At 51.8% G+C, this 57671-nt stretch carries 53 protein-coding genes and 1 rRNA gene (1 of these 54 running past the window's edge); 25 read left to right on the forward strand and 29 right to left on the reverse strand.

All coding sequences use genetic code 11. From position 1 onward, the window contains the following. Positions 1-82 (forward strand): 5S ribosomal RNA (rrf, locus tag OGX89_RS23810); the annotation flags it as partial. Between the two features lie 87 nt (positions 83-169). On the opposite strand, the gene OGX89_RS01110 is transcribed toward rrf, so the two are convergent. The 7 genes from OGX89_RS01110 to OGX89_RS01140 all read right to left on the reverse strand — a co-directional run bounded on the left by OGX89_RS01110 (position 170) and on the right by OGX89_RS01140 (position 9563). Continuing rightward, positions 170-928, reverse strand: coding sequence for an amino acid ABC transporter ATP-binding protein (locus OGX89_RS01110; RefSeq protein ID WP_126317321.1), 759 nt, complete (start codon positions 926-928; stop codon positions 170-172). Between the two features lie 7 nt (positions 929-935). Continuing rightward, positions 936-2039 carry an amino acid ABC transporter permease gene (locus OGX89_RS01115; RefSeq protein WP_126319745.1) on the reverse strand — a complete coding sequence of 368 codons (1104 nt, stop codon included), beginning with the start codon at positions 2037-2039 and terminating at the stop codon, positions 936-938. 9 nt (positions 2040-2048) lie between these two features. Next, the gene (locus OGX89_RS01120) at positions 2049-3230 is read right to left on the reverse strand and encodes an amino acid ABC transporter permease (protein ID WP_003828860.1); all 1182 of its coding nucleotides are present in this window, start codon (positions 3228-3230) and stop codon (positions 2049-2051) included. Positions 3231-3299: 69 nt separating this feature from the next. Further along, positions 3300-4325 carry an amino acid ABC transporter substrate-binding protein gene (locus OGX89_RS01125; protein WP_003828858.1) on the reverse strand — a complete coding sequence of 342 codons (1026 nt, stop codon included), beginning with the start codon at positions 4323-4325 and terminating at the stop codon, positions 3300-3302. 460 nt (positions 4326-4785) lie between these two features. Next, positions 4786-5007 (reverse strand): lipoprotein, encoded by a 222-nt coding sequence (locus tag OGX89_RS01130; RefSeq protein WP_003025292.1) that lies wholly within the window; start codon positions 5005-5007, stop codon positions 4786-4788. Between the two features lie 270 nt (positions 5008-5277). Then, the gene (locus OGX89_RS01135) at positions 5278-8391 is read right to left on the reverse strand and encodes an efflux RND transporter permease subunit (RefSeq protein ID WP_008785975.1); all 3114 of its coding nucleotides are present in this window, start codon (positions 8389-8391) and stop codon (positions 5278-5280) included. 11 nt (positions 8392-8402) lie between these two features. After that, positions 8403-9563, reverse strand: coding sequence for an efflux RND transporter periplasmic adaptor subunit (locus tag OGX89_RS01140; protein ID WP_003828853.1), 1161 nt, complete (start codon positions 9561-9563; stop codon positions 8403-8405). Positions 9564-9976: 413 nt separating this feature from the next. Between OGX89_RS01140 and envR the strand changes: the two genes are divergently transcribed. Next, on the forward strand, positions 9977-10633 hold the full coding sequence (gene envR / locus OGX89_RS01145) for an acrEF/envCD operon transcriptional regulator (protein WP_048225757.1): 657 nt from the start codon (positions 9977-9979) through the stop codon (positions 10631-10633). Between the two features lie 46 nt (positions 10634-10679). Here the strand turns inward: envR and OGX89_RS01150 are convergent, their stop codons facing one another. The 13 genes from OGX89_RS01150 to acuI form a co-directional block, all read right to left on the reverse strand. Beyond that, complete coding sequence (locus OGX89_RS01150; RefSeq protein ID WP_003025279.1) at positions 10680-10844, reverse strand: DUF2556 family protein; 165 nt, start codon at positions 10842-10844, stop codon at positions 10680-10682. 82 nt (positions 10845-10926) lie between these two features. Further along, positions 10927-11811 (reverse strand): adenine-specific DNA-methyltransferase, encoded by an 885-nt coding sequence (gene yhdJ / locus OGX89_RS01155; RefSeq protein ID WP_008785971.1) that lies wholly within the window; start codon positions 11809-11811, stop codon positions 10927-10929. Between the two features lie 88 nt (positions 11812-11899). Further along, on the reverse strand, positions 11900-12196 hold the full coding sequence (fis, locus tag OGX89_RS01160; RefSeq protein WP_000462905.1) for a DNA-binding transcriptional regulator Fis: 297 nt from the start codon (positions 12194-12196) through the stop codon (positions 11900-11902). Positions 12197-12221: 25 nt separating this feature from the next. Beyond that, positions 12222-13187 carry a tRNA dihydrouridine synthase DusB gene (gene dusB, locus OGX89_RS01165; protein ID WP_003025224.1) on the reverse strand — a complete coding sequence of 322 codons (966 nt, stop codon included), beginning with the start codon at positions 13185-13187 and terminating at the stop codon, positions 12222-12224. A gap of 298 nt (positions 13188-13485) precedes the next feature. Continuing rightward, entirely contained in the window at positions 13486-14220 is a 735-nt protein-coding gene (locus tag OGX89_RS01170; RefSeq protein ID WP_226804259.1) for a carbonic anhydrase, read from the reverse strand. A 170-nt stretch (positions 14221-14390) separates the two neighbouring features. Further along, positions 14391-15272, reverse strand: coding sequence for a 50S ribosomal protein L11 methyltransferase (prmA, locus tag OGX89_RS01175; protein WP_003025221.1), 882 nt, complete (start codon positions 15270-15272; stop codon positions 14391-14393). An 11-nt stretch (positions 15273-15283) separates the two neighbouring features. Next, a complete protein-coding gene (gene panF / locus OGX89_RS01180) occupies positions 15284-16735 on the reverse strand; it encodes a sodium/pantothenate symporter (RefSeq protein ID WP_063941623.1) in 1452 nt (483 codons plus the stop codon). Next, a complete protein-coding gene (locus OGX89_RS01185; protein ID WP_003828839.1) occupies positions 16725-16967 on the reverse strand; it encodes a YhdT family protein in 243 nt (80 codons plus the stop codon). The genes panF and OGX89_RS01185 overlap by 11 nt, the downstream gene beginning before the upstream one ends. A gap of 107 nt (positions 16968-17074) precedes the next feature. After that, a complete protein-coding gene (gene accC, locus OGX89_RS01190; protein ID WP_003828838.1) occupies positions 17075-18424 on the reverse strand; it encodes an acetyl-CoA carboxylase biotin carboxylase subunit in 1350 nt (449 codons plus the stop codon). Positions 18425-18434: 10 nt separating this feature from the next. Continuing rightward, positions 18435-18905 (reverse strand): acetyl-CoA carboxylase biotin carboxyl carrier protein, encoded by a 471-nt coding sequence (gene accB / locus OGX89_RS01195; RefSeq protein WP_003025210.1) that lies wholly within the window; start codon positions 18903-18905, stop codon positions 18435-18437. 392 nt (positions 18906-19297) lie between these two features. Further along, positions 19298-19897 carry a protein-methionine-sulfoxide reductase heme-binding subunit MsrQ gene (gene msrQ / locus OGX89_RS01200; protein WP_126956954.1) on the reverse strand — a complete coding sequence of 200 codons (600 nt, stop codon included), beginning with the start codon at positions 19895-19897 and terminating at the stop codon, positions 19298-19300. Next, positions 19898-20902 (reverse strand): protein-methionine-sulfoxide reductase catalytic subunit MsrP, encoded by a 1005-nt coding sequence (gene msrP / locus OGX89_RS01205; protein ID WP_126956956.1) that lies wholly within the window; start codon positions 20900-20902, stop codon positions 19898-19900. A gap of 119 nt (positions 20903-21021) precedes the next feature. Beyond that, on the reverse strand, positions 21022-21996 hold the full coding sequence (acuI, locus tag OGX89_RS01210) for an acrylyl-CoA reductase (NADPH) (RefSeq protein ID WP_126956958.1): 975 nt from the start codon (positions 21994-21996) through the stop codon (positions 21022-21024). A gap of 225 nt (positions 21997-22221) precedes the next feature. On the opposite strand from acuI, the gene csrD reads away from it, so the two are divergent. The 8 genes from csrD (at position 22222) to tldD (ending at position 34671) form a co-directional block, all read left to right on the forward strand. After that, a complete protein-coding gene (gene csrD, locus OGX89_RS01215) occupies positions 22222-24162 on the forward strand; it encodes an RNase E specificity factor CsrD (RefSeq protein ID WP_003828829.1) in 1941 nt (646 codons plus the stop codon). Positions 24163-24468: 306 nt separating this feature from the next. After that, a complete protein-coding gene (mreB, locus tag OGX89_RS01220; RefSeq protein WP_000913396.1) occupies positions 24469-25512 on the forward strand; it encodes a rod shape-determining protein MreB in 1044 nt (347 codons plus the stop codon). 66 nt (positions 25513-25578) lie between these two features. Then, on the forward strand, positions 25579-26601 hold the full coding sequence (mreC, locus tag OGX89_RS01225; protein ID WP_003828827.1) for a rod shape-determining protein MreC: 1023 nt from the start codon (positions 25579-25581) through the stop codon (positions 26599-26601). Further along, the gene (gene mreD / locus OGX89_RS01230) at positions 26602-27090 is read left to right on the forward strand and encodes a rod shape-determining protein MreD (RefSeq protein WP_003025196.1); all 489 of its coding nucleotides are present in this window, start codon (positions 26602-26604) and stop codon (positions 27088-27090) included. A gap of 7 nt (positions 27091-27097) precedes the next feature. Further along, positions 27098-27691 (forward strand): Maf family protein, encoded by a 594-nt coding sequence (locus OGX89_RS01235; RefSeq protein ID WP_057067977.1) that lies wholly within the window; start codon positions 27098-27100, stop codon positions 27689-27691. After that, on the forward strand, positions 27681-29150 hold the full coding sequence (gene rng, locus OGX89_RS01240; protein WP_003828822.1) for a ribonuclease G: 1470 nt from the start codon (positions 27681-27683) through the stop codon (positions 29148-29150). Before OGX89_RS01235 ends, rng begins: the two co-directional genes overlap by 11 nt. 111 nt (positions 29151-29261) lie before the next feature. Beyond that, complete coding sequence (gene yhdP, locus OGX89_RS01245; RefSeq protein ID WP_126956960.1) at positions 29262-33062, forward strand: AsmA2 domain-containing protein YhdP; 3801 nt, start codon at positions 29262-29264, stop codon at positions 33060-33062. 163 nt (positions 33063-33225) lie between these two features. Next, positions 33226-34671, forward strand: a complete 1446-nt coding sequence (tldD, locus tag OGX89_RS01250; RefSeq protein ID WP_003828819.1) for a metalloprotease TldD — start codon at positions 33226-33228, stop codon at positions 34669-34671. Positions 34672-34757: 86 nt separating this feature from the next. On the opposite strand, the gene aaeR is transcribed toward tldD, so the two are convergent. Next, on the reverse strand, positions 34758-35687 hold the full coding sequence (gene aaeR / locus OGX89_RS01255) for an HTH-type transcriptional activator AaeR (RefSeq protein WP_003828817.1): 930 nt from the start codon (positions 35685-35687) through the stop codon (positions 34758-34760). A 184-nt stretch (positions 35688-35871) separates the two neighbouring features. Between aaeR and aaeX the strand changes: the two genes are divergently transcribed. The 4 genes from aaeX to OGX89_RS01275 all read left to right on the forward strand — a co-directional run bounded on the left by aaeX (position 35872) and on the right by OGX89_RS01275 (position 39386). After that, positions 35872-36075: a p-hydroxybenzoic acid efflux pump operon protein AaeX gene (gene aaeX, locus OGX89_RS01260; protein ID WP_003828816.1), complete on the forward strand. Its 204-nt coding sequence runs from the start codon at positions 35872-35874 to the stop codon at positions 36073-36075. A 7-nt stretch (positions 36076-36082) separates the two neighbouring features. Beyond that, positions 36083-37015, forward strand: coding sequence for a p-hydroxybenzoic acid efflux pump subunit AaeA (gene aaeA, locus OGX89_RS01265; protein ID WP_003828814.1), 933 nt, complete (start codon positions 36083-36085; stop codon positions 37013-37015). A gap of 5 nt (positions 37016-37020) precedes the next feature. After that, positions 37021-38988 carry a p-hydroxybenzoic acid efflux pump subunit AaeB gene (gene aaeB, locus OGX89_RS01270; protein ID WP_003828813.1) on the forward strand — a complete coding sequence of 656 codons (1968 nt, stop codon included), beginning with the start codon at positions 37021-37023 and terminating at the stop codon, positions 38986-38988. Positions 38989-39107: 119 nt separating this feature from the next. Beyond that, on the forward strand, positions 39108-39386 hold the full coding sequence (locus tag OGX89_RS01275) for a barstar family protein (RefSeq protein WP_003025168.1): 279 nt from the start codon (positions 39108-39110) through the stop codon (positions 39384-39386). A 57-nt stretch (positions 39387-39443) separates the two neighbouring features. On the opposite strand, the gene yhcN is transcribed toward OGX89_RS01275, so the two are convergent. Continuing rightward, positions 39444-39710 (reverse strand): peroxide/acid stress response protein YhcN, encoded by a 267-nt coding sequence (yhcN, locus tag OGX89_RS01280; protein ID WP_003828812.1) that lies wholly within the window; start codon positions 39708-39710, stop codon positions 39444-39446. A gap of 376 nt (positions 39711-40086) precedes the next feature. Next, positions 40087-40557 (reverse strand): transcriptional regulator ArgR, encoded by a 471-nt coding sequence (gene argR, locus OGX89_RS01285; protein ID WP_003025162.1) that lies wholly within the window; start codon positions 40555-40557, stop codon positions 40087-40089. Positions 40558-40993: 436 nt separating this feature from the next. Here argR and mdh point away from each other — a divergent pair, with 436 nt between their 5' ends. Next, positions 40994-41929 (forward strand): malate dehydrogenase, encoded by a 936-nt coding sequence (mdh, locus tag OGX89_RS01290; RefSeq protein ID WP_008785953.1) that lies wholly within the window; start codon positions 40994-40996, stop codon positions 41927-41929. A 147-nt stretch (positions 41930-42076) separates the two neighbouring features. Here the strand turns inward: mdh and degS are convergent, their stop codons facing one another. The 3 genes from degS to zapG all read right to left on the reverse strand — a co-directional run bounded on the left by degS (position 42077) and on the right by zapG (position 45168). After that, positions 42077-43144: an outer membrane-stress sensor serine endopeptidase DegS gene (gene degS / locus OGX89_RS01295; protein WP_003025154.1), complete on the reverse strand. Its 1068-nt coding sequence runs from the start codon at positions 43142-43144 to the stop codon at positions 42077-42079. An 89-nt stretch (positions 43145-43233) separates the two neighbouring features. Further along, a complete protein-coding gene (gene degQ / locus OGX89_RS01300; RefSeq protein WP_003828805.1) occupies positions 43234-44601 on the reverse strand; it encodes a serine endoprotease DegQ in 1368 nt (455 codons plus the stop codon). A gap of 168 nt (positions 44602-44769) precedes the next feature. Then, the gene (gene zapG, locus OGX89_RS01305) at positions 44770-45168 is read right to left on the reverse strand and encodes a Z-ring associated protein ZapG (protein WP_003025147.1); all 399 of its coding nucleotides are present in this window, start codon (positions 45166-45168) and stop codon (positions 44770-44772) included. Positions 45169-45360: 192 nt separating this feature from the next. On the opposite strand from zapG, the gene zapE reads away from it, so the two are divergent. The 5 genes from zapE to sspB all read left to right on the forward strand — a co-directional run bounded on the left by zapE (position 45361) and on the right by sspB (position 49007). After that, entirely contained in the window at positions 45361-46488 is a 1128-nt protein-coding gene (gene zapE, locus OGX89_RS01310) for a cell division protein ZapE (protein WP_126317333.1), read from the forward strand. Positions 46489-46706: 218 nt separating this feature from the next. Then, positions 46707-47135, forward strand: a complete 429-nt coding sequence (rplM, locus tag OGX89_RS01315; RefSeq protein ID WP_003025141.1) for a 50S ribosomal protein L13 — start codon at positions 46707-46709, stop codon at positions 47133-47135. A gap of 15 nt (positions 47136-47150) precedes the next feature. Next, positions 47151-47543 (forward strand): 30S ribosomal protein S9, encoded by a 393-nt coding sequence (rpsI, locus tag OGX89_RS01320; protein WP_003025138.1) that lies wholly within the window; start codon positions 47151-47153, stop codon positions 47541-47543. 316 nt (positions 47544-47859) lie between these two features. Beyond that, positions 47860-48498, forward strand: a complete 639-nt coding sequence (gene sspA, locus OGX89_RS01325; protein ID WP_003025132.1) for a stringent starvation protein SspA — start codon at positions 47860-47862, stop codon at positions 48496-48498. A 5-nt stretch (positions 48499-48503) separates the two neighbouring features. Further along, complete coding sequence (sspB, locus tag OGX89_RS01330; protein WP_003025130.1) at positions 48504-49007, forward strand: ClpXP protease specificity-enhancing factor; 504 nt, start codon at positions 48504-48506, stop codon at positions 49005-49007. A 55-nt stretch (positions 49008-49062) separates the two neighbouring features. Here sspB and dcuC read toward each other — a convergent pair whose 3' ends face one another. Next, positions 49063-50430, reverse strand: coding sequence for an anaerobic C4-dicarboxylate transporter DcuC (gene dcuC, locus OGX89_RS01335; protein ID WP_003828798.1), 1368 nt, complete (start codon positions 50428-50430; stop codon positions 49063-49065). 359 nt (positions 50431-50789) lie between these two features. Between dcuC and nanR the strand changes: the two genes are divergently transcribed. From nanR to nanQ, 5 genes are all read left to right on the forward strand, one after another. Beyond that, positions 50790-51581, forward strand: a complete 792-nt coding sequence (nanR, locus tag OGX89_RS01340; RefSeq protein ID WP_126317335.1) for a transcriptional regulator NanR — start codon at positions 50790-50792, stop codon at positions 51579-51581. Positions 51582-51840: 259 nt separating this feature from the next. Then, positions 51841-52734 (forward strand): N-acetylneuraminate lyase, encoded by an 894-nt coding sequence (gene nanA, locus OGX89_RS01345; protein WP_279892588.1) that lies wholly within the window; start codon positions 51841-51843, stop codon positions 52732-52734. A gap of 109 nt (positions 52735-52843) precedes the next feature. Next, complete coding sequence (nanT, locus tag OGX89_RS01350) at positions 52844-54334, forward strand: sialic acid transporter NanT (protein ID WP_003828791.1); 1491 nt, start codon at positions 52844-52846, stop codon at positions 54332-54334. Positions 54335-54431: 97 nt separating this feature from the next. After that, the gene (gene nanK / locus OGX89_RS01355) at positions 54432-55301 is read left to right on the forward strand and encodes an N-acetylmannosamine kinase (RefSeq protein ID WP_126956964.1); all 870 of its coding nucleotides are present in this window, start codon (positions 54432-54434) and stop codon (positions 55299-55301) included. Positions 55302-55303: 2 nt separating this feature from the next. Further along, positions 55304-55771: an N-acetylneuraminate anomerase gene (gene nanQ / locus OGX89_RS01360; RefSeq protein ID WP_063941630.1), complete on the forward strand. Its 468-nt coding sequence runs from the start codon at positions 55304-55306 to the stop codon at positions 55769-55771. A gap of 58 nt (positions 55772-55829) precedes the next feature. Here nanQ and OGX89_RS01365 read toward each other — a convergent pair whose 3' ends face one another. Together OGX89_RS01365 and codB are read right to left on the reverse strand one after the other, a co-directional pair. Next, complete coding sequence (locus tag OGX89_RS01365; protein ID WP_126956966.1) at positions 55830-57110, reverse strand: cytosine deaminase; 1281 nt, start codon at positions 57108-57110, stop codon at positions 55830-55832. Beyond that, positions 57100-57671, reverse strand: the 3' portion of a protein-coding gene (gene codB, locus OGX89_RS01370; protein ID WP_063941617.1) for a cytosine permease. The gene runs 679 nt beyond the window's last position; only the last 572 of its 1251 coding nucleotides appear in the window; its start codon lies off the right edge, out of view; it ends in the stop codon at positions 57100-57102. Before codB ends, OGX89_RS01365 begins: the two co-directional genes overlap by 11 nt.

Below are 57671 nucleotides of genomic sequence, written 5' to 3' on the forward strand. Positions count from 1 at the left end.
CCATGCCGAACTCAGAAGTGAAACGCCGTAGCGCCGATGGTAGTGTGGGGTCTCCCCATGCGAGAGTAGGGAACTGCCAGACATCAAATAAGTGAAAAGGCCATCCTTTCGGATGGCCTTTTTGCATTTATACGCGAAAATCAGCCGGAACTGTATCCGGCATATATATTTAATGAATAACCTGCGATAAAAACGCGCGAGTGCGTTCCGATTTGGGGTGAGCAAAAAACTCATCCGGTGGTGCCTGTTCCACAATCTCGCCAAGATCCATAAAGATCACCCGGTCAGCTACTGTGCGGGCAAAGCCCATTTCATGGGTTACACATAGCATGGTCATACCCGATTGCGCCAGACCTATCATGGTATCCAGCACTTCTTTTACCATTTCAGGATCCAACGCTGATGTGGGTTCATCAAATAACATGATTTTGGGTTTCATACACAGCGAGCGTGCAATGGCCACGCGCTGTTGTTGTCCACCAGAGATTTGCCCGGGATATTTATGCGCATGTTCGGCAATGCGGACCCGCTCAAGGTAGTGCATTGCCAGTACTTCAGCCTCTTTTTTCGGCATCTTTTGCACCCAGATAGGCGCCAGTGTGCAGTTTTGCAAGACAGTTAAATGAGGAAAGAGATTAAAGTGCTGAAAGACCATGCCGACTTCTTGTCGGACGCGCTCAATATTGCGGATGTCTTCATTGAGTTCAATCCCATCCACCACAATGCGTCCTTGCTGATGTTCTTCAAGATGGTTAATACAGCGGATAGTTGTCGATTTACCCGAACCGGAAGGCCCGCATAATACGATGCGCTCTCCCTGTTTTACCTTTAGGTTGATGTTTTTCAGGACATGAAACTGTCCATACCATTTGTTGACGTTTTCCAGTGTAATCATCGAGTCGGTAGACGGCATTAATAATTGGCTCATAAATTCCTCAGTGCGGTGTACGCCCGGTGTTAAAACGTTTTTCCAGATGCTGGCTGTAACGCGACATGCTGAAACAGAAGATCCAGTAGATCAGTGCGGCAAAAACATATCCTTCCGTCGACATACCCAGCCACGCAGGGTCCACAGTTGCCTGCTGTACGCTACTGAAGAGATCAAACAGACCGATGATGATGACCAGGCTGGTATCCTTGAACAGAGCGATAATCGTGTTAACCAGGCCAGGGATAACCAGCTTGAGGGCTTGCGGAAGAATGACCAGCCCCTGAGTTTTCCAGTAACCTAGCGCCAGTGATTCCGCGGCTTCATACTGACCTTTTGGTAGGGCCTGTAACCCTCCGCGAACCACTTCTGCGACATAGGCCGACTGGAAAAGAATAACGCCGACCAGCGCCCGGATAAGCTTGTCGATACTGGTTCCTTCGGACATAAACAGAGGAAGCATGACCGAGGACATAAACAGAACGGTAATCAGCGGTACACCGCGCCAGAACTCAATGAAAATGACGGATAAAACCCGCACGACTGGCATATGGGAACGACGTCCCAACGCCAGTAAAATGCCCCATGGAAGCGCGCCTGCAATCCCCACGGATGCAATAATAAGCGTCAGTGTTAATCCGCCCCACTGCCGCGTTTCTACGCGTTCAAGCCCGAAAAAACCACCGTACATCAGCCACCAGACGACAATCGGATAAATGACTGCCCAGATGGCGATATAGCGGCCACGGTGAGGAATGGTTTTCCAGAACATCGGAACAATAGAAACCAGACCAATCATCAGGGCCAGATTTACTCGCCAACGCTGATCGTGGGGATAAAGCCCATACATGAATTGCCCGAAGCGTTCATGAATGAACACCCAGCAGGCTCCCGCTTTGGTGCAGTCTGCCCGGGTAGAGCCGACCCAGTTGGCCTGAAAAAATACCCAGTTCAACAGTGGTGGAAGAAATGACCAAATCAGCCATACGCATAGCAGGGTGAGCAGGCTATTTGACCAACTGGAGAACAGGTTTTTACGCACCCAGAGTAGACTGCGGCTTGCCGGATTGCTGCGCTGGCGCGAGGGGTGAGACAGCAGTGCTTTTGTCATCATGGCTCCTTAGCGCTCAATCAGTGCAATACGGCGGTTATAAATATTCATCAGCAAAGAAATACTCAGACTGATGATCAGGTATACCGACATGGTGATGGCGATCGTTTCAATGGCTTGCCCTGTTTGATTGAGTACCGTGCCGGCAAACAGTGAAACCATGTCCGGGTAGCCAATGGCGGCTGCAAGAGAAGAGTTCTTGACGATATTCAGGTACTGGCTGGTCAGTGGGGGAATGATGACGCGTAGCGCCTGTGGGATGATTACCTGGCGTAGCGTCACCGGATTTGGTAGACCCAGCGAGCGTGCGGCTTCATGTTGGCCGTAAGGAACGGCCTGAATGCCTGCCCTAATAATTTCTGCAATAAATGCCGAGGTATATACCGAAAGCGCCAGAGTTAGTGCCGCCAGTTCAGGAATAAGCACCATACCGCCACTGAAGTTAAAACCACGGAGCGCGGGAATATCCCAGTGAAGCGCAGCGCCAAACATCCACTGTGAAATCACCGGTAAAAGTACGATCAACGCAAGAGCTGTGGGCCAGGTCCGACGTAGCTGACCGGTTTTGGTCTGATGCATTCTGTTGAAGCGAAATAATCCGATGGTGACGACGATAGCGATAACAACAGCGGTGCAAAAGGCAAAAAAACCTTCTCCCATTTGCGGGGACGGAATATAGAGCCCCCGGTTACTCAGGAACATCAAATCCAGCGCGTTAACGGCCTGGCGTGGGCCGGGCAGGTTACGTAATACGGCGAAATACCAGAAGAAGATCTGCAGCAGCGGCGGTATATTGCGGAACGTTTCGATGTAGATCGTCGAGAGCTTTCGCAATAACCAGTTATCTGACAGGCGTGCCAGCCCGAGAAAGAAACCGAGAATTGATGCGAAAACAATGCACAGTGCTGAAACTAACAGCGTATTGAGCAGGCCGACCACAAAGACACGACCATACGTATCGCCTTGCTCGTAATCGATCAGATGTTGGACAATGCCAAATCCGGCGCTGCGATCGAGAAAAGAAAACCCCGAGGTAATACCGCTATTGTTCAGGTTATTTATCGTGTTATGAATGAGATAGACCGCAATGCTGATAACCGCAATGACGGCGAGTATTTGAAATAACCAGGCGCGGACCGCAGGGTTAGAAAAGGATAATGATCCTTTTACGGTTGAGCGGCGATGGAACATAAGAAAACCTCAGTAACTATGACTCTGGGCTGAGCGCCGCAGTTGCGGCGCCCGTTACATCACTACGCATTAGCGCACCGGTGGCGCATATTGAATGCCACCGTTATTCCAGAGGTTGTTCTGTCCACGTTTGATCTTCAGCGGACTTTCCGATCCAACGTTACGTTCAAAGATCTCCGAATAGTTACCAACTTGCTTGATAATGTTGTAGGCCCATTTGTTATCAAGCTTCAGATCCTTGCCATAATCCCCTTCTTTACCCAACAGGTGTGCCATATCCGGTGTTGCTGGATTAGCCGCTTTTTCATCGACGTTTTTCGAGTTAACACCCATTTCTTCCGCATTTAGCATGGCGAACAGCGTCCAGCGAACAATGGAGAACCACTCATCGTCCCCACGACGTACGACAGGTCCCAGAGGTTCTTTAGAAATAACTTCTGGCAGGACGATCCATTCCGCAGGATTGCTCAGCTTGATGCGTAGGGCATACAGCTGAGACTGGTCGGAAGCCAGCGTATCGCAACGTCCAGATTCCAGAGCTTTGGCTGATTCATCCGAACGGTCAAAGGTGACGGGGGTGTACTTCATCTTGTTGGCTTTAAAGTAGTCGGCCACGTTTAGTTCGGTATCGGTTCCCGCCTGAATACAGACCGTTGCACCATCCAGCTCTTTAGCGCTCTTCAGGCCTGCTTTATTGTGGGTAAGAAAACCAATGCCGTCGTAATACGTTACACCAGTGAAGGACATGCCCATACCGGCATCACGAGAAGAGGTCCACGTGGTATTACGAGAGAGCAAGTCGACTTCACCAGACTGTAATGCGGTAAAGCGTTCCTTGGCGGTGAGCGGGGTATATTTTACTTTGCTATCATCGCCAAATACGGCGGAGGCAACGCCACGACATACATCAACATCAATACCCGAGAACTTGCCGCTTGCATCGGCGTAAGAAAAGCCAGGCAAGCCGTCGCTGATCCCACATTGCACAAACCCTTTTTTCTTTACGGCATCAAGTGTTGCGCCGGCATGTGCCTGATTTGCAACAGCAAGCAGCACACCGGCCGCAGCCAGGCTGGCGATTATCATCTTTTTCATAGAGCATCCTGTGTGGAGGAATTATTGTTATGGAAACGTTCTGAAAACGTCTTTTACCTGTCAGTGGCTTTGGCCATACTCTTTTAAGCAAAGGTAGTGCCAGTTTTTTGCGCCTGATTATTCGACGCAATATGCAGAGTGTAGACAGGAAAAAATAAATGCAGCGCCCTGAAGTGGTGCAAAATTGAAACGTAAGCCACATTTCGGCGCAAAAAATTTAAAAATCAGACAGGACGCGTGATAACGATTTCTGGCGTTAATATTAATGTCGTGAGAATAATGAAAAGAAAATGTGGTGTTACGAAAAACAGAAAAAATGCTAATTTCAAATCGCGGATGTGTGAGTGAAATCTATAATAATTTTATTACATGTCAGGTTCTATTAAGCAACGTTTTGTCTTATATGTAGATTTTATGCTTGTTGCTAAAAGCGCGGTAATAACCGCGCTTTTAAGATGATTTATTTGGTCAGGGCGACAATCCCAAGCGTCAGTCCGGCAACGGCTGCAGCACCACCGGCGATGGCTCCGGCTGTTTCCCAGTTATCCTGGGTGGTGCCTTTCATACAGGTATTGGTATGAACCAGGCGCCCCTGATCGTCGTATACAGGTACGCAAGGAGAATCGTGTGCACAGCCAGCCAGGAATGCGGTAAGCAATGCAACGGATATTAATCTTTTCATGGTGTTACCTCAAAATAAGCGTTTCGCTAATTAAGCAAAGACAAACGCTAAGCCATCTGCGAACTCGGTGATTATTTTACCACTTCTTAAAAAAGGACTGACATGAGGAATAATCTCAATTCATGTGGATTGTAAAAATAATGGATAAAAAGAAAGGTTGCAGGCGAATTTAGAGGGATAGTTTAAATGAAATAAATGGCTATCTTACTAATAAATAAAGAGGAGCATCGTAGGTGAAAAAGGCGTCCGTAGACGCCTTTATTTTACAAATTAATCGTTGTGCCGACTAAAACGCCGTCTTACGACAACAAAGAAGACGGGGACGAAGAAGATAGCCAACAATGTTGCGGTCAGCATTCCTCCCATAACACCTGTACCGACCGCATTCTGTGCACCACTACCTGCACCGTGACTGATAACCAGAGGCATAACCCCCAGAATAAAGGCCAGGGATGTCATCAGGATAGGACGAAGACGCATGCGCGATGCCTCCAGCGTCGCTTCAATCAACCCCTTGCCTTCTTTATCCATCAGGTCTTTGGCAAACTCGACGATCAGGATGGCGTTCTTAGCCGAGAGGCCGATTGTAGTTAGTAAGCCAACCTGGAAATACACATCGTTATTCATCCCACGTAGTGATGCTGCTAACAATGCGCCCACAACACCGAGCGGTACAACCAGCATCACCGAGAAAGGAATAGACCAGCTTTCATACAATGCGGCAAGGCAAAGGAAAACAACGATTAGCGAGATGGCATACAGCGCAGGAGCCTGGTTACCCGACAGTCGTTCCTGATAGGACATCCCCGTCCAGTCATGACCAATACCGTTTGGCAGTTTTTCCGCCAGGCTTTCCATTAGCGCCATTGCTTCACCGGTACTTCTGCCAGGCGCTGCTTCTCCCAGCAGTTCCATAGAAGGCATACCGTTATAGCGCTCCAGGCGCGGTGAGCCGTAGATCCAGTGTGCGGAACTGAACGTGGAGAATGGAACCATTTCGCCATTGGCGCTACGAACATACAGATTATTGATGTCCTCCGGTAACATACGGAACTTGGCATCGGCTTGTACGTACACTTTTTTCACGCGGCCACGGTCAATGAAGTCATTGACGTAATAGCCGCCCAGCGCAGCTGAGATGGTTTCGTTGATATCAGACAGTGAGACACCAAGCGCTTGCGCTTTCTCCTGATCGACATCCAGCTTGAACTGTGCGGTATCCTCGAGCCCGTTTGGACGCACACGAACCAGCAGGTCAGGGTGTTTGGCAACCATGCCCAGCAGTTGGTTACGTGCCTGGGTTAGCGCAGCATGTCCCAACCCGCCCTGGTCAATCAGCTCGAAGTCGAAGCCCGTTGCGGTACCCAGTTCAACGATGGCTGGCATGTTGAAAGGGAACACCAGACCATCACGAATCTGACTAAACGCTCGGGTAGCGCGGGCGATAATTGATTCAACGTTATTTTCGTTACCGCTACGTTCTTCCCAGGGCTTGAGGCTGACGAACGCCATCCCTGAGTTTTGCCCCTGGCCGCTGAAGCTAAAGCCGTTAACCGTAAAGACGCTTTCAACGTTGGCTTTTTCATTGTTCAGGTAGTAGTGGGTGACCTGATCCAGCACCTTCTGGGTGCGTTCTTGCGTGGCGCCTGCAGGAAGTTGAATCATCGTCAGGAAGACGCCCTGATCTTCCTCTGGCAGGAAGGATGTTGGCAGGCGCATAAACAGCACCGCCATCCCGATGACGATTATCAGGTAGACGACCAGGTAACGCCCAGTTTTACGCACAATACCGCTGACGCTATTGGTGTAGTGATTGACGCTGTGATCGAATTTGGCATTGAACCAGCCAAAGAAACCGCTTCTTTTCTCGTGATGTTCAGCTGATACGGGCTTCAGCAGCGTTGCACAAAGTGCGGGAGTCAGGATCAGCGCGACCAGTACTGAAAGCGCCATGGCGGAAACGATGGTGATGGAAAACTGCCGATAGATAGCCCCGGTTGAACCGCCAAAGAAGGCCATCGGGATAAATACCGCAGACAGCACCATAGCAATACCAACCAGTGCTCCCTGTATTTGTGACATGGATTTTTCCGTCGCCTCTTTGGGCGGCAGATGATCCTCCATCATCACGCGTTCCACGTTTTCTACCACCACTATCGCATCATCGACCAATAGACCGATGGCGAGCACCATGCCGAACATCGTCAGGGTGTTTATTGAGTAGCCAAACGCAGCAAGCACGGCAAATGTGCCCAACAATACGACAGGTACGGCGATGGTCGGAATGAGCGTTGCCCGGATGTTTTGCAGGAACAAATACATGACCAGGAACACCAGCACGATCGCTTCAAACAGCGTTTTTACCACTTCATGAATGGAGATGGTCACAAATGGCGTCGTGTCGTACGGGTAGACCACCTTCATTCCCTGCGGGAAGAATGGTTGCAGTTCAACCAGCTTGGCTTTAATAGCGTTCGCGGTATCCAGCGCGTTTGCCCCGGTTGCCAGCTTGATCCCAAGGCCGGATGCAGGCTTACCGTTAATACGCGCCACGACGTTGTAGTTTTCCCCGCCCAACTCGATACGCGCGACGTCTTTCAGGTGAACAACCGAACCATCGCTGTTCACGCGTAAAGTCACTTTGCCGAACTCTTCAGGGTCTTTCAGTCGCGTTTGCGCAATGATAGAGGCGTTCAGCTGCTGGTTAGGTAATGCAGGCGTCCCCCCTAACTGACCTGCGGCAATCTGATCGTTCTGTACCTTCAACTGATTGATCACATCAACCGGCGTGAGCTGATATTTATTCAATAAGTTTGCATCCAGCCAGATGCGCATGGCGTACTGTGCACCAAACAGCTGCACGTCACCCACGCCATTCAGACGGCTGATTGAGTCTTTAACGTTCGAGGCGACGTAATCGGAAATGTCATCCTGTGTGGTTTGTGGGTTGTCAGAAACAAAACCCGCGACCATCAAAAAGCTGCTGCTGGATTTCTCGACGCTGATCCCTTGCTGCTGAACTTCTTGCGGCAGTAGCGGAGTGGCGAGCTGCAGTTTATTTTGCACCTGCACTTGCGCGATATCGGGATCGGTACCGGACTGGAAAGTCAGCGTAATAGTCACACTCCCGGCCGAGTCGCTGGTGGAGGACATATACATCAGGTTATCGATACCATTCATATTCTGTTCGATAACCTGTGTGACTGTATCCTGAACCGTCTGTGCATCCGCACCAGGGTAGGTGGCAGAAATAGCGACCGCAGGAGGCGCAATGGTCGGGTACTGTGCCACGGGCAGTTGCATGATTGCCAGAGCACCCGCCATCATCAGAATGATAGCCAATACCCAGGCAAAGATAGGACGCCTGATAAAAAAGTTAGCCATGTCCGGTTACCTTATTGGGCTTTCGTGGCAGGGGTTTCGGTATCGGCGGTTGCTTTAACCTGAACGCCTGGACGTGCTTTCTGTAAGCCGCTCACGATAACTTTGTCACCCGGTTGCAGGCCTTCGCTAATGAGCCACTTGTCACCAATAGCTTGTGCGGCAACGACTGCGCGAGACTCAACCTGACTCTTGTCGTTAACGACCATTACGGTGGCATCGCCGCGAGGCGTACGCGTTACCCCCTGCTGCGGAACGAGAATGGCATTCGGCTGGACGCCTTCATCAATGCGTGCGCGCACAAACATGCCCGGCAACAGCGTGTGCTGTGGGTTAGGGAACACGGCTCTGAGGGTGATTGAGCCGGTGCTTTCATCAACCGTCACATCGGAAAACTGCAAAGAGCCTTTTAGCGGGTATGACTGACCATTTTCCATTACCAGTTCGACAGTACTGCTGGCGCTGTCTTTATGCAGGCTCCCTTGTTCAACGGACTGTTTGAGGCGCATAAAGTCGTTACTGGACTGTGTCACGTCGACGTAAATGGGATCGAGCTGTTGAACGGTAGCAAGCTCTGTAGCCTGGCCATTCGTGACTAATGCACCTTCGGTGACGTTAGATTTACCGATGCGTCCGCTAATTGGCGATGTCACTTTGGTGTAGGCCAGATTGATACGCGCGCTTTCGACCGCCGCTTTTGCCGCGATCACGGAGGCATCGGCCTGACGGGCATCAGCAATTGCCTGATCGTACTCTTGCTGGCTGATGTACTTGGTGCCAACCAACGGCACATAGCGTTTTACCGTTAAATGCGCGATTGCAGCAGCCGCTTCACTCTTCGCCAGTTCACCTTTGGCGCTGTCATAGTCAGCCTGATAAGTCGCGGGATCGATCTGATAAAGTGACTGTCCGGATTCAATATCGCTTCCCTCAGTGAAATTCCGTTTAAGCACTATCCCGCTGACCTGGGGACGAACTTCTGCAATTCGGAATGCCGTTGTGCGCCCGGGTAATTCGGTCGTTACGGCTAAAGGAGCCTTTTCGACGACATGGACAGTCACCTGCGGTTCTGTGGGATGAGCTTGTGTTTCTCCCTGATCGTTACAACCGGCGAGTAATGCTGCGGAGACGATGATGAATGAGGGCAGGAGTGAAAACCTGGCATTTTTCGTCATTTCTATTCCTTAAAAAACCGAACGCTCGTTATTAACCGGATAACGCAGGGGGCGATAACGCGCACAAGAAAAATAATAGTTGGCTATCCTACAAATTATTAGCTTGCGATGTAAGCAATACTTATTTATAGGCACGATACACGGCACGTAAAAGCAAAAAAAGATTAATCGACAGCTGTTTCATTGTGGTGTTAATAGCAATACTATGATTCGCATAAACACAAGTTGAAATAAACATTTGGTTTGTGAATATATTGTTTGTTGGTATTCGTTTTGTTTATTCGTGTGCAAAGTCCGTAATAATATTTTTTAGAACTCGTTTAAATAAATGCTAAGTGATACATTTGTTCCGTGTCGCAAATATTAGATAAAAAAGTTAATCATTCTCTACTCTACCTCAGACAGTCGGAACCATGGCCAGAAAAACGAAAGCTGATGCCCTCAAAACGCGGCAGCACCTGATAGAAACGGCGATTGTACAGTTTGCCGCACGTGGCGTAAGCAATACGACGCTAAACGACATTGCGGATGCCGCCAGCGTGACGCGTGGCGCGCTCTATTGGCATTTCGAAAATAAAACTCAACTGTTTAATGAGCTATGGTTACAACAACCACCTTTACGCGATCTGATTCAGGACAAGCTAATTGGTCGTTGGGGGGATAACCCTTTACAGCGATTGCGAGAAAAGTTTGTGGTGGGGTTACAATATATTGCAGAGAACCCTCGTCAGCAGGCATTAATGCAGATTTTATATCATAAGTGTGAATTTCATAACGATATGATATCTGAGCAGGCTATTCGCGATAAAATAGGTATCAGTCATCAAAGCATTCGTGATTCCCTGCAAAAGTGTGTAGATGACAATCTGATTGCCACCACTCTTGATTTAGATGTCATCATCATTATTCTGCACGGTAGTTTTAGCGGAATTATAAAAAACTGGTTAATGAATCCAGTGAGTTATGATCTATATGGGCAAGCTCCAGTATTAGTTGATAATGTACTAAAAATGTTAAGCCCAGACGGTAGCGTCATGCAATTAATGCAGAGTGAAAACCAGGTCGGATAGTTTTTACCGCCAGAGGCTGACGGCTGTCGAAGCATTACCTGAGGTGCTATTCGAGGTCGACGCAGTTGACCAGCTTAAGGGGATTCACTGAGTTCATATTCCGGCACTTGTCGTGCTCTGTTGTCATCAGCTCTATCCATTGGATGAGCAGCGCATCAAAAAGAAAAACGAAGACCGCAAAAACAACCAGCCACCAATACTTGCGAATCATTCCTAAACCCTGTGTATTCATGCCCAAGCGTGCAGGGAATATACACGAAATTTTTAAGCTGAAAAGCAGACTTACAATGCCTTTACTTTGTTGAAAGATCGCCACTCTTTGCCGTCAATCGACTCTTTTTAGACAGGTTTTTTGTCTTACGTTTTTTCACCTTGGCAAGCTCAATTTCTGAAAAATGAGAACCGATACTCAGTCTTCTGAGCCCCATTTTTACGTATTCAGTATTGATCTCAATCCCGACAAACTTGCGACCCAATTCCACGGCGGTAGCACCGGTGGTGAAGCTGCCGGCGAACGGATCGAGTACCTTGTCATCTGGGTTCGAGGACGCCAGAATTATACGCTCCAGGAGGGCTTTGGGTTTCTGGGTGGGGTGGTTTTCGTATTCGTCCATCAGATAGCGTACGCGTGGGAACTCCCAGACATTGCCCGGCACTTTTTTCTGATTGTATGGCTGCGGCGGGTTTTTTCTGTAGTCTATTAGCGCGCGTTTAGCGCCAGTTTTGGCTTCAACCAGAATATCGTCACGATTAAATGTGTAGTTTTTCTGATCTTTTACCATCATCAGGATCGGTTCATACATCGAACCAAAGTAATTTTTGGCTTGTACCCCTGAGCTATCGTATGACCACACGATACGACTCTTGATGGTAAAAAGCGGGCGGCATTTGAGGTCGATGTACGGCATGTTCTCCGTACTGTTCATGATGTACATGGTGCCGTGTGGTTTGAGGATGCGATGGCACTCGTCAATGCACTCAAACAACCACGCCAGAAAGGCCTCTTCGTCCCAGGATTCCACCATCCCGTCAAAGTCTTTCCCGATGTTATAAGGAGGGTCAGCAAAAATGAGTTCGACACTTTCAGACGGCAGTTTTTTCAGTTCAGTTAGCGCGTCACCCAGGATTATCTTTTTAGATTCATCGCCAAAATAGACAGGTTCACATCTCGCGTTCATCGCCAAAGCCTCCCGTGTGACGTCAATAAAAAAGGCGCTTCCCCATGCCGAGTAGCGCCTTTTAAAACAAACATTTAACTGATTAGTATCAGTTCATGCCGTATTTTTTCAGTTTTTTACGCAGCGTACCACGGTTGATGCCCATCATCAGGGCAGCACGGGTCTGGTTACCGCGGGTGTATTGCATCACCATGTCCAACAGGGGCTGTTCTACTTCAGCCAGTACCAGCTCATAGAGATCGTTAACATCCTGACCATTCAATTGAGCAAAATAGTTCTTCAGTGCCTGTTTAACCGAGTCACGCAGGGGCTTTTGAGTTACCTGGTCCTGAGAGTTAACGGTAGAAACGGTCAGTACGTCAGAATTTACGCGTTGTTCGAACATAGTTCTGTCAGCTCTTTATTTCTGTTTACGCAAAATTTTCGAAGTATGCCTCCAACGCCGCCAGCTGTTCGCTGGAATCTTCAATGGCGTTGAATGTGCGCCGAAACTGGTCATCCGGAGCGTGTTCCTGGAGATACCAGGATACGTGTTTACGCGCAATTCGGTACCCTTTTGCCTGACCATAAAAGTCGTGCAGTTCCCGAACGTGCGCACAAAGCAAGCGCTTCACCTCTGCCAGAGGCAGCGGGGGCAGCAGCTCCCCAGTGTCCAGATAATGCTGGATTTCCCGAAAGATCCAGGGTCTTCCCTGAGCTGCACGTCCTATCATCAGGGCATCCGCCCCCGTATAGTCGAGTACAGCTCTGGCTTTATGCGGGTCAGTAATGTCGCCATTCGCGATAATCGGAATGGAAACTTTCTGCTTAACTGCCCGAATACTGTCGTACTCAGCATCTCCATTGAACAAACAGGCGCGGGTGCGTCCATGAATGGTCAGAGCCTGAATGCCACAGTCTTCAGCCAGTTGGGCAATCTCTACGCAGTTACGGTGTTCCGGAGCCCAGCCGGTGCGAATCTTGAGTGTGACAGGAACGTCCACTGCATTGACGACCTCGGTTAGTATCGATTTCACTAAATCCGGGTACTGCAAGAGGGCTGAACCTGCGAGCTTGCGATTCACTTTTTTAGCCGGACACCCCATATTGATATCAATAATCTGGGCGCCGCTTTCCACGTTAATACGTGCGGCATCGGCCATCTCAACAGGGTCGCTACCGGCAATTTGCACCGTGCGAATTCCTGGCTCATCAACGTGCACCATCCGTAAACGAGACTTGTCACTTTCCCAAACCTGCGGGTTAGAAGACATCATCTCGGATACTGTCAATCCGGCTCCCATCTCATAGCACAGCGTCCTGAATGGTCTGTCAGTGATGCCAGCCATAGGTGCTGCGATCAGGCGATTTCTGAGCTGGTATTGTCCGATGCGCATGAGTTAAGAAATGACCATACTGTGACTGCAAGGCGGCGTATATTACGCATTTTTCGCACGAGATGAAAGGCCAAACTTTGACCAATCCACTGAGGTGGATCAATGAATTGCCGTAAATGTGAACGCATGAAAATATTTAATCATATAAATCATCGCATTATAAAAATGTGTCGATTTTATATACACATATAATTTTGCGTAACTTCTCATTTTTTCTTCAGCAGCAGACGGTACTGACAAGATATTCTGCTGAATTAATCAGCAAATTACCTCGTCATTGTGTGATCGCTACCTCATTTTAGTACAGGATCTCGGTATCCCCAGAATAGCTGTCCGTAATCTTGCGTTCATTCAACGGCTGCAGCGGGCGATTGTTTGCTGGCCCAACAATGTAGTGAAATTTATCCAACTGTTCGGCAGAAAGAGCAACAGGCGTTTTCAGGACAGACCAGGTGACGCCTTCGGTGCAGGGAGGTGTTGTTAACGAACCACGGTAGCGCCAGTAGGTTTTATTGTCGGGTAAAAGCTGGTGGATATCGACCGGCGAGAAGATGTCCATGCTGCTGTCCTCCATGGTTGGAAAGGACTCCCACAAATTTTGAATCGCCTGGTTCTGTTCACCCACGTCAAACATAACCGCCACAATAGCAATGTCTCCGGATTGATTTTTGTGGAGCAACTGCATCTCCAGCGGATAGGTTTTACCGTTGAGGGTATGTTCACTCGGGGCGTGAAAATCAAATTGTTTTAAATAATAAAGCGTTTCATCAATTTCAATAGAATTAGATGCGTAACTACTCATCGTTGCTTGCAACGTATGGTTAATGCTCCGAAATCTAGTTGGGCCATCGACGTACTGCATGTTTAGCGCGGGGAGACCTAGTTTACTGGTTGTGGTGGTCTGGATGTCTATGGGGGATTGGTTTATGCCTGTCTGGCACGTTGCATACGCTTTGCTGATTTCTCCCCATCGTGCGGGGCCGTTTTCTTCGGTATATCCCCATGGTACGGCCAGCGTGGTCAGTGGCATCATGCATGCTGCCAGCAAAGTTGTTGTAAAACAGTTGAAACGCATACGTTTACTCAACGAAACTCAATATAAAAAATAACAAAATCAATTGATTATTATATCGCTGAGGAAAGTGTCGGTATGCTGGTCAATTGTCTGAAAATGGCGTGGTCAGATAACCACGCCGGAAGGGATTATTTTTTCTGGCCGGTAATACGACACCACTCTTCTTTCTCGATAACCGGATCGAGCGTAAAGAGATCGGCATAGGCTTCACAGACGCTTTCCGCCTGGCTGGCAAGAATACCAGAAAGCCCAAGCAAACCGCCCTCAACGGGCAGTACGCTGATTAACGGAGCCAGTTCACGTAATGGGCCAGCAAGGATGTTGGCGACCACCACGTCGGCTTTCATCGCCTCTGGCTGGTCTTTCGGCAGATAAAGCTCCAGACGCTCAGAAACACCATTACGCTGGGCGTTATCACGGCTGGCCTGAATCGCCTGCGGGTCGATATCCACGCCAATGGCTTTCGCCGCACCCAGCTTCAGTGCCGCAATGGCAAGAATGCCGGAGCCGCAGCCAAAGTCGATAACCGTTTTACCGTTAAGATCAAGACCGTCCAGCCATTGCAGGCACAGAGAGGTAGTGGGGTGCGTGCCTGTGCCAAATGCCAGACCCGGGTCCAGCATCACGTTGACAGCATTCTCATCCGGGACATCGCGCCAGCTTGGGCAAATCCACAGACGTTCACCAAAGCGCATCGGGTGGAAGTTATCCATCCATTCGCGTTCCCAGTCTTTGTCTTCGAGCTGTTCGATTTTATGCGCGAAGCCTTCACCCAGCAGCGGATGCTGTTCCAGGATGGCAACCACTTCTTTCATGTCGGTTTCTGCATCGAACAAGCCGATAACGTCGGTATCACCCCACAGGCGAGTCTCGCCCGGCAGAGGTTCAAACACCGGCGTATCATGCGTATCCTGGAAAGTAATGGAAACGGAGCCCGCTTCCATCAGCGCATCGCTCAACTCTTCAGCGTTGGCACCGGTCGTGTTCAGTTTCAGTTGGATCCATGGCATGGCAAAACTCTTTATTTATCAGTAGTCAATATGGCGGCTTGCGGGACGGCGGAACCGAAACGGTTGCCTATCAGGAAAGCCAGCAAGCTTATCAGTAACGAGGGCACGATTGGGTGGAAGCCCAGGAACTGAACGTTAAAGGTGGCGAGTAGAGCATAAAGCACGCCGCCGACAATCATCGCGCTCAATGCGCCTGACGCGTTTGCCCGCTCCCAATAGAGGCCCAGCACCAGAGGCCACAGGAAGACGGCTTCCAGCCCGCCAAACGCCAGCAGATTCAGCCAGATAATCATCTCTGGCGGTTTCCAGGCGGCCAGCAACAGTAACGCGCCCAACAGCAGGGTAATCACTGCCGACATGCGTTTCAGCCGGGTTTCGTTTTCCAGCTGTTCCGGGCGAAGGTTCAGGTACAGATCCTTAATGATCGTAGCGGAACTTTGCAGCAATTGGGCATTGATCGTCGACATAATCGCAGCCATAGGTGCGGCGAGGAAAATCCCGGCAGCGACCGGCGGCAGGACTTTGACCATCAGCGTAGGGATAACCAGATCCGGTACCGTCAGGTCAGGGATGACCGCCCGTCCCAGGGCACCCGCCAGATGCATACCAAACATCAGGATCGCCACTACGATGGTGCCGATGATAATGCCGCGGTGTACCGCTTTACTGTCTTTATAAGAGATGCAGCGTACCGCGGTATGCGGTAGGCCAATCACGCCAAAGCATACTAACACCCAGAATGAGGTCATAAACGTGGGTGACAAAATGTCATCAGCGCCCTGCGGCGAGACCAGTTTAGGGTCGATAGTCTGCAGGGTTACCACCGCATTGCTAAGGCCACCGGCAGCATGAACGACGCCGACCAGCAAAACGATAGTACCAATCAGCATCACCATGCCCTGCATGGTGTCGTTCAGTACGCTGGCGCGAAAGCCGCCGAACGCCGTGTATAACGCGATGCTGACGCCAAAAACCAGCAGGCCGGTTTCGTAGGGGATACCCGCTGCGGTTTCCAGCAAACGTGCGCCGCCAATAAACTGTACGGTCATTGCCCCGATAAACGCGACCAACAGGCTGAGGCTTGCCAGCCATACCAGCAGGCGGCTCTGGTAGCGCGCAAATAGCATATCGTTGAGGGTAACAGCATTATAACGGCGTGCCAGAATCGCGAACTTCTTGCCGAGAATACCCAGCGACAGCCAGACGGCAGGCAACTGGATCATCGCCAGCAGCACCCATCCCAGTCCGTATTTGTAAGCGGCACCAGGACCGCCAATAAACGAGCTGGCGCTAATGTAGGTTGCCGTTAGCGTCATCGCTAACACGACCCCGCCCATGGAGCGGCTGCCAAGGAAATATTCATTCAGGAAGGTACCGGTAACTCTCTTACGCATGGCATAAACTGAGAGACCGAATACCACCAGAAGATAGGCGACCAGCGGTAAAATAACTTCAAGCTGCATCGTCATCCTCCAACGGAATGTCGCGATAGATAAACTTTACCATCGCCCAGCACAGCACGATAAAAACCAGCGGCGTTAACAGGCAGGCCATTTCGAACCAGTGCGGTAAGCCGGTAAAACCCAGCGTTGAATCAGGTAAGTAAGCGGCCACTAACCATGTGACCAGATATAAAAGGGTTAGCCACAGCGCCCAGCGCGCCTCTTTATGGGCCTGAACAAAACGAGCGTCCATTTTTTGTCCCTTGTGGATAAAGAAAGCGGGGATTGTACCTTATGGCACGTGCGGGAGGGGAGAAAAACAAAAGGCCGGAATTTCCGGCCTTTTCGGTTAACGCACGCTTACTTTTCCTGAAGTCCGAGTTTTTTCTCCAGGTAGTGGATATTGGTTCCACCGTGCTGGAAGTGCTCGTCATTCATGATACGGATCTGCAGGTCAACGTTGGTTTTGATACCGTCGATGATCAGTTCCTGCAATGCGTTTTTCATACGGGCGATAGCGACGTCGCGGTTTTCGCCATAGCAGATCAGCTTACCGATCATTGAGTCATAGTACGGAGGTACGGTGTAGCCTGCGTAAATATGAGACTCCCAACGCACACCAAAGCCACCCGGCGCGTGGAAACGCGTGATTTTACCCGGGCTTGGCAGGAAGGTGTTCGGGTCTTCGGCGTTGATACGGCATTCAACCGCATGGCCTTTAACCACAACTTCGTCCTGCTTGATGGACAGCGGTTGGCCCGCTGCGATGCGCAGCTGCTCTTTGATCAGGTCAACGCCGGTGATCATTTCGGTTACCGGGTGTTCAACCTGAATACGGGTGTTCATCTCAATGAAGTAGAACTCGCCGTTTTCGAACAGGAATTCGAAAGTACCCGCCCCGCGATAGCCGATATCAACACAGGCTTTGGCGCAACGCTCGCCGATGTAGCGACGCAGTTCCGGGGTAATGCCCGGCGCTGGTGCTTCTTCGACAACTTTCTGGTGACGACGCTGCATGGAGCAGTCACGTTCTGCCAGATAAATCGCGTTACCCTGACCGTCAGCCAGCACCTGAATTTCAATGTGGCGTGGGTTTTCCAGGTATTTCTCCATGTAGACCATATCGTTATTGAAAGCGGCTTTCGCTTCCGCTTTGGTCATGGAGATGGATTGTGCCAGTTCGGCATCGCTGCGCACGACGCGCATACCGCGACCGCCGCCGCCGCCGGAGGCTTTGATGATAACCGGGTAGCCGATGCGTTTAGCATGAGCGCGGTTAGCGTCCATGTCATCGCCCAGCGGGCCGTCAGAGCCTGGGACTGTCGGTACGCCCGCTTTCTTCATCGCGGTGATTGCAGACACTTTGTCGCCCATCAGGCGGATGGTGTCGGCTTTCGGGCCGATGAAGATAAAGCCAGAACGCTCTACCTGCTCAGCAAAGTTGGCGTTCTCAGAGAGGAAGCCATAGCCCGGGTGAATTGCCACCGCGCCGGTGATTTCAGCGGCGCTGATGATAGCCGGGATGTTCAGATAGCTTTTTACGGACGGAGCCGGGCCGATACAGACCGTCTCATCCGCCAGCAATACGTGTTTTAAATCGCGATCCGCACTTGAATGCACAGCGACAGTCTTGATGCCCAGTTCTTTACAGGCACGAAGAATACGCAGGGCAATCTCGCCGCGGTTGGCGATAACAATTTTATCCAACATGTTCGCCTCGTTATTCGATGACGACCAGCGGCTCGTCAAATTCTACCGGTTGACCACTTTCTACCAGAATCGCTTTAACTACGCCGGATTTGTCGGCTTCGATCTGGTTCATCATTTTCATGGCTTCAACGATGCACAGGGTATCGCCCGCATTCACTTTCTGTCCGATTTCGATGAACGCTTTAGCATCCGGGCTCGGGGTGCGGTAGAACGTACCAACCATTGGGGAGCGTACGATGTGACCACTGATTTCCGCTGCTGCCGGAGCTTCCATACTTGGAGAGGCAGTTTGTGCGACAGCGTTAGACAGAGCTGGTTGCTGCATCACTGGTGCAGCATAAGCCTGTTGCATCATCGGAAAACTTGCAGCTGGCGCTGCACGGCTGATGCGTACAGATTCTTCGCCTTCAGAAATTTCCAGTTCGGAGATGCCTGATTCTTCAACCAGCTCGATCAGTTTTTTAATCTTACGAATATCCATGAGTGGGTTCCGTACTCTTTGTTTAGTGAGATTGTGACAGGCGTTTTACCGCCGTCTGTATAGCATTTTTATAACAGTGAGTGACAAGATGCCACGCATCTCAGGCGCTGCACTGGGCGCTGCTGCCATTAAGTGAGATTGCCAGACTTGTTAGTCATTGTGCGGCTATCTTCTGCCATTTTCGGGTAAAAGACAAAATATACCTTCAATATGCGATTGTCACCCTTTCAGCGCCTTAAAAACGCTACCGGGGATAGCAAAGTCGCACATTATAACTATTTCGTAGCAATTGGCAGCTAAATACTGGTCTTATCAGGGAAGATAATCAACCGTTAACATGTAAAGAAAATCGGATCGTCAGTGTTTTGCAACGCACTGCACATATCGTGAAACTACCGCCACCACTGGCGAAACTTCTTGTAACGGCACGCTAACAGCACCGCAGCGATCGCTGCATAAATAATCGGTTGAGGGGAGATAATTTTAACCGACCACAGATAATGTATGGGTGTCAGGATCGCCACAAGATAGACGAAGTTATGCAAATACTGCCATTTTTTACCCAGCTTTCGCTGTGCAGCCTGCGTGGACGTTAAGGTGAGGGCGAATAATATGACCCAACTGGCAATGCCCAAGGTTAAATAAGGCCGCGTAATTAATTCCCGCCCTAACAACGCCAGATTATTAATGCCCAGTTCCAGTAATGCGTAGCTGGTTAAATGCAGCGTTGCCCAGGCAAAACACCATAGCCCTAACAGGCGACGTGTGCGTATCAATAATGGCTGTTTAGCGTAGCGCGCGAGTGGAGATACCAGCAAGGTCGCCAGCAAGAATTTCAGAGCTGTCCTACCGGTAAAGTGCTGGATATCTTTGACCGGATCGGCGCTCAGGCTGCCGTGATTTACCGCCCAAAATAGCCAGATAAACGGCAAAAAACCGGCAAGATGCAGGCAAACTTTCAGCCCGGTAATGTGCTTTGCAGTCAGACGCACTTAAAAATTCTCCTGCAAATTGAGTCCGCGATACAGTGACGCAACCTCTTCGGCATAGCCGTTAAACATCAGCGTGGGCTGACGCTGTACGTCCAGAATACCGCCAGCGCCAATAAAACGCTCGGTGGCCTGGGACCAGCGGGGATGATCGACATGCGGATTCACGTTGGCATAAAACCCGTATTCATTGGGCGCGGCCAGATTCCAGGTTGTCGGAGGGCGTTCGCGCGTGAGTTTGATACTCACGATCGACTTAATGCCTTTAAATCCATATTTCCACGGCACAATTAAGCGAATGGGCGCGCCATTTTGTGGCGGAAGGGCTTTTCCATAAACCCCCACTGTAAGCAACGTGAGTGGGTGCATCGCTTCATCCAGACGCAGTCCTTCAACATAGGGATACTTCAACCCGCCGCCAATAAAGCGATCTTTTTGTCCCGGCATTTCCTCTGGTGCGTACAGCGTTTCGAACGCGACATACTTCGCATTGCTGGTGGGTTCCACCTGCGCCAACAGTTTATGTAACGGAAAGCCAATCCATGGTACGACCATTGACCAGGCTTCCACACAGCGCATCCGGTAAATCCGTTGCTCCAGCGGGAAACGGGTGGTCAAGGTGTCGTGATCGAGAGTGAGTGGTTTGGCGACCTCACCACTGATTTTTAATGTCCATGGATCGGTTTTCAGGCTACCCGCGTTGGCTGCCGGATCCGCTTTGTCGAGACCGAATTCATAGAAGTTGTTGTAGCCAGAAACTTTATCCGTTGGGGTTAAAGGAAGCGAATTTTGCCAGGCGGCGGGCTTGCTGAAATTAAGCGGCTTTCCCGCGGGCGCGGGCGGGCGGTCATTACCCTTAAACCAACTCAGAAGGTCAGCCTGCGCAGAGTGGGGTAAAGACAACGCGGCTGCGCTGATCCCTAATGCTTTCAGCACCTGGCGACGCTGCATAAAAAAAGCCGACTCGTCAGTGACGTCGGCTTCTGTAAATGGACGTAATTTCTTCATAACAGACTCCCGGCTTACGCGTCATAACTGACAGGGGACGCGTAGTTAATATGGCAGGGAGTCTGTAGATGTGCCGCGAAATTTCGTTAATTAAGTGTAAATTTCTGCGCCAGGGTCTGTTACTTCACCTTCACCAGCGTACGGCCTTGCACCTGGTTATTGATGATGGCATCGGCGAACTTCGGCGCATCCGCCAGCGTAATTTCCGTTGCCGCCTGAGCATAGAAAGATTCCGGCAGATCCTTAACCAGACGCGCCCAGGCTTCTGCACGGCGTGCCGGCGGGGTCATCACCGAGTCCACTCCTTGCAAACGAACGTTACGCAGAATGAATGGCATCACCGTGGTTGGCAGAGCGAAACCGCCCGCCAGACCGCAGGCAGCAACACAGCCGCCGTAGTTCATCTGCGCGAGGACTTTCGCCAGAACTTTGTCGCCAACGGTATCCACCGCGCCAGCCCACAGCTGTTTTTCCAGCGGACGAGACTCGGCAAACTCATCGCGACCAAGAATACGGTTTGCGCCCAGGCTTTTCAGGTAGTCGTGGGTGCTTTCACGGCCCGAAACCGCCGCAACCTGATAACCCAGCTTATGCAGTAACGCAACGGCCGTGCTGCCCACGCCTCCGCTGGCGCCTGTGACGACAATCTCACCGTCTTGCGGACGAATTCCTGCATCTTCAAGCGCCATGACGCAAAGCATGGCGGTAAAGCCAGCGGTACCGATGACCATGGCTTTACGTCCATCCAGCCCTTCTGGCAGCGCAACCAGCCAGTCGCCTTTCACGCGTGCGCGTTCTGCCAGTCCACCCCAATGATTTTCACCCACGCCCCAACCGGTCAGTAAAACCTCCTGATCCGCATGAAAACGGGGATCTTCGCTTGCGCGCACGGTACCGGCGAAATCGATACCAGGAATCATCGGAAAATTACGAATGATTTTTCCCTTGCCGGTGATAGCCAGGGCGTCTTTATAGTTCAGGCTTGACCAGTGGACATCCACCGTCACATCGCCTTCCGGTAGCTGATTTTCGTCGAGGGGTTGAACGGATGCGAGGGTTTTTCCGTCCTGCTGTTCTAAGATCAAAGCCTGCATAACCTGTCCTCAATTCGTATAGTGGATTGGAAAATTAATAATGAAGACTATACTCGCTAATCAAAACATGATGCCGATTCTGCGCAATAAATTGCCAGATATACCTGATTTGGTAGTATGCCCTCACAGTTTGTATAAATTGACGGATTTTGCCTTCAGTTTTGCATTTTAGAGTCGATTTATTACTTTCAGGCCTGTTTCATAACTGTCGGAGTTAACACAAGGATGCGATTAACGACGAAATTTTCAGCTTTTGTCACGCTGCTTACTGGGTTAACGATCTTCGTGACTCTGATCGGCTGTTCGCTGAGTTTCTACAACGCTATTCAATATAAGTTCACCACGCGCGTTCATGCGGTCGCGACGGCGATTGATACGCATCTGGTCTCCAGAGATGTCGTTACGTTAACCCCGCAAATCGATGAGCTGATGGTTTCTGTTGATATCGTGCGCATCGAACTGTTGCAGGGCGGAAATGTGGTGTATGACCACTCACGCACCAGCAGCTACCGACCGGCAGGGACGAACAATCTCTACCGCGAGATTACCGTACCGTTGGTCAAGCATCCGGGTATGTCATTGCGTCTGGTTTATCAGGATCCAATGGGTAACTATTTCCATTCGCTACTGACCACCGCACCGCTCACGATAGCCATTGCTTTCATTATTCTGATGCTCTTTTTGTCTGTGCGCTGGCTTCAGCGCCAGCTTTCAGGTCAGGAACTGCTGGAGATTCGTTCCACGCGTATTCTGAACGGCGAGCGTGGGCCGAACGTGCGGGGAACGGTCTATGAATGGCCTGCGCGTACCAGCAGTGCGCTCGATATGCTGCTGACTGAAATTCAAAATGCCCGCGAGCAACGCAGCCGCCTGGATACGCTGATTCGTTCCTATGTCGCGCAGGATACAAAAACCGGGCTAAGCAACCGCTTGTTCTTTGATAACCAACTGGCCACGCTGCTGGAAGATCAGGAAAAAGTAGGCTCGCATGGCGTCGTGATGATGGTGCGCCTGCCGGATTTTACGCTGCTGCGCGATAGCTGGGGAATCACCCTCGCAGAAGAACAAATCTCGACGCTGATCAATTTGTTGTCGACTTTTATGACGCGATATCCGGGCGCGTTGCTGGCGCGCTACCACCGTAGCGATTTTGCTATCCTGCTGCCACACCGCACGTTGAAAGAGGCGGAAAGCATTGCCGGGCAATTATTAAAAGCGGTAGATGCACTTCCGGCTAATAAAATGATCGATCGTGCCGATATGGTTCATATTGGCATTTGCGTTTGCCGCAGCGGTCAGTCGCCGGAGCAAGTGATGGATCATGCTGAAGCCGCCACCCGGAATTCGGTATTGCAGGGCGGAAATAGCTGGTCGGTCTATGATGACTCGCTGCCGGAAAAAGGTCGGGGCAACGTACGCTGGCGTACGCTTATCGAACAGATGCTTAGCCGGGGCGGGCCGAGAATTTATCAAAAGCCTGCCGTAACGCGTGAAGGCCGGGTGCACCATCGGGAGTTGATGTGCCGTATTTTTGATGGCAACGAAGAGGTCATTTCGGCGGAATATATGCCGATGGTCCTGCAATTTGGTCTGGCAGAAGAATATGACCGTTTGCAGATAAGCCGTCTGATCCTGCTTTTGGGCTACTGGCCGCAGGAAAATCTGGCGATGCAGACAACGGTTGAATCGCTTATTCGTCCACGTTTTCAGCGCTGGCTGCGTGATACGCTGATGCAGTGCGAAAAATCATTACGCAAACGCATAATTATTGAACTTGCTGAGGCAGATGTCTGTCAACATATCAGCCGGTTACAGCCCGTCATCAGATTGATGAATGCGCTGGGCGTGCGTATTGCCGTTACGCAGGCGGGGTTAACGCTGGTGAGCACCAGTTGGATCAAAGAGCTTAACGTTGAGTTATTGAAGCTGCATCCAAGTCTGGTGAGGAACATTGATAAGCGAACGGAAAATCAGCTTCTGGTTCAAAGCCTGGTGGAGGCCTGTTCGGGAACACCCACGCAGGTTTACGCCACGGGCGTACGTTCGCGTAGTGAGTGGCATACGCTGACAGAACGCGGAGTTGCAGGTGGGCAAGGGGATTTTTTTGCCGCATCACAACCACTTGACACTAACGTGAAAAAATATTCGCAAAGATACTCGGTTTAACCTGCCGTTTAATTTGTTTTCACGTAGAATAACGCGCGCTGTGCCTTCTGGGGGTGTGCTTGCCTGCTCGCCAGGTTGTAACAGCAAACATGCAGGTGAATGACCTTTGACAGGTTGCAAACAAAAGCGAGGAGTGCTGCTGATTTATTCAGCCCTGATGGACTCAGGCCGGTTTTGTAACAAAGGAAACGAACTGCACTAATTTTCACCGTAGCAGATGATTTTTGCGCCTTGTCGCTGCTGCGTGTGGTTGGTAAAGTAAGCGGATTTTGTTTTCCGCCCCAGCTTTCAGGATTATCCCTTAGTATGTTGAAAAAATTTCGTGGCATGTTTTCCAATGACCTGTCCATTGACCTGGGTACCGCGAATACCCTTATTTATGTAAAAGGACAAGGCATCGTATTGAATGAGCCTTCTGTTGTGGCCATTCGTCAGGATCGTGCCGGTTCGCCGAAAAGCGTGGCTGCAGTAGGTCATGATGCGAAGCAGATGCTGGGTCGTACGCCGGGCAATATCGCTGCAATTCGCCCAATGAAAGACGGCGTTATCGCTGACTTCTTCGTGACTGAAAAAATGCTCCAGCACTTTATCAAGCAAGTGCACAGCAATAGCTTCATGCGCCCAAGCCCGCGCGTACTGGTGTGTGTACCGGTTGGAGCAACTCAGGTTGAACGCCGTGCGATCCGTGAATCAGCTCAGGGCGCAGGTGCTCGTGAAGTCTTCCTGATCGAAGAGCCGATGGCGGCCGCGATCGGTGCGGGTCTGCCAGTTTCTGAAGCAACCGGTTCAATGGTTGTGGATATCGGTGGCGGTACCACTGAAGTTGCCGTTATCTCCCTGAATGGCGTGGTTTACTCCTCTTCTGTCCGTATTGGCGGCGACCGCTTCGATGAAGCCATCATTAATTATGTTCGTCGTAACTACGGTTCCCTGATCGGTGAAGCGACCGCAGAACGTATTAAACACGAGATCGGTTCCGCTTATCCGGGTGACGAAGTGCGCGAAATCGAAGTTCGCGGTCGTAACCTGGCTGAAGGCGTTCCGCGCGGCTTTACCCTGAACTCCAACGAGATTCTGGAAGCCCTGCAGGAACCGCTGACCGGTATCGTGAGCGCAGTAATGGTTGCACTGGAACAGTGCCCGCCGGAACTGGCGTCTGACATCTCCGAACGCGGTATGGTGCTGACCGGTGGTGGTGCGCTGCTGCGTAACCTTGACCGTCTGTTAATGGAAGAAACCGGTATTCCAGTTGTTGTTGCTGAAGATCCGCTGACCTGCGTGGCGCGCGGCGGCGGCAAGGCGCTGGAAATGATCGACATGCACGGCGGCGACCTGTTCAGCGAAGAGTAATCGGATGCAGGTTGGGTAGCCCCCGCGGGTTGCCCTTCCGCTCTGATACGAGAATACGCATAGACTATGAAGCCAATTTTTAGCCGTGGCCCGTCGCTACAGATTCGCCTTATTCTGGCGGTGCTGGTGGCGCTCGGCGTTATTATTGCCGACAGCCGCCTGGGTACGTTTAGTCAAATCCGAACGTACATGGATACCGCCGTCAGTCCTTTCTACTTTATCTCAAATGGTCCTCGTGAATTACTCGACGGCGTGTCGCAAACGCTGGCTTCGCGTGACCAACTCGAACTTGAAAACCGTGCGTTGCGTCAGGAACTGCTGCTGAAAAACAGCGAACTACTGATGTTGGGGCAATACAAACAGGAGAACGCGCGTTTGCGTGAGCTGCTGGGATCGCCATTGCGTCAGGACGAACAAAAGATGGTGACGCAGGTCATCTCAACGGTTAATGACCCTTACAGCGATCAGGTCGTGATCGACAAAGGGAGCGTTAACGGCGTCTACGAAGGCCAGCCGGTTATTAGCGACAAAGGCGTAGTAGGTCAGGTCGTGGCAGTGGCTAAATTAACCAGCCGCGTGCTGCTGATTTGCGATGCGACGCATGCGCTGCCTATTCAGGTACTGCGTAATGATATCCGCGTAATCGCTGCGGGTAACGGCTGCACCGACGATCTTCAGCTCGAACACCTGCCGGCCAACACCGACATTCGCGTTGGCGATGTGCTGGTCACCTCGGGTCTGGGTGGACGTTTCCCTGAAGGTTATCCGGTTGCTGTTGTTTCTTCCGTTAAGCTGGACACTCAGCGCGCTTATACTGTGATTCAGGCTCGCCCGACTGCGGGTCTGCAGCGTCTGCGCTATCTGCTGCTGTTGTGGGGTGCCGATCGTAATGGCGCAAACCCGATGACGCCGGAAGAAGTACACCGCGTTGCTAATGAACGTCTGATGCAAATGATGCCGCAAGTTCTGCCTGCACCAGATACCATGGGACCGCCTGCGCCGATGCCAGCACCTGCAACAGGCGTGGCTCCAGCGCCCGCAGATACCACGCCGCCACAACCTGCTCCGCGTAAGCCGGGAGGACAGTAAGTGGCAAGCTATCGTAGCCAGGGACGTTGGGTGATTTGGCTCTCGTTCCTTATTGCACTGTTGCTGCAAGTCATGCCCTGGCCGGATGACATTCTGGTTTTCCGGCCAAACTGGGTGCTGCTCATCTTGTTGTATTGGATCCTGGCGCTGCCGCATCGCGTAAATGTGGGCACGGGATTTGTGGTGGGTGCCATACTGGATCTCATCAGCGGCTCCACGCTTGGCGTGCGCGCATTGTCGATGAGTATCATTGCTTATCTGGTCGCGCTGAAATTCCAGCTATTCCGCAACCTCGCGCTCTGGCAACAGGCGCTGGTGGTCATGTTGTTATCACTGGTCGTGGATATTATTGTTTTCTGGGCCGAGTTTTTAGTGATCAACGTCTCTTTCAGACCTGAAGTGTTCTGGAGTAGTGTAGTGAATGGTGTGCTTTGGCCATGGCTATTCTTACTGATGCGTAAAGTCCGTCAGCAGTTTGCGGTGCAATAAGGTTGATATGAATACTCTGTATCTTGCTTCAGGTTCTCCACGTCGTCAGGAGTTGCTCGCTCAGCTTGGTGTTACGTTTGAACGACTGGTCCCTGGGATTGAAGAACAGCGGCACCCGCAGGAAAGCGCGCAGCAGTACGTTTCCCGTCTGGCGCGCGAAAAAGCGCAGGCTGGCGTAGTACTGGCACAGCGCGATTTGCCGGTATTGGGTGCGGATACCATCGTTATCCTTAATGGCGAAGTGTTGGAAAAACCGCACGACGCCGACCATGCCGCAGCAATGCTGCGCAAACTGTCGGGCAAAACGCATCAAGTTATGACGGCCGTGGCACTGGCCGATCGCCAGCACAGTCTGGACTGCCTGGTAGTGACGGAAGTGACATTCAGAGCACTAACCGATGAGGACATCGCGGGCTATGTTGCCAGCGGTGAACCAATGGATAAAGCAGGTGCATACGGTATTCAAGGGTTGGGTGGCTGTTTTGTCAGGAAGATAAATGGCAGCTATCACGCCGTAGTCGGCTTACCGCTGGTAGAAACGTATGAGTTGCTGACCAATTTTAACGCACTGCGTGAGAAAAGGGATAAACATGACGGCTGAATTGTTGGTAAACGTAACGCCATCGGAAACTCGGGTGGCTTACATTGATGGCGGTATTCTGCAGGAAATTCATATTGAACGTGAGGCGCGACGCGGAATCGTAGGCAATATCTACAAAGGTCGTGTAAGTCGTGTACTTCCGGGTATGCAGGCGGCTTTTGTAGATATTGGACTGGATAAAGCCGCATTTCTTCACGCTTCTGACATCATGCCGCACACCGAATGCGTGGCGGGTGAAGAACAAAAACAGTTCACCGTACGCGACATTTCTGAACTGGTGCGCCAGGGTCAGGATCTGATGGTGCAGGTGGTAAAAGATCCGTTGGGAACTAAAGGCGCACGCCTGACGACGGACATCACGCTGCCTTCCCGTTATCTCGTCTTTATGCCGGGGGCGTCGCACGTTGGCGTATCCCAACGTATTGAAAGCGAAACCGAACGCGAACGCCTGAAAAAAGTGGTGGCGGATTACTGCGATGAGCAGGGTGGATTCATCATTCGCACGGCGGCGGAAGGCGTATGTGAAGAGGATCTTGCCTCGGATGCTGCCTACCTGAAGCGCGTCTGGACGAAAGTCATGGAGCGTAAAAAGCGCCCGCAAACGCGCTACCAGATGTACGGTGAACTGGCACTGGCACAGCGCGTGTTGCGTGACTTTGCCGATGCACAGCTTGACCGCATCCGCGTCGACTCCCGTCTGACCTATGAGGCATTACTGGAATTTACGGCGGAATATATCCCCGAGATGACCAGCAAGCTGGAACATTACAGCGGGCGCCAGCCTATTTTTGATCTCTTTGACGTAGAGAATGAAATCCAGCGCGCGCTGGAACGCAAAGTTGAGCTGAAGTCCGGCGGTTATCTGATCATCGATCAAACCGAAGCGATGACCACGGTCGATATCAATACCGGCGCGTTTGTTGGGCATCGTAATCTCGACGACACTATCTTTAATACTAATATTGAAGCAACGCAGGCCATTGCTCGTCAGCTGCGTCTGCGTAACCTCGGCGGTATTATCATTATCGATTTTATCGACATGAATAATGAAGATCACCGTCGCCGGGTGCTGCACTCCCTGGAGCAGGCTCTGAGCAAGGATCGCGTAAAAACCAGCATTAACGGTTTTTCACAGCTGGGCCTGGTGGAGATGACACGCAAGCGCACACGTGAAAGCGTGGAGCATGTACTGTGCAACGAGTGTCCGACCTGCCATGGGCGTGGTACGGTGAAAACGGTGGAAACCGTATGCTATGAAATCATGCGCGAAATCGTGCGCGTACACCATGCATATGACTCTGACCGTTTCCTGGTTTATGCCTCTCCGGCAGTGGCTGAAACCCTGAAAGGTGAAGAGTCACACGCGTTGGCGGAAGTTGAGATCTTTGTCGGCAAACAGGTCAAAGTACAAGTCGAACCGCTGTATAACCAGGAGCAGTTCGACGTCGTCATGATGTAAATCGTGTAGTGGCACCCGCGTATGTAAGCCGGATAAGGCGCAAGCGCCATTATCCGGCAATATTCACTCAAGGGGTGTGAGTCATATTTTTTGGTAGACAAGGAGAGGCGCGTGAGGCGATTGCCGGGGATTTTACTGCTCACTGGAGCCGCATTCGTTGTCATCGCAGCGCTGTTGGTCAGTGGACTGCGCCTTGCGTTACCTCATCTTGATAGCTGGCGTCCGGCTATTCTTGGCAAGATTGAATCCGCCACAGGTCTGCCTGTTTCCGCCAGCCAGCTTTCTGCCAGCTGGCAAAATTTCGGTCCTACGCTTGAAGCGCGTAATATCCATGCGCAGCTGAAAGATGGGGGAGAATTTTCGGTAAAACGCGTCACGCTGGCGCTGGATGTCTGGCAAAGTTTGCTGCACATGCGCTGGCAGTTTCGCGATCTCACCTTCTGGCAACTTCAGTTGCGCACCAATACTCCTATCCAGCGCAGCGAAGGCGGAGATGGGATTGAAACCGGCCATCTCAGCGATCTCTTCCTGCGTCAGTTTGATCATTTCGATCTACGCGACAGCCATATCAGCTTTATAACCCTCTCAGGTCAACGTGCTGAACTGGCGATCCCCCAGCTTACCTGGCTGAACGGTAAAAATCGGCATCGCGCCGAGGGTCAGGTCAGCCTCTCCAGCCTGACCGGACAGCACGGCGTTATGCAGGTGCGTATGGATCTGCGTGATGACGAAGGGCTGTTGAATAACGGTCGGGTCTGGCTGCAGGCAGACGACATCGACGTCAAACCGTGGTTGGGCAAATGGATGCAGGATAATGTCGCGCTGCAAACCGCGCGTTTTAGCCTGGAAGCATGGATGACGATCAGCAAAGGCGTCGTTTCTGGTGGCGATGTCTGGCTAAAAAAAGGCGGGGCAAGTTGGCTGGGTGAAAATCGTACGCACACGCTCTCCGTCGATAATCTGACGGCGCACATCAGCCGTGAAGAAGCGGGCTGGCAATTCTCTATTCCCGATACCCGTATCACCATGGATGATAAACCCTGGCCGAGCGGGGCATTAACGCTGGCCTGGATCCCTGAGCAGGAAGTCGGTGGCGAGAATAACAAACGCAGTGATGAGCTACGCATTCGCGCCAGTAATCTGGAACTGGCCGGGTTAGAAGGACTGCGTCCGATGGCGTCCAGGTTATCGCCTGCGCTGGGTGATATCTGGCGGGCCACGCAACCCAGCGGCAAAATAGATGTGCTTGCGCTGGATATCCCGTTACAGGCGACAGAAAAAACCCGCTTCCTGTCCTCGTGGACCGATTTGGCCTGGAAACAGTGGAAGCTGCTGCCGGGGGCAGAACATTTCTCCGGTACGCTTGCGGGAAGCGTTGAAAATGGGGCGCTCACCGCCTCCATGAAACAAGCAAAAATGCCGTATGAAACCGTCTTCCGCGCGCCGCTGGAAATAGAGAACGGCGTGGCGACGCTAAGCTGGCTGAAGAATGATAAAGGCTTCCAGTTAGACGGGCGCAACATTGATGTTAAAGCGAAAGCGGTACATGCGCGCGGTGGTTTTCGCTATCTGCAACCGGCTGATGATGAGCCATGGTTGGGCATCCTGGCCGGTATCAGTACCGACGATGGCTCTCAGGCCTGGCGCTACTTCCCGGAAAACCTGATGGGTAAAGAGCTGGTTGACTACCTCAGCGGCGCTATTCAGGGCGGCGAGGCGGATAACGCCACGCTGGTGTATGGCGGTAACCCGAATCTGTTCCCGTATCTGCACAACGAAGGGCAGTTTCAGGTCCTGGTGCCGCTACGCAATGCGAAATTTGCTTTCCAGCCCGACTGGCCTGCGCTAACCGATCTTAATATCGAACTAAACTTCATTAACGATGGCCTGTGGATGAAGACGGATAGCGTCAATCTGGGCGGCGTGAAGGCCAGTAACCTGACGGCTAATATTCCCGACTATGCAAAAGAAAAGCTGCTGATTGATGCCGATATCAACGGGCCAGGCAAGGCGGTTGGACCTTATTTTGATGAGACACCATTGAAGGATTCTCTCGGCGCCACGCTGGAACAGTTGCAAATTGACGGTGATGTGAATGCTCGCTTACATCTTGATATTCCGCTAGACGGCTCGCTGGTTACCGCCAAAGGCGACGTCAACCTGCGTAATAACAGTCTGTTTATTAAACCGCTCGACAGTACGATGAAGAATTTGAATGGTAAATTCAGCTTTATCAACGGCGATCTGAAGAGCGAGCCGATGACGGCGAACTGGTTTAATCAGCCGCTGAACGTCGACTTCTCCACCACCGAAGGGGCGAAAGCCTATCAGGTAGCCGTGAACCTGCAAGGCGACTGGCAACCAACCCGCATGGGGATTTTACCGGCGCAGGTCAACGATGCGTTACGTGGCAGCATGGCGTGGAATGGCAAGGTGGGTATCGATCTTCCGTATCATGCCGGGCCGACCTACGACATTGAGCTAAAGGGTGACCTGAAGAATGTAAGTAGTCACTTACCTGCTCCGCTGAATAAAGCGGCCGGTGAGGCGTTGCCGGTAAACGTTAAGGCTAACGGCAATCTGCGCAGCTTTGAACTGACCGGTAATGCTGGCAGTAAGAACCACTTTAACAGCCGCTGGTTGCTGAATCAGAAACTGACGCTTGACCGCGCTATCTGGACGTCGGAAAGCCGCACTGTGCCCGCGTTACCCGATCAGCAAGGCATTGAGCTTAATCTTCCCCCTATGGATGGCGCGCAATGGCTGGCATTGTTCCAAAAAGGCGCAGCGGATAACGTTGGCACTAATGCCAACTTCCCACAACGCATCACCGTGCGTACGCCATCGTTATCCCTGGGCGGTCAGCAGTGGAATAATTTGAGTATTGTGTCTGAGCCTGCGAGCAATGGCTCTATCGTACAGGCGCAGGGTCGTGAAATTAACGCCACGCTGGCGATGCGCAATAATGCGCCATGGTTGGCCAATATTAAGTATCTTTATTACAACCCCAGCGCGGCGAAAGCGTCACCGGGCAACACACCAGCCTCGCCGTTTTCCGCCGTGGACAACTTCAGCTTCCGCGGCTGGCCGGACCTTCAGTTACGCTGTGCCGAGTGCTGGATGTGGGGACAGAAATATGGGCGTATTGACGCCGATGTAGCAATTAAAGGCGACACGCTAACGCTGAGCAACGGTCTGTTGGATACGGGATTTGCCAGACTGACCACCGATGGCGTGTGGGTGAATGCGCCGGGCAAAGAACGAACGTCACTGAAGGGTAAACTGAGCGGTAATAAAATTGACTCCGCTGCCAGTTTCTTTGGCGTATCGACCCCGATTCGTAACTCTTCGTTCAACGTGGAGTATGACCTGCACTGGCGTAACCCGCCATGGGATCCGGATGAAGCTTCGCTGAATGGGATTTTGCGTACCCGGTTGGGCAAAGGTGAGCTTACTGAACTCAGCACCGGACATGCGGGGCAACTATTGCGACTGCTGAGCTTTGATGCGTTGCTACGTAAACTGCGTTTTGATTTTAGCGATACCTTCAGTGAAGGTTTCTATTTCGACTCGATTCGCAGTACGGCGTGGATCAAAGATGGCGTGATGCATACCGACGACACGCTGGTGGACGGTCTGGAGGCAGACATTGCGATGAAAGGCTCAGTGAACCTGGTCCGTCGGGAGCTGGATATGGAAGCCATTGTCGCGCCTGAAATTTCTGCCACCGTAGGGGTTGCCGCTGCGTTTGCTGTCAATCCGATTGTCGGCGCGGCGGTGTTTGCTGCCAGTAAGGTTCTGGGACCATTGTGGAGCAAAGTTTCGATTCTGCGCTATCGCATCACCGGTCCGGTCGATAAGCCGCAGATTAACGAAGTTCTGCGCCAGCCGCGCAAAGAAAGCCAGCAATGATTTGACGGGGGCGAGTAATTGCCCCAATCTCAGTACAGTGATCTTCTACCGCAGTCCGTAGGCCGGAAAAGGCGTTCACGCCGCCATCCGGCATTGAAGTGCCTGATGGCGACGCTGGCGCGTCTTATCAGGCCTACAACAGAAACTAATGAGTACCAAAACGATGAGTCTGAACCTGGTAAGTGAACAATTGCTAGCGGCGAATGGCCTGAAACATCAGGATCTGTTTGCCATTCTGGGCCAACTGGCCGAACGCCGTCTTGACTACGGCGATCTCTATTTTCAGTCGAGCTATCACGAATCCTGGGTTTTAGAAGACCGCATCATTAAAGACGGTTCTTACAATATCGATCAGGGTGTTGGCGTGCGCGCCATCAGCGGCGAAAAAACAGGGTTTGCCTATGCAGACCAGATTAGCCTGCTGGCGCTGGAGCAAAGTGCTCATGCTGCCCGTACTATCGTGCGTGACAACGGTGACGGTAAAGTAAAAACGCTGGGAGCGGTTGAGCATCAGGCGCTTTACACCTCGGTTGATCCGTTACAGAGCATGAGCCGCGAAGAGAAACTGGATATTCTGCGTCGCGTTGATAGCGTGGCCCGTGCAGCCGACAAACGCGTCCAGGAAGTAACCGCCAGCCTGACCGGTGTTTATGAACTGATCCTGGTAGCCGCGACCGACGGTACGTTGGCCGCTGACGTTCGTCCGCTGGTACGCCTGTCCGTAAGCGTACAGGTGGAAGAAGATGGTAAGCGCGAGCGCGGTGCCAGCGGTGGTGGCGGTCGTTTTGGCTACGACTATTTCCTTGGCGACCTCGATGGTGAAGTTCGTGCTGACGCGTGGGCGAAAGAAGCCGTACGCATGGCGTTAGTTAATTTGTCCGCGGTAGCAGCGCCTGCTGGTACGCTGCCGGTAGTACTCGGCGCTGGCTGGCCTGGCGTTCTGCTGCATGAAGCGGTCGGTCATGGTCTGGAAGGTGACTTTAACCGCCGTGGTACCTCGGTATTCAGCGGTCACATGGGTGAGCTGGTGGCGTCGGAACTGTGTACCGTTGTGGATGATGGCACAATGGCGGACCGTCGTGGCTCTGTGGCTATTGATGATGAAGGCACTCCGGGTCAGTACAACGTGCTGATCGAAAACGGTATTCTGAAAGGCTACATGCAGGACAAACTGAACGCGCGCCTGATGGGCGTTGCGCCAACGGGTAACGGTCGCCGTGAATCTTACGCGCACCTGCCGATGCCACGTATGACCAACACCTACATGCTGCCTGGGAAATCCACGCCGCAGGAAATCATCGAATCCGTTGAATACGGTATTTATGCGCCTAACTTCGGCGGCGGCCAGGTGGATATCACCTCCGGGAAATTCGTGTTCTCGACGTCTGAAGCGTATCTGATTGAAAACGGTAAAGTAACCAAACCGGTGAAAGGCGCGACGCTGATTGGGTCTGGTATCGAAGCGATGCAGCAGATTTCAATGGTAGGTAACGACCTGAAGCTGGATAACGGGGTTGGTGTGTGCGGTAAAGAAGGGCAGAGCCTGCCGGTGGGCGTGGGCCAGCCGACGCTGAAGGTGGATAACCTGACGGTAGGTGGTACTGCATAACATCATGATGTATGCCCGATAAGCACCAGTGCTATCGGGCATCTTTCCGGACGCGGTGTCAACGCCTTATCCGGCCAATACTCTTTTTATTTCTCTTTTCCCCGGCCGTACATCCCCTGAAAAAGCTGCGCCACATCGACAAAATAATCCGTCAGATAGTTAATCACTACCTGGACCTTGAGCGGCAATTTGTCTTTTTCGGTATACAGCGCATAGACCGGACGCGGATCCGACTGGTAGCGGGGAAGGAGGATCTCCACTTCGCCACGATTGATCTCATTGATCACCCACATCAGCGGCACATAGGCAATGCCCGCACCCGCAGCCAGCCAGCGCACCAATGTCATCGGATCGTTAGTCACAAAACGCCCCTCTGGTATCAGACGGGTGGAAATTCCTTCCGGAGCGATAAGCTCGAATTCATTATCCGGGCGCACGCTGTATTCCAGCCACGAGTGGTTGCTGAGATCGGCGGGTTTCTCCGGGGCACCAAACTGTGCGAGATAGCTTTTAGCCGCGCAGACTACCATCGGCATGGCGCCCAGGCGACGCGAGAACAGACTGGAGTCCTGCAACGCACCGACGCGGATAACCACGTCCAGACCATCGGCGATTAAATCCGGTGCCGGGATGCCTGTTACCAGATTTACCGTCAGACCGGGGTATTCCTTCAGCATTGTCGCGGTCAATCCGGCGAGGACATTTTGTGCCATGGTTGAAGAACAACCAATGCGCAGCGTGCCGATGGGCGTGTTGTTAAAGGCATAAAGCTGCTCGTGAACATCCTGCGCTTCGTGCAGCATTCTCCGGCAGCCCTGGTAGTAGATTTTACCGGCTTCGGTCAGCCCAATGCTGCGTGTACTGCGGTTTAGCAGCTTAACCTGTAGCTCATCTTCCAGTTTGGAGACCGTCTGGCTTATCGATGAAACGCTCATTTGTAGCTGTCTTGCGGCGGCGGTGAAGGAACCCAGTTCGACGACTTTGGCGAACACCGACATACGTTTTAATCGTTCCATTGTTCACTCTGGCTTAAAAGTGATTTAGATCACATAATATAGATAACAGCATAACAGTTACGTTAATATATTATTATTCAAATAACAGCTATGTCGCTCTCGCCTGGCTCATCCTTGCCCTTCTCTGCGGTGACATACGCTAGAAAATCTATCACCTGCACTCTCTTAAGTTACCAAGGTCAACATGAGTCTGTTTCCCGTTATCGTGGTGTTTGGTTTGTCCTTCCCACCGATTTTTTTCGAATTACTTTTGTCACTGGCGATTTTCTGGCTGGTGCGCCGGATGCTGGTTCCAACCGGCATCTATGATTTTGTCTGGCATCCGGCTTTGTTTAACACCGCGCTGTATTGCTGCCTGTTCTATTTAATAACGCGCCTGTTCGTTTGAGGTTGAAGTGAAAACACTAACAAAAAAACTCTCCCGTACGGCCACGACTCTCGTACTGGTCATTCTGGCCTTCATCGCTATTTTTCGCGCATGGGTGTATTACACCGAGTCGCCATGGACACGTGATGCGCGTTTCAGCGCGGAAGTTGTCGCTATTGCGCCGGATGTTGCGGGTCTTATTTCCAACGTTAACGTCCATGATAACCAACTGGTGAAAAAGGATCAGATTCTGTTCACCATCGATCAGCCACGCTACAAGAAAGCCCTTGAGCAGGCCGAAGCTGATGTTTCTTATTATCAGGTTCTGGCCCAGGAAAAACGCCAGGAGGCTGGCCGTCGTAACCGCCTGGGCGTGCAGGCCATGTCTCGTGAAGAGATTGACCAGTCAAACAACGTCCTGCAAACCGTATTACACCAGCTTGCGAAAGCACAAGCGACCCGCGACCTGGCAAAATTAGATCTGGAACGTACCGTCATTCGCGCACCAGCAGACGGTTGGGTCACTAACCTGAACGTTTATAGCGGCGAATTTATTACGCGTGGTTCCACAGCGGTGGCACTGGTCAAACAGCATTCTTTCTATGTGCTGGCTTATATGGAAGAAACCAAACTAGAAGGCGTTCGCCCTGGATATCGTGCTGAGATCACCCCGCTTGGCAGTAATAATGTCTTAAAAGGCACCGTTGATAGCGTGGCGGCGGGGGTAACAAATGCCAGCAGTACGCAGGATGCAAAAGGTATGGCGACCATTGATTCAAATCTGGAATGGGTGCGCCTGGCGCAGCGTGTACCGGTGCGAATCCGCCTTGATGAGCAGCAGGGAACTCTGTGGCCTGCCGGGACGACGGCTACCGTTGTCATTACCGGTAAGCAGGACCGTGATGCAAGCCAGGAGTCCTTCTTCCGTAAAATGGCGCACCGCCTGCGTGAGTTTGGTTAATCGCGATGGGTATTTTCTCCATTGCCAACCAGCATATCCGCTTTGCGGTAAAACTGGCATGCGCGATTGTACTGGCGCTGTTCGTTGGTTTTCACTTCCAACTTGAGACTCCGCGTTGGGCGGTGCTGACTGCAGCTATTGTGGCGGCAGGCCCGGCCTTTGCTGCGGGTGGGGAACCCTATTCAGGGGCTATTCGCTATCGCGGCATGCTGCGTATTGTCGGGACATTTATCGGTTGTATTGCCGGACTGATCATTATCATCAGTATGATCCGCGCTCCGTTATTGATGATACTGGTGTGCTGTATCTGGGCCGGTTTTTGTACCTGGATCTCGTCACTGGTGAAGATCGAGAACTCCTATGCCTGGGGGCTTTCGGGCTATACAGCGCTGATCATCGTCATTACCATTCAGGCTGAACCGCTGCTGACGCCACAATTTGCGCTCGAACGTTGCAGTGAAATTGTGATGGGGATTGTCTGTGCCATTGTGGCCGATCTGCTTTTCTCTCCCCGTTCGATAAAACAAGAGATTGATGTTGAGCTGGACAGCCTGCTGGTGGCGCAATATCAACTGATGCAGTTGTGCATTAAGCACGGCGACAGCGAGGTTGTGGATAAAGCCTGGGGCGATTTAGTCCGTCGTACGGCAGCGCTGGAAGGTATGCGCAGTAACCTGAATATGGAGTCTTCACGCTGGGGGCGTGCTAACCGCAGGCTTAAAGCATTGAACACGCTGTCGCTCACGCTCATCACGCAGTCCTGTGAAACCTATCTTATTCAGAACACCCGACCGGAACTGATTACTGATACTTTCCGCGAGTTGTTCGATACGTCGGTTGAAACGGCGCAGGATGTCCATAAACAGCTGAAGCGGATGCGTCGGGTGATTGCCTGGACTGGCGAGCGCGAAACGCCGGTCACCATATACAGCTGGGCAGGGGCTGCGACGCGCTACCTGCTGCTCAAACGTGGTGTGGTGAGTAATACCAAGATTAGCGCTACGGAAGAAGAGATCCTGCAAGGTGAGCCGGTGGTGAAAGTGGAGTCTGCCGAGCGTCATCATGCGATGGTTAACTTCTGGCGTACCACGCTTTCTTGTGTGCTGGGAACCTTATTCTGGTTGTGGACCGGATGGACCTCCGGCAGCGGCGCAATGGTGATGATTGCGGTCGTCACCTCGCTGGCAATGCGTTTGCCAAATCCTCGCATGGTGGCGATAGACTTTATCTATGGGACGTTGGCAGCGTTACCGCTCGGAGCGCTCTATTTCCTGGTGATTATCCCCAATACGCAACAAAGTATGTTCCTACTGTGCCTGAGCCTGGCGGTGCTGGGATTCTTTCTGGGGATTGAGGTACAGAAACGACGGCTGGGATCGATGGGGGCGCTGGCCAGCACTATTAATATCATTGTGCTGGATAACCCGATGACCTTTCACTTTAGCCAGTTCCTTGACAGTGCGTTGGGGCAAATTGTTGGCTGCGTGTTGGCGTTTATCGTCATTCTGCTGGTGCGTGATAACTCTCGTGACAGAACGGGCCGCGTGTTGCTCAACCAGTTTGTCTCGGCGGCGGTTTCAGCGATGACCACCAACGTAGTCCGTCGTAAAGAAAATCATCTTCCAGCACTTTATCAGCAGCTTTTTTTGCTGATGAACAAGTTTCCCGGCGATCTGGCGAAGTTTCGCCTGGCGCTGACGATGATCATCGCGCACCAGCGCCTGCGTGATGCGCCGGTACCGGTAAACGAGGATCTATCCGCATTCCATCGCCAGCTTCGTCGAACTGCCGATCACGTAATTTCAGCAGGAAATGACGACAAGCGCCGACGCTACTTTAGCCAGTTACTGGAGGAGCTTGATATCTACCAGGAAAAATTAATTATCTGGCAAGCACCACCGCAGGTTACCGAGCCAGTAAAACGACTCAGCGGGATGCTGCACAAATACCAGCATGCGCTGGTCAGTAATTAAGAGTTGAAAACCGACGCTAAAAGCGTCGGTTTTTTTATGGCTATACTTACCTGAAAATGCGAGAGACCCCTGAATATTGGCGGTCTGTAGAGTAGCTGGCGTCGGGATGGTGGCTATAGATGAACATCTATACATTTGATTTTGACGAGATAGAAGATCAGGGCGATTTCTATCGCGAGTTCACGCGCACGTTCGGTCTGGCGCGGGAAAAGGTGGTTGATTTGGATTCTCTGTGGGAGGTGGTGATCGGGGAAGTCTTGCCGCTGCCGCTGGAAATTGAATTTGTCCATTTGCCTGACAAACTACGCAGGCGATACGGCGCATTGATTTTACTGTTCGATGAAGCGGAAGAAGAGCTGGAAGGGCAGTTGCGTTTTAACGTGCGTCACTCAATGTAAGACATAAAAAAGCCCCCGGCAGGCGGGGGCAAGTCGTCGGGCTTAGACGACGAGGGTTTATTTGTAGAGTTCTGCAGTAGCGTGCCAGTGAGCACCTTCACGGAGTTCGGTGACGCGATAGCTGCTGGCGCCTGCTTTTTCAGCTTTAGCGGCGATGGCCTGGCGCATGTCCATTGGTGAACTACCGATCTGAGAGACGGAGACGCTACCGATGGATTGCAGATTCTGTGCTTCTTGTGAGTTCACCTGAGTAACCGCGGCGCTTGCACCGAAGGAGAGAACAGAAAGAAGGCTTAAGGTTGCAATAGTAGTTTTGATTTTCATGATATTTACCTCGTCGAATTCTTTTATTGGGGTCTATGTTTCGTGACCCTCATCACAAAATCAAGTATACACTAATCACCCGATAAATTAATATCACGCTAATTGTTTCACCGGGTATTAAGTGTTAAGAAGAATATTTTTTATAACTAAACGGAATTAAAAATGGAGTTAAAAACACCAGTTGTTGGATAAATTCAATAAAATCATATGGATACAAAATTTTGCAAAATGTGCGTTTTTAAGGCTGCATATTCACCATGTGAATGTATTTTGATGGTTAAACGCACCATTTGTTAAATCAATAGCAGTGGAAAAGAGAAGGAGGGGGATGAAAAGAGAGTGTTTTCCCCCGCCGCGAGGCGGCGGGGAGGCGGTATTACAGTTCTTGTTCGAACAGTTCCAGAATGGCTTCGTACAGATCTTTTACCGTAAAACCCTTAGCTGGGGTGGTGAAGATGGTATCGTCACCGGCAATCGTACCCAGGATACCTTCCGCTTTCCCCAATGAGTCCAGCAGACGTGCAATCAATTGAGCAGCGCCGGGGCTGGTATGAATAACCACAACCGCATCGTTATAGTCGATATCCAGCACCAGATTTTTCAGCGGACTGGAGGTCGTGGGTACGCCCAGCTCAGCCGGAAGGCAGTACACCATTTCCATTTTCGCATTGCGGGTACGCACGGCGCCAAATTTGGTCAGCATGCGTGAAACCTTGGACTGATTGATATTATCAAAGCCCTGATCCTGCAACGCGAGGACGATTTCGCCTTGAGAGCTGAACTTTTCTTCTTTAAGCAGCGCTTTAAACGCCTTTACTAATTCTTCTTGTTTTGCCGAGCTTCGCATAAGTCACCCGTAATATGGCGGTAGAAACAACATTATTGTGCATACAGATGAATTTTTATGCAAACAGTCTGCCTTGTTCAAGGCTGAAATAATGTTATGAAAGAGCGGAATTTTATCAAATTTCGTTATCAAGAAACATGCCTGTGTCACGGCTCGCAAATAAGGTTAAAAGTAAATTAAATGTTATCAAATTGATGTTGTTTTGAGAGGTGGGTAGGGTATATTGTCAGCACCTGTTGGAAAGTTGCTCTACTGTGTGGGTGGTTTTGAATTACGTAACTTAGGTTTTATTTTACGTAAGTTAAATGCATAAAAGCCAAATTTGCGTGACTACGCATTCTTGACGCGTGGTTGTTGTATTCATTGGATTTGTGAATTAAGGTCGCCGCCGCGGAGCAATAGACATTTTGCTTATCAATATAATAAGGAGTTTAGGATGAAAGTTGCAGTCCTCGGCGCTGCTGGTGGTATCGGTCAGGCGCTAGCATTACTGTTAAAAACCCAACTGCCTTCAGGTTCAGAACTCTCCCTGTACGACATCGCTCCAGTAACACCTGGTGTGGCCGTTGATTTGAGCCATATCCCTACTGCTGTGAAAATCAAAGGCTTCAGCGGCGAAGACGCTACCCCTGCACTGGAAGGTGCTGATGTGGTACTGATCTCTGCGGGCGTCGCACGTAAACCGGGTATGGATCGTTCCGACCTGTTCAACGTCAACGCCGGTATCGTGAAGAACCTGGTCCAGCAAGTTGCTAAAACCTGCCCGAAAGCGTGTATCGGTATCATCACCAACCCGGTGAATACTACCGTTGCTATCGCTGCAGAAGTGCTGAAAAAAGCAGGCGTATACGATAAGAACAAACTGTTTGGCGTGACCACGCTGGACATCATCCGCTCCAACACCTTTGTTGCGGAACTGAAAGGCAAACAACCTGGCGACGTTGAAGTTCCGGTTATTGGCGGCCACTCTGGCGTAACCATCCTGCCACTGCTGTCACAAATTCCTGGCGTAAGCTTCACCGAACAAGAAGCCGCTGACCTGACTAAACGTATCCAGAATGCGGGTACTGAAGTTGTGGAAGCCAAAGCTGGTGGCGGTTCTGCAACCCTGTCTATGGGTCAGGCTGCTGCACGTTTCGGCCTGTCCCTGGTTCGCGCATTGAGCGGCGAAAAAGGTGTGGTTGAATGTGCTTACGTTGAAGGCGACGGCCAGTATGCTCGTTTCTTCTCTCAGCCGCTGCTGCTGGGTAAAAACGGCGTAGAAGAGCGTCAGTCTATCGGCAAGCTGAGCGCGTTTGAACAAAGCTCGCTGGAAGGCATGTTGGATACGCTGAAAAAAGATATTACTCTGGGCGAAGAGTTCGTTAAGTAACGCGAAGAAAGGCCTGCGTGTATTTGTAGGCCTGATAAGCGTAGCGCCATCAGGCATTACGTACTAACTCTCTACTATATCGCCTAATAAAAACCGGAGCCAACATGCTCCGGTTTTTTTATGGTCAGTAGGCCGCCAGACGTGACGTTAATTGGTGGCTGGGTATTCCTGGATCGTTACCTGCAGCGTCAACTGTTTGTCATCACGCATCACGACAACGGAGATAACTGAACCTGGTCGAATCTCTGCCACCTGGTCCATCGTTTCCAGTGCAGACACTGCCGGTTTGTTATTGACCGAGATAATCAGATCGTTAACCTGAATGCCTGCCTGCGCAGCCGGACCGTCCGGGGCTACTTCGTTAACCACAATCCCCTGAATTTGATCCATCCCGCCGCCCTGAGCGTGCAGTGGTGCAATTTCGCGACCGCTGATGCCGATGTAGCCACGAATCACGCGCCCGTCACGAATCAGCTTATCCATGATTTTAGTCGCCAACTGAAACGGAATGGCAAAGCCGATCCCTTCCGGGGTTTCGCCATCGTTGCTCTTATCAAATGACAGCGTGTTAATCCCCATCAATTCACCCAGTGAGTTGACCAGCGCACCGCCGGAGTTTCCGTGGTTGATGGAAGCATCTGTTTGCAGGAAGTTTTGCCGTCCTGTTGGGTTCAGGCCAATTCGACCGGTGGCGCTGATGATCCCCTGAGTGATGGTTTGCCCAAGGTTGTACGGGTTACCGATGGCGAGTACCACGTCACCAATGTGCGGCACGCGTTTGTTATTAATTGGGATTGTTGGCAGCCCGCCAGTGGCGTTGATTTTCAGCACCGCAAGGTCGGTTAACGTATCAGACCCCACAAGCAGCGCTTCAAATACGCGACCGTCCTGCAATGCGACGATGATTTGGTCGGCATCGTTAATGACGTGCTTATTGGTAATGATATAGCCGCGCTGATCCATGATAACGCCTGAGCCGAGCGTGCGGATCTCAAGCTGGTTGTGCGCGGTACTGTTCATACTGCGGTTATAAACGTTCACGACGGCAGGCGCTGCGCGGCGAACCGCCGGGTTATAGCTAGCGGGCGTTTCATCTGCACTGTCGAACTGCGGTGCGGTAAGCGTATTAATTTTTCGCAGAGAGGGCATCGCGGCCAGCAGGATGGCGCCGACGATTAAACCAATCGCGACCGAACGTAAAAGCTTCACAAACATGATGGCGGCGTCATTAATAAAGGGAACGGCAGCAGCATATCACGAGTTTACCGGACATCACACGAGGGGCTGATGTCCGGTTGCATGCGTTAACGCAGGAGCAGGTAAATACTCTCGTTACCGCGCACCACCTGCAGAGCAATGATCGACGGTTTCGCTTCCAGCACTTTGCGCATTTCGGCGATTGAGTTTACGCGATCGCGGTTAACACCAATGATAACGTCATCTTTATGCAGACCGGCCTGTGCGGCAGGGCTGCTTTTTTCTACGTTATCAATTCTGATGCCTTTGGTGCCGTCTTTTAACTGACCGTCGCTGAGCGTGGCACCTTGCAACGCAGGCGCAATCATCTCTGCGCTGGCGGACGAAGATGTGCTGGTATCGAGGGTGACTTCAACCTCCAGCGGTTTACCGTTACGCAGCAGGCCCAGTTTGACCTTGGTCCCAGGTTCGGTTGTCGCAATGCGTGAACGCAGTTCGGCGAAGCTGTTGAGCGGTTTACCGTTGAGGCTGGTAATGACGTCACCAGATTTCACTCCCGCTTTTGCGGAGCCGGAGTTAGGCAGAACCTCACTGACAAACGCGCCACGCTGTACGTCCAGTTTGAACGCTTTGGCGATATCCGAGGTCATTTCGGTGCCTTTGATACCCAACAGACCGCGTTTGATTTCACCAAACTGCATCAGCTGCTGTGCCAGCGTGCGCGCCATGTTGCTCGGGATTGCAAAACCAATCCCGATGCTGCCGCCGCCGGGGGCCAGAATCGCGGTGTTAATACCGATCAGCTCACCGTTCAGGTTGAGCAATGCGCCGCCTGAGTTACCGCGGTTGATAGAGGCGTCAGTCTGAATAAAGTTTTCCAGACCTTCCAGGTTCAACCCACTGCGACCTAAAGCCGATACAATGCCGGAGGTGGCCGTTTGACCCAAACCGAACGGGTTACCCACAGCCACCGCGAAATCACCTACGCGGAGTTTGTCTGAGTCGGCAATAGCAATTTGTGTCAGGTTGCTGGGGTGCTGAATTTGTAGCAGTGCGATATCGCTCTGATCGTCGCTGCCGATAAGCTTAGCGTCGAACTCACGGCCATCATTAAGCTGAACGCTGATTTTTTGCGCCTGGTTAATGACGTGGTTATTGGTCAGGACGTAGCCTTTGGCTGCATCAATAATGACCCCTGAACCCAGCCCTTCAAAAGGTTGTGAAGGTTGATCGGGAAGTTCATCACCAAAAAACTTTTTGAACTCTTCCGGGACTTTCTGCCCCTGAGTGGCGGTGCCTTCGACCCTTACGCTCACCACTGCTGGTAACACTTTCTCCAGCATCGGAGCGAGGCTGGGAAGCGCTGCCTGACCGGGAACCTGGCCGGGAATCGACGCAATGGCCGGGAATGGCGCCGAGAGAGTTAACCCGACACTTAACGCTAATGCACTCAACAGCTGGGTTTGTTTTTTCATGGATCCTGCTCTCGTACCTTGAGTAAACGGAAGATGATTCAAAACAGGTTGATGTTATTGAATTTTCGGTTAGGTCACAATGCGGCTAACGACTAAATAATAGCTGGGACAGGAAGAGAAGCGGAGGGCGCAATTGCTGCGCCCAATAAATTTCTTAACGATGTGCGGTTAGTCGCGCTTTGCGCCGCTACGCAGCAGGCCGGATGCCCCTTCAGAATAGTCACGTGGCATCTGAACCGGCGCCTGATCGTTGCCTGCTTCAGACTCTGCCAGACGGTTACGGAACGGGTTGTTTTCCGGCGACATACCCGGCAGCAGGTTGCTGGAGCTTTTCGCCATGTGTTGGTAAATCTGACGATAATCGTCCGCCATGTTATCCAGCAATTCAGCGCTGCGGGCAAAGTGGCTCACCAGCTCTTCGCGGTACTCTTCCAGCTCAGCTTTATTTTTTTCCAGTTCGTACTGCAATGCCTGCTGTTGGCGTAATTTACGATTACCAAAACGCATGGCTACAGCACCAATAATGATACCGACGACTAACCCAATTAGCGCATATTCCCAGGTCATGAACATCTCCCGTTGTCTTGTGTTTCCGTAGGGTGTTGGCTTTAGGCTCCATGCCTGCGCCTGATTATGCCACTATAACCGCTAATCCCGTAGAAGTGGAATCCCGTGTTTATATCACGTAATGTAGAACGGCCTTTTTTTCGTCAACCGTGAGCGACGGCACATCGATTCTCAAGGAATAACAATAACATCATGCAAAGCCTTTCCCCGACATCGCGTTACCAGCAAGCCCTCAGCGACGGCAGTCATCAGCCCGACAACGTACAACTCGAAGCCGTGAATCGACTGGAAACAATTTTCCAGGCGCTTACGACGCCAGCACGTCCTGCACCGCAGGAGAGCGGACTGATGGCGCGTTTTGGTAAATTGCTGGGCAAGCGTGAGTCGCCGATCAACGCATCGGTGCGTGGCTTGTATATGTGGGGCGGAGTTGGGCGTGGAAAAACCTGGCTGATGGATCTGTTTTACCATAGCCTGCCGGGCGAACGTAAACAGCGTTTGCACTTTCACCGTTTTATGCTGCGCGTGCATGAAGAGCTTACTGCCTTACAAGGGCAGAGCGATCCGCTGGAAATCATCGCCGACCGCTTTAAGGCCGAAACGGACGTGCTGTGCTTCGACGAATTTTTTGTTTCTGATATCACCGACGCCATGCTGCTTGGCGGCCTGATGAAGGCGCTGTTTGCCCGTGGCATTACGCTGGTGGCGACCTCCAATATTCCGCCAGATGAGCTATATCGCAACGGTTTGCAACGCACGCGTTTTCTTCCTGCCATTGATGCCATCAAACAGCATTGTGACATCATGAATGTCGATGCCGGCGTCGATTATCGTCTGCGTACCTTAACGCAGGCGCATTTGTGGTTGTCGCCATTGAATGAGGAAACCCGCCAGCAGATGGATAAGCTCTGGCTGGCATTAGCGGGAACCAAAGGTGAACATGCGCCAACGCTGGAGATTAACCATCGTCCTATGCAAACCCTGGCTGTAGAAAATCAGACGCTGGCGGTGTCGTTTACCACGCTCTGTGTCGATGCCCGGAGTCAGCATGACTACATTGCGTTGTCGCGTCTGTTTCACACGGTGCTGTTGTCTGATGTGCCGGTCATGACCCCGCTGATGGAGAGTGAAGCGCGACGCTTTATCGCATTGGTGGATGAGTTCTATGAACGCCACGTCAAGCTGGTGGTCAGTGCGGCATCACCCCTCTATGAAATTTATCAGGGCGAGCGTCTGAAGTTTGAATTTCAGCGTTGTTTGTCGCGTTTGCAGGAGATGCAAAGCGAAGAGTATCTGAAGCGGGAACATTTAGCCGGTTAAACCTGCCGCAAATCACATAAAGGGGTCGATCTTTGACCCTGACTTCTCTATAATCTTGCGACCCCACGTTACGAGAGAGTTTTTTTCCCAAAACTTTCTATGCGCCGGCATAGGCTATTCGAAGGGGTAGGTTTGCTGGACAATGTCGTGTGAACCTCAACTGACAAAACGTTTGGGTGTTCACCAACGTGTAACTTATTTATTTGGGTAAGCTTTTAATGAAAACTTTTACAGCTAAACCAGAAACCGTAAAACGCGACTGGTATGTTGTTGACGCGACCGGTAAAACTCTGGGCCGTCTGGCTTCCGAACTGGCTCTGCGCCTGCGCGGTAAGCACAAAGCGGAATATACTCCGCACGTAGATACCGGTGATTACATCATCGTTCTGAACGCTGACAAAGTTGCTGTAACCGGCAACAAGCGTACTGACAAAGTGTACTATCACCACACCGGCCACATCGGTGGTATCAAACAAGCGACCTTTGAAGAGATGATTGCTCGCCGTCCTGAGCGTGTGCTTGAAATCGCGGTTAAAGGCATGCTGCCAAAAGGCCCGCTGGGTCGTGCTATGTTCCGTAAACTGAAAGTTTACGCTGGCAACGAGCACAACCACGCGGCACAGCAACCGCAAGTTCTTGACATCTAATCGGGATTATAGGCAATGGCTGAAAATCAATACTACGGCACTGGTCGCCGCAAAAGTTCCGCAGCTCGCGTTTTCATCAAACCGGGCAGTGGTAAAATCGTAATCAACCAACGTTCTCTGGAACAGTACTTCGGTCGTGAAACTGCCCGCATGGTAGTTCGTCAGCCGCTGGAACTGGTCGACATGGTTGAGAAACTGGATCTGTACATCACTGTTAAAGGTGGTGGTATCTCTGGTCAGGCTGGTGCGATCCGTCACGGTATCACCCGCGCTCTGATGGAGTACGACGAATCCCTGCGTGGCGAACTGCGTAAAGCTGGCTTCGTTACTCGTGATGCTCGTCAGGTTGAACGTAAGAAAGTCGGTCTGCGTAAAGCACGTCGTCGTCCTCAGTTCTCCAAACGTTAATTGTACTCTGCTTCGGCAGACGACAATTTGCGAAAAAACCCGCTTCGGCGGGTTTTTTTATCGTTATTTCTCGCCTCAGATCCACGCTAATCCGCTGATTGCCACCTCTTTTTCCCCATTTCAAGAATCGACTCACCACAAAGGTCACAAAATCTGGTAAACTATCATCCAATTTTCTGCCCAAATGTCCGGTATCGTTCATTTTTTGTTTGTATTTTGAACAGCAATGACTTTCCCGAGCCTGGGTGACATCACTTCTGGCTGGCCACTGAGTGGCTGGTAGCAGTAAAAATTCTGAATATACCTGGAGGTTTTCATGGCTGTCGCTGCCAACAAACGTTCGGTAATGACGCTGTTTTCTGGTCCTACTGACATCTATAGCCATCAGGTCCGCATTGTGCTGGCTGAGAAAGGTGTTAGTTTCGAGATTGAGCATGTGGAGAAGGACAATCCACCTCAGGATCTGATCGACCTCAACCCGAATCAGAGCGTACCGACACTGGTGGATCGTGAGCTGACCCTGTGGGAATCTCGCATCATTATGGAATACCTGGATGAGCGCTTCCCGCATCCGCCGCTGATGCCGGTTTACCCGGTTGCGCGTGGTGAAAGCCGCCTGTACATGCAGCGTATTGAAAAAGACTGGTACACGCTGATGAATGTCATCGTGAACGGTTCTGCATCTGAAGCCGAAGTCGCGCGTAAGCGTCTGCGCGAAGAACTGCTGGCAATCGCGCCAGTATTTGGCCAGAAACCTTACTTCCTGAGCGATGAGTTCAGCCTGGTAGACTGCTACCTGGCGCCGCTGCTGTGGCGTTTACCGCAGCTGGGTATTGAATTCAACGGTGCAGGTTCGAAAGAACTGAAAGGGTACATGACTCGCGTCTTCGAACGTGACTCTTTCCTGGCTTCTCTGACTGAGCCTGAACGTGAAATGCGTCTGGGCCGGGGTTAATCTGTATGGATTTGCCACAGCTAACACCACGCCGTCCGTATCTGCTGCGCGCGTTCTATGAGTGGTTGCTGGACAACCAGCTCACGCCGCATCTGGTGGTGGATGTGACGCTCCAGGACGTGCAGGTTCCAATGGAATATGCGCGTGACGGGCAAATTGTTCTGAATATTGCACCGCGTGCGGTGGGCAACCTGGAACTGGCTAACGATGAAGTGCGCTTTAACGCGCGCTTCGGTGGTGTGCCGCGTCAGGTGTCTGTGCCGTTGGCTGCCGTTCTGGCAATTTATGCACGTGAAAATGGCGCCGGTACGATGTTCGAACCGGAAGCCGCCTACGACGAAGATGTTGCCAGCTTAAATGATGACGACAACGACGCGTCTGGTTTTGAGAGTGAAACGGTCATGTCGGTCATTGATGGCGATAAGCCTGATAATGGCGACGACAACGATCCGGATGATACTCCGCCACCGCCTCGCGGTGGGCGTCCAGCGCTGCGCGTAGTGAAATAAATAGTGAAATAAAAAACAGGCCCTTTGGGGCCTGTTCTGTTTTCTGGCTTTGGTATCAATAAAACAGCGCGATGGTGGCTACCATATTCACCACAAATCCTACTGCCATCGGGATTGCTGTTCGTTTTACCACTTCAAAGGGCGATACGCCGGCAATACCCGATGTCACGACAATGACCGCGGTAATGGGTGACACCGCCCGGGCCAGCGTAGTGGCAAAATGCATCGGCATAATCATTACTACGGCAGGAATATGCAGCCCGGCGGCAATATCCGGAATGAGGCTGGCAAAAGACATAAACGGCGCGTTGCCTGACCCCATGACGATCGCACAGGCGGCAATGACTACAGCCATGATGATCATCACGCCGATGCCGCCAAGACCGGAATGCTCTGCGCCTTTTATGACGGCGTCGACAGTCCCGATAGTCGTCAACCCTTTCGCAAAGATTTCACCGGCGACCACCAGCGTGACAACGTTGGCAAACTGCGTCCCCATGCCGTCAAAAAAAGCCTGCACATCATCCATCGTTTCGCGCAGATTATGTTTATGCAGGAATTCAACAAACATAGTCAGCGTCATGCTCATCAACATCACCACCACCAGATTCAACTCTGCTTTCATTAGTCCCATTTGTGCAAGGGCAAGCGAGCCCAGCATCAGGATCAGCGGCATGACAGGTAGAATGGCGTAATAGAGCGGAGGTACGTTTTCCAGCGTCTTTTGTTCCGCAAATCCGTTACTTTCCGGTGCGGCTTTTTTATCAAATTGACGCTGAACGAAAAAATGCGCAATGGCGACGGCGACAATGACACACGACGCGACGGGCAACTGGTATTGAAAGAAATAGGTGGCGATTTTCATGCCCGCGACCTGCGCGGCAAAAATAGAGTTGGTTTCCAGAATGCCCCATTCAATCGACATCGAAGTGGCAATGACCGCAACAGCGGATAAACGGCTCACGCCAAGACTAACCAGTGTTGGGAACAGCGTCACCATCAGCAACATACCTAACCCGGATGCGCTGGTAATGAACTGCGCCATGATCTGACCAATCACATAGGTGGCGGCAAGAACTACATAGGGGGAACGGATTAGCTTGAGCGGGCGACTTAACAGGCTAACCATCGCTCTGCTGGCCCCCATTCTGTCCATATAACGGGCATAACCGCCCACCGCCATGATTGATAACCCCAGTCCGGCCGCACGGTTGGAGAGCATACGCAAAATTTCGTTGTAAATATCGACCAGTAGATAGCCACTGCTTTTGTCGTCAGCGACCAACGCGCCGTAGCCCAGCCAGACGCCGCAGATCATCAGAAAGATCCCGGCGGCGGCCAGCACGACCTGCGGTTTGTAGTTTTTGAGGATCAGGTAACCCATCGTTAATAAAACGATGACAGAGATAATGATGCCGAACATTGTTTCACTCCATGCCAGAGAAGAAGATAAATCCGGTAATAACGCTGTTGTCAAAACGGATGTTATATTTTTCTGGGCATTTTTTATGGAGTGAATATCTTATTTTTAATTCAATGATGTAATTATTTATCGTTATAAAATAGAATGTTATGATAAATTATCACGTTCATGTTCATAATTTTCATGAAGCTATTTAACTCCATTCAATTAAAATGAGGCAGAAGATACTCGCTTAAAATAATATTGCTGTTACGTATATTATCAATAAGCCAGCCGGATCAGATCGTCCATCATTTCACCCTGCTTTCGATCCTGTGTTAGGATAAACCCGCTGTTGTTTGTCACCACGACTTAGCTGAATGGACCCTATGAACGCATTTGATTCGCAAGCTGAAGACTCTCCATCCACCATTGGCCGTAGCTTACGCAATCGCCCGTTGGCGCGTAAAAAACTGTCTGAAATGGTTGAAGAAGAACTGGAGCAGATGATTCGTCGTCGGGAATTTGGCGAGGGCGAACAGTTGCCGTCTGAGCGGGAGCTGATGGCCTTCTTTAACGTGGGCCGTCCTTCTGTACGAGAAGCGCTGGCCGCGTTAAAACGCAAAGGTCTGGTACAAATCAACAACGGCGAGCGCGCCCGCGTTTCGCGTCCTTCAGCTGATACCATCATTAGCGAGCTATCTGGTATGGCGAAAGATTTCCTCGCACATCCCGGCGGCATTGCCCACTTCGAGCAGTTGCGACTGTTCTTTGAATCCAGCCTGGTACGATACGCCGCCGAACATGCGACAGATGAGCAAATCGACAGACTGGCTAAAGCACTGGAGATCAACAGCCAGTCGCTCGATGACAATACGTTGTTCATCCGCTCGGACGTTGATTTTCACCGTGTACTGGCTGAGATCCCGGGTAATCCTATCTTTATGGCTATCCATGTTGCGCTGTTAGACTGGCTGATTGCCGCCCGTCCGACCGTTGCCGATCAAGAGTTGTATGAGCACAACAACGTGAGTTATCAGCAGCATATCGCGATTGTAGAAGCTATTCGTCAGCGCGATCCTGAGGAAGCTGACCGCGCACTGCAAGAACACCTCAACAGCGTTTCCGCGACCTGGCACGCCTTCAGCAAAAGTAAAAAATTGCGTAAGTGATCGCGATCCTGACGATCGTTTAAACACAAAATCATTCAAGTTGCATCAAGGCGGCAGGAGAGCGAGTTCCCTGGAGCATAGATAACTATGTGACAGGGGTGAGCGAACGCAGCTAACGCAGAGGCGGCTCGAAGGATGACGTGTTTAGTGAAGTAGATCGCACTATAAGCGTTCTCTATTGTATTGCTGCTTATTTGATCTGGTATAACAGGTATAAAGGTATGCAGTCAGATAACACTAATCATCGTCAGAGGTCGTTATGGCAAGAGATTTAAAAGGCGTAATGCCAGCGTTGTTAACCCCATTCGATAACCAACAGAGACTGGACATCGAGAGTTTGCGCCGCCTGGTGCGTTTCAACATTGGTCAGGGTGTAGACGGGCTCTATGTCGGTGGCTCAACGGGTGAGGCCTTTGTCCAAAACCGCGTTGAAAGAGAGCAGGTACTGGAAATTGTTGCCGAAGAGGCGAAAGGTAAGGTGACGCTGATCGCCCACGTTGGCACGGTGAGTACTGAAGAGAGCCAACATCTGGCGAGCGCGGCACATCGTTACGGCTTTGATGCCGTTTCGGCCGTTACACCGTTTTACTATCCGTTCAGCTTTGAAGAACATTGCGATCACTACCGCGCAATTATTGATTCCGCTGATGGTTTACCGATGGTGGTCTATAACATTCCGGCGCTGAGCGGCGTAAAACTGACGCTGGATCAGATCAACACGCTGGTGACGCTGCCGGGCGTTGGTGCTCTGAAGCAAACTTCAGGCGATCTCTATCAGATGGAACAGATCCGCCGCGCTCATCCCGATCTGGTGCTTTATAACGGCTATGACGAAATCTTCGCTTCCGGACTGCTCGCGGGCGCAGATGGCGGTATCGGTAGCACTTACAACATCATGGGGTGGCGCTATCAGGGAATTGTGAAAGCGCTCAAAGAAGGTGACATTCGCACGGCGCAAAAGCTGCAAACCGAGTGCAATAAGGTTATCGATCTGCTTATTAAGGTTGGCGTGTTCCGCGGCCTGAAAACAGTACTGCACTATATGGATGTGGTTTCTGTCCCACTGTGCCGTAAACCCTTTGCCCCGGTAGATGAACACTATCTGCCGGAGCTGAAAGCGCTGGCAAACCAACTGCTGGCGGAAAAGGCGTAATCGCGGGTCGCCGGGGGCGCTTCGCTTGCCCGGCCTGGATTTTCGACCGTAGGCCGGGTAAGGCAAAGTCACCACCCGGTACAACAACAAAAATCGTCGGGAGAGTAAAATGAGTACTTCTACCCAGAACATCCCGTGGTATCGCCATCTCAATCGGGCTCAATGGCGGGCATTTTCCGCCGCCTGGCTGGGATATTTGCTTGATGGTTTCGATTTTGTGTTAATCGCCCTGGTGCTGACAGAAGTGCAGGGCGAATTCGGACTGACGACGGTGCAGGCCGCCAGCCTGATCTCGGCCGCCTTTATCTCCCGTTGGTTTGGCGGGTTAATGCTGGGGGCAATGGGCGACCGCTACGGACGCCGTCTGGCAATGGTCACCAGCATCATTCTGTTCTCTGTGGGAACGCTGGCCTGCGGTTTCGCGCCGGGCTACACCACCATGTTTATCGCCCGCCTGGTTATCGGTATGGGAATGGCCGGTGAGTATGGCTCCAGCGCAACCTATGTTATTGAAAGTTGGCCTAAACACCTGCGAAACAAAGCCAGTGGTTTCCTGATTTCCGGCTTTTCCGTTGGTGCCGTGATCGCCGCCCAGGTTTACAGCCTGGTGGTCCCGGTCTGGGGATGGCGTGCGCTGTTTTTCATCGGCATCCTGCCAATTATCTTCGCCCTCTGGCTGCGTAAAAATATTCCGGAAGCGGAAGACTGGAAAGAGAAACACGAAGGCAAAGCGCCGGTACGCACGATGGTGGACATTCTCTACCGGGGCGAGCATCGGGTAATTAATATTCTGATGACGCTCGCCGCTGCAACCGCGCTGTGGTTCTGCTTTGCTGGCAACCTGCAAAATGCGGCTATCGTGGCGGTCCTGGGACTGATATGCGCCTTTATCTTCATTAGCTTTATGGTGCAAAGCAGCGGGAAACGCTGGCCGACGGGCGTGATGCTGATGGTGGTCGTGCTATTTGCCTTCCTGTACTCGTGGCCGATTCAGGCGCTGTTGCCAACCTATCTGAAAACGGAACTGCTGTACGATCCTTCCACGGTGGCCAGAGTGCTCTTCTTTAGCGGCTTTGGTGCGGCGGTTGGTTGTTGCGTCGGCGGTTTTCTTGGTGACTGGCTGGGCACGCGTAAAGCCTATGTCTGCAGTCTGCTGGCCTCGCAGTTGCTGATTATTCCGGTATTTGCGATAGGCGGTTCAAACGTTTGGGTACTGGGTTTGCTGCTGTTTTTCCAACAAATGCTCGGCCAGGGGATCTCCGGGATCTTACCAAAACTGATTGGCGGCTATTTCGATACCGATCAGCGTGCGGCGGGATTGGGCTTCACCTATAACGTGGGCGCACTGGGCGGGGCTTTGGCACCGATCATCGGCGCGCTGATTGCCCAACGTCTTGATCTGGGTACCGCGCTGGGATCGCTCTCTTTCGGCCTGACATTTGTAGTGATCCTGCTGATTGGTCTTGATATGCCGTCCCGTGTACAGCGCTGGCTGCGTCCTGAAGCGTTGCGTACGCATGATGCCATTGATGGTCGACCGTTTAGCGGTGCCGTGCCGTTCGGCGGTGACAAAAGCACCATGGTGAAATCCAAAAGTTAATCCAATTGCCCGGTGCTGAACCGGGCAATAGCCGTAAGGGAAGAAATATGTCGTTCTTCGAGCTACAGAGCGCCACCACGATGCATGAGGCTGCGCCATGACCACACTGGCGATTGATATTGGCGGCACCAAATTGGCTGCCGCGCTGGTAGAGAACAATCTGCAAGTCCGCGAGCGGCATGAACTGCCGACGCCTGCCAGTAAAACGCCGCAAGCGCTGCGCGCTGCGTTACAAACACTGGTTGCACCGCTACAGGGGCGTGCTAATCGGGTGGCGATCGCCTCGACGGGGATTATCCGTGAGGGGGCTTTACTGGCGCTGAATTCGCATAACCTCGGCGGGTTGATGCATTTTCCGCTGACACAAACGCTGGAACAAATCACCGACCTGCCGACGCTGGCCGTCAATGACGCACTGGCAGCGGCGTGGGCTGAGTACCATGCGCTTGGTGGTGAGTACCGCGATCTGGTGTTTATTACCGTCTCCACAGGCGTGGGCGGGGGAGTCGTCAGCGGTGGGAAACTGCTGACTGGAATCGGCGGTCTGGCAGGGCATCTGGGACATACGCTGGCTGACCCGCATGGGCCCATGTGCGGCTGCGGGCGTGTGGGCTGCGTTGAGGCGATCGCATCCGGTCGTGGAGTAGCGGCGGCAGCCGAAGGCGCGCTTGCCGGATGCGACGCCAAAACTATTTTTAGCTGTGCCGGGCAGGGGGATGAGCAGGCAAGTCGGTTGATCCATCGCTCAGCGCGAACATTGGCAAGGCTTGTTGCCGATGTGAAGGCCACGACCGATTGCCAGATTGTGGTGATTGGCGGCAGCGTTGGGCTGGCTGAAGGGTATCTGGCGCTGGTGGAACATTATCTGGCACAAGAGCCTTTGGCCTATCACGTGGAATTGCTGGCGGCGCATTACCGTCATGACGCTGGATTACTGGGGGCCGCGCTGTTGGCCCAGGGAGAATGATGATGATATCAGATGCGTTGAATTCACTGCCTTCTGCCGGATTACATCCGGTCTTGCAGCAGGCGTTAACGCTTGCCATTGCGGCGAATCCGCAGGAGAAGATGCCTGGGCGCTACACGTTGCAGGGCGAGAATATTTTTATGAATGTCATGCAATTTACAACGCAGAGCCCAGAGCAAAAGAAAGCGGAGCTGCATCAGCAGTACATTGATATTCAGATGCTGTTGTCCGGCGAAGAACGTATTCTGTTTGGGATGACCGATTCTGCTCGTCACTGCGAAGAGATGCACGTTGAGGATGATTATCAGCTGTGCAGTCAGATTGCCGATGAGCAGGCTATGGTACTGAAGCCGGGAAAATTTGTGATTTTTATGCCGGGCGAGCCGCATAAACCGGGTTGTGTGGTGCAGGCCCCGATGGACATCAAAAAGGTGGTGATCAAAGTCCGCGCCAGTTTATTACAAGCTTGAGAATGAGAGACTGTGTCGGATGGCAAGGCTTACGCCATCCGACATGGAATGTAACGACCTAGCGCTTAAACGTCACCGTTTCTGGCTGCGTCAGATGCAGTGTGGTTTGGCTTGGGACCGTCTCGGCAATGACTCGACCATGACGAATGGAATAACGGGCAGGCGTCTGGCGACGAACCGCGTCAAACCCATTTTCTGCAGGCAAAATCACCAGATTCGCAGAATTCCCCACGTTCAGACCGTAGTCCTGCAGGTACAGGGTTTTCGCGCTGTGGGTGGTGACCAGGTTCAACCCATCGTTAATTTGTCCGTATCCCATCAACTGGCACACGTGTAATCCCATATGCAGCACCTGCAGCATATTCGCAGTGCCCAGCGGGTACCACGGATCGAAGACGTCATCATGACCGAAGCAGACGTTGATCTCCGCCTCCAGCATCTCTTTGACGCGCGTAACACCACGACGCTTAGGATACGTGTCGAAGCGCCCTTGCAGGTGAATATTCACCAGTGGATTTGCGACAAAGTTAATACCGGACATTTTCAACAGACGGAAAAGACGGGAAGCATACGCGCCGTTATAGGAATGCATTGCCGTGGTATGGCTGGCGGTCACGCGTTCGCCCATATTGTAGCGATGCGCCAGGGCCGCAACGGTTTCAACAAAGCGGGATTGCTCATCATCGATTTCGTCACAGTGCACGTCGATAAGTCTGTCGTATTTTTGCGCCAGAGCGAAAATCTTATGCAGCGACTCTACGCCATATTCACGCGTGAATTCAAAGTGCGGGATCGCGCCAATGACGTCGGCGCCCAGACGCACGGCTTCCTCCAGGAGCGCTTCACCGTTGGGATAAGAAAGAATGCCTTCTTGCGGGAACGCGACAATCTGTAGCTCTACCCATGGAGCGACTTCTTGCTTCACCTCCAGCATGGCTTTTAGCGCCGTCAACGTAGGGTCGGAAACGTCAACGTGAGTACGGACATACTGGATGCCGTTGGCCATCTGCCACTTCAGGGTCTGCATGGCGCGCGCTTTGACGTCTTCGTGAGTGAGCATTGCCTTACGTTCAGCCCAGCGCTCAATGCCCTCAAACAGCGTACCAGACTGATTCCAGCTCGGCTCGCCCGCGGTTTGCGTAGTGTCCAGATGGATATGTGGCTCAACGAACGGTGGGATTGCCAGACCGCCTTCAGCATCAAGCACTTCACCCTGTGGTATCGTCGCTGCGTCTTGAGGCTCAATACGGCTAAAGCGCCCGTTTTCAATCGTGATTTGCCATAACCCTTCACGTCCCTGTAAACGCGCCTGATGAATGGTGATGTTATTATTCTGCATGGCTGACCTCCGGGGATTTAGCAAGGCTGCGATTGAAAAGTGGATTCAGCAGGATATAGCTGAATACGCCGCCGAGTACGGCATTGACGGGCACGATGCCTGGAATATAGTGACCTGCGGCAATGCCCAGTGCAACGGACAGGAGCGCTATCCAGTTTACGGAAATAAATTGCGCTTTGCTGAAGTCGGCATATCGGCGATGGTTCAGCAGATAGTCGGCGATGATCACCCCGCCAATCGGGGGAATCGCTGCCGACAGAAATGTCAGCCAGCCGACAAAGTTATTGTAAAGCCATAGCGCGCACAGTGTGCCGATAATACCGTTAGCCACTGACAGCGTACGGCTGGAAAGGCCGGTAATATTGGCAAATCCCAGGCCCGATGCATACAACGCATTATCGTTGGTGGTCCAGATATTCAGGCCGAGAACGATGATTGCGGGCAGCAGCAGTCCCTGGGCAATCATCACGTCAGAGATATCCGCCTGCCCAACCGCAGCCGCGCCCGCAGCGCCGAAGATAAACATAAGCGAATTGCCGAGGAAAAATGCCACCATGGCGA

The organism is Citrobacter sp. Cpo103 (genome assembly GCF_030332605.1).
Taxonomy (GTDB): Bacteria; Pseudomonadota; Gammaproteobacteria; order Enterobacterales; family Enterobacteriaceae; genus Citrobacter; species Citrobacter portucalensis.

What these genes read in the sequence shown, in the direction of transcription:
- nanK (WP_126956964.1), top strand. Translation starts at nt 54,432, where the DNA reads ATGACCACACTGGCGATTGATATTGGCGGCACCAAATTGGCTGCCGCG.
- zapE (WP_126317333.1), top strand. Translation starts at nt 45,361, where the DNA reads ATGCAAAGCCTTTCCCCGACATCGCGTTACCAGCAAGCCCTCAGCGAC.
- mdh (WP_008785953.1), top strand. Translation starts at nt 40,994, where the DNA reads ATGAAAGTTGCAGTCCTCGGCGCTGCTGGTGGTATCGGTCAGGCGCTA.
- sspA (WP_003025132.1), top strand. Translation starts at nt 47,860, where the DNA reads ATGGCTGTCGCTGCCAACAAACGTTCGGTAATGACGCTGTTTTCTGGT.
- rpsI (WP_003025138.1), top strand. Translation starts at nt 47,151, where the DNA reads ATGGCTGAAAATCAATACTACGGCACTGGTCGCCGCAAAAGTTCCGCA.
- tldD (WP_003828819.1), top strand. Translation starts at nt 33,226, where the DNA reads ATGAGTCTGAACCTGGTAAGTGAACAATTGCTAGCGGCGAATGGCCTG.
- OGX89_RS01140 (WP_003828853.1), bottom strand. Translation starts at nt 9,563, where the DNA reads ATGACGAAAAATGCCAGGTTTTCACTCCTGCCCTCATTCATCATCGTC.
- degQ (WP_003828805.1), bottom strand. Translation starts at nt 44,601, where the DNA reads ATGAAAAAACAAACCCAGCTGTTGAGTGCATTAGCGTTAAGTGTCGGG.
- argR (WP_003025162.1), bottom strand. Translation starts at nt 40,557, where the DNA reads ATGCGAAGCTCGGCAAAACAAGAAGAATTAGTAAAGGCGTTTAAAGCG.
- mreB (WP_000913396.1), top strand. Translation starts at nt 24,469, where the DNA reads ATGTTGAAAAAATTTCGTGGCATGTTTTCCAATGACCTGTCCATTGAC.
- OGX89_RS01170 (WP_226804259.1), bottom strand. Translation starts at nt 14,220, where the DNA reads ATGATGCCACTGACCACGCTGGCCGTACCATGGGGATATACCGAAGAA.
- sspB (WP_003025130.1), top strand. Translation starts at nt 48,504, where the DNA reads ATGGATTTGCCACAGCTAACACCACGCCGTCCGTATCTGCTGCGCGCG.
- zapG (WP_003025147.1), bottom strand. Translation starts at nt 45,168, where the DNA reads ATGACCTGGGAATATGCGCTAATTGGGTTAGTCGTCGGTATCATTATT.
- nanQ (WP_063941630.1), top strand. Translation starts at nt 55,304, where the DNA reads ATGATATCAGATGCGTTGAATTCACTGCCTTCTGCCGGATTACATCCG.
- nanA (WP_279892588.1), top strand. Translation starts at nt 51,841, where the DNA reads ATGGCAAGAGATTTAAAAGGCGTAATGCCAGCGTTGTTAACCCCATTC.
- nanR (WP_126317335.1), top strand. Translation starts at nt 50,790, where the DNA reads ATGGACCCTATGAACGCATTTGATTCGCAAGCTGAAGACTCTCCATCC.
- degS (WP_003025154.1), bottom strand. Translation starts at nt 43,144, where the DNA reads ATGTTTGTGAAGCTTTTACGTTCGGTCGCGATTGGTTTAATCGTCGGC.
- envR (WP_048225757.1), top strand. Translation starts at nt 9,977, where the DNA reads ATGGCCAGAAAAACGAAAGCTGATGCCCTCAAAACGCGGCAGCACCTG.
- dcuC (WP_003828798.1), bottom strand. Translation starts at nt 50,430, where the DNA reads ATGTTCGGCATCATTATCTCTGTCATCGTTTTATTAACGATGGGTTAC.
- OGX89_RS01125 (WP_003828858.1), bottom strand. Translation starts at nt 4,325, where the DNA reads ATGAAAAAGATGATAATCGCCAGCCTGGCTGCGGCCGGTGTGCTGCTT.
- fis (WP_000462905.1), bottom strand. Translation starts at nt 12,196, where the DNA reads ATGTTCGAACAACGCGTAAATTCTGACGTACTGACCGTTTCTACCGTT.
- mreC (WP_003828827.1), top strand. Translation starts at nt 25,579, where the DNA reads ATGAAGCCAATTTTTAGCCGTGGCCCGTCGCTACAGATTCGCCTTATT.
- OGX89_RS01150 (WP_003025279.1), bottom strand. Translation starts at nt 10,844, where the DNA reads ATGATTCGCAAGTATTGGTGGCTGGTTGTTTTTGCGGTCTTCGTTTTT.
- yhdJ (WP_008785971.1), bottom strand. Translation starts at nt 11,811, where the DNA reads ATGAACGCGAGATGTGAACCTGTCTATTTTGGCGATGAATCTAAAAAG.
- aaeX (WP_003828816.1), top strand. Translation starts at nt 35,872, where the DNA reads ATGAGTCTGTTTCCCGTTATCGTGGTGTTTGGTTTGTCCTTCCCACCG.
- OGX89_RS01110 (WP_126317321.1), bottom strand. Translation starts at nt 928, where the DNA reads ATGAGCCAATTATTAATGCCGTCTACCGACTCGATGATTACACTGGAA.
- accB (WP_003025210.1), bottom strand. Translation starts at nt 18,905, where the DNA reads ATGGATATTCGTAAGATTAAAAAACTGATCGAGCTGGTTGAAGAATCA.
- OGX89_RS01130 (WP_003025292.1), bottom strand. Translation starts at nt 5,007, where the DNA reads ATGAAAAGATTAATATCCGTTGCATTGCTTACCGCATTCCTGGCTGGC.
- nanT (WP_003828791.1), top strand. Translation starts at nt 52,844, where the DNA reads ATGAGTACTTCTACCCAGAACATCCCGTGGTATCGCCATCTCAATCGG.
- aaeB (WP_003828813.1), top strand. Translation starts at nt 37,021, where the DNA reads ATGGGTATTTTCTCCATTGCCAACCAGCATATCCGCTTTGCGGTAAAA.
- OGX89_RS01120 (WP_003828860.1), bottom strand. Translation starts at nt 3,230, where the DNA reads ATGTTCCATCGCCGCTCAACCGTAAAAGGATCATTATCCTTTTCTAAC.
- OGX89_RS01115 (WP_126319745.1), bottom strand. Translation starts at nt 2,039, where the DNA reads ATGACAAAAGCACTGCTGTCTCACCCCTCGCGCCAGCGCAGCAATCCG.
- msrP (WP_126956956.1), bottom strand. Translation starts at nt 20,902, where the DNA reads ATGAAGAAATTACGTCCATTTACAGAAGCCGACGTCACTGACGAGTCG.
- prmA (WP_003025221.1), bottom strand. Translation starts at nt 15,272, where the DNA reads ATGCCATGGATCCAACTGAAACTGAACACGACCGGTGCCAACGCTGAA.
- rplM (WP_003025141.1), top strand. Translation starts at nt 46,707, where the DNA reads ATGAAAACTTTTACAGCTAAACCAGAAACCGTAAAACGCGACTGGTAT.
- csrD (WP_003828829.1), top strand. Translation starts at nt 22,222, where the DNA reads ATGCGATTAACGACGAAATTTTCAGCTTTTGTCACGCTGCTTACTGGG.
- accC (WP_003828838.1), bottom strand. Translation starts at nt 18,424, where the DNA reads ATGTTGGATAAAATTGTTATCGCCAACCGCGGCGAGATTGCCCTGCGT.
- OGX89_RS01235 (WP_057067977.1), top strand. Translation starts at nt 27,098, where the DNA reads ATGAATACTCTGTATCTTGCTTCAGGTTCTCCACGTCGTCAGGAGTTG.
- OGX89_RS01135 (WP_008785975.1), bottom strand. Translation starts at nt 8,391, where the DNA reads ATGGCTAACTTTTTTATCAGGCGTCCTATCTTTGCCTGGGTATTGGCT.
- yhcN (WP_003828812.1), bottom strand. Translation starts at nt 39,710, where the DNA reads ATGAAAATCAAAACTACTATTGCAACCTTAAGCCTTCTTTCTGTTCTC.
- OGX89_RS01365 (WP_126956966.1), bottom strand. Translation starts at nt 57,110, where the DNA reads ATGCAGAATAATAACATCACCATTCATCAGGCGCGTTTACAGGGACGT.
- panF (WP_063941623.1), bottom strand. Translation starts at nt 16,735, where the DNA reads ATGCAGCTTGAAGTTATTTTACCGCTGGTCGCCTATCTTCTGGTGGTA.
- aaeR (WP_003828817.1), bottom strand. Translation starts at nt 35,687, where the DNA reads ATGGAACGATTAAAACGTATGTCGGTGTTCGCCAAAGTCGTCGAACTG.
- OGX89_RS01185 (WP_003828839.1), bottom strand. Translation starts at nt 16,967, where the DNA reads ATGGACGCTCGTTTTGTTCAGGCCCATAAAGAGGCGCGCTGGGCGCTG.
- rng (WP_003828822.1), top strand. Translation starts at nt 27,681, where the DNA reads ATGACGGCTGAATTGTTGGTAAACGTAACGCCATCGGAAACTCGGGTG.
- OGX89_RS01275 (WP_003025168.1), top strand. Translation starts at nt 39,108, where the DNA reads ATGAACATCTATACATTTGATTTTGACGAGATAGAAGATCAGGGCGAT.
- acuI (WP_126956958.1), bottom strand. Translation starts at nt 21,996, where the DNA reads ATGCAGGCTTTGATCTTAGAACAGCAGGACGGAAAAACCCTCGCATCC.
- dusB (WP_003025224.1), bottom strand. Translation starts at nt 13,187, where the DNA reads ATGCGCATCGGACAATACCAGCTCAGAAATCGCCTGATCGCAGCACCT.